The sequence below is a fragment of the Sphingomonas sp. Ell38C01 genome (assembly GCF_055231975.1).
Genome location: NZ_JBUYVA010000001.1, coordinates 1,446,060 through 1,501,912, shown reverse-complemented (window position 1 = coordinate 1,501,912; position 55,853 = coordinate 1,446,060). Strand labels below are relative to the sequence as shown.

At 70.2% G+C, this 55,853-nt stretch carries 53 protein-coding genes and 2 tRNA genes (2 of these 55 cut by a window edge); 14 read left to right on the top strand and 41 right to left on the bottom strand.

Going from position 1 to position 55,853, the window contains the following annotated elements; genetic code table 11:
* Positions 1-630, top strand: partial view of a UDP-glucose 4-epimerase GalE gene (galE, locus tag ACV7NO_RS07120; protein ID WP_463405307.1) — the 3' portion only. Its footprint begins 366 nt before the window's first position; only the last 630 of its 996 coding nucleotides appear in the window; its start codon lies beyond the left edge, outside the window; the stop codon is at positions 628-630.
* Positions 627-1,463, top strand: coding sequence for an HpcH/HpaI aldolase/citrate lyase family protein (locus tag ACV7NO_RS07115; protein ID WP_463405306.1), 837 nt, complete (start codon positions 627-629; stop codon positions 1,461-1,463). The genes galE and ACV7NO_RS07115 overlap by 4 nt, the downstream gene beginning before the upstream one ends.
* Here ACV7NO_RS07115 and ACV7NO_RS07110 read toward each other — a convergent pair.
* The 10 genes from ACV7NO_RS07110 to ACV7NO_RS07065 all read right to left on the bottom strand — a co-directional run bounded on the left by ACV7NO_RS07110 (position 1,440) and on the right by ACV7NO_RS07065 (position 12,224).
* Entirely contained in the window at positions 1,440-2,162 is a 723-nt protein-coding gene (locus ACV7NO_RS07110) for a phosphatase PAP2 family protein (protein ID WP_463405305.1), read from the bottom strand. The genes ACV7NO_RS07115 and ACV7NO_RS07110 overlap by 24 nt on opposite strands.
* Positions 2,163-2,345: 183 nt before the next feature.
* Positions 2,346-3,674: a sugar transferase gene (locus ACV7NO_RS07105; RefSeq protein ID WP_463405304.1), complete on the bottom strand. Its 1,329-nt coding sequence runs from the start codon at positions 3,672-3,674 to the stop codon at positions 2,346-2,348.
* A gap of 53 nt (positions 3,675-3,727) precedes the next feature.
* Complete coding sequence (locus ACV7NO_RS07100) at positions 3,728-5,530, bottom strand: serine aminopeptidase domain-containing protein (protein ID WP_463407302.1); 1,803 nt, start codon at positions 5,528-5,530, stop codon at positions 3,728-3,730.
* A 27-nt stretch (positions 5,531-5,557) separates the two neighbouring features.
* A complete protein-coding gene (locus ACV7NO_RS07095; RefSeq protein WP_463405303.1) occupies positions 5,558-6,469 on the bottom strand; it encodes an amino acid--[acyl-carrier-protein] ligase in 912 nt (303 codons plus the stop codon).
* A 2-nt stretch (positions 6,470-6,471) separates the two neighbouring features.
* Positions 6,472-7,680: an acyl-CoA dehydrogenase family protein gene (locus ACV7NO_RS07090; RefSeq protein WP_463405302.1), complete on the bottom strand. Its 1,209-nt coding sequence runs from the start codon at positions 7,678-7,680 to the stop codon at positions 6,472-6,474.
* The gene (locus ACV7NO_RS07085; protein ID WP_463405301.1) at positions 7,670-7,921 is read right to left on the bottom strand and encodes an acyl carrier protein; all 252 of its coding nucleotides are present in this window, start codon (positions 7,919-7,921) and stop codon (positions 7,670-7,672) included. The genes ACV7NO_RS07090 and ACV7NO_RS07085 overlap by 11 nt, the downstream gene beginning before the upstream one ends.
* Before the next feature lie 82 nt (positions 7,922-8,003).
* Complete coding sequence (locus tag ACV7NO_RS07080; RefSeq protein WP_463405300.1) at positions 8,004-8,753, bottom strand: WecB/TagA/CpsF family glycosyltransferase; 750 nt, start codon at positions 8,751-8,753, stop codon at positions 8,004-8,006.
* Between the two features lie 129 nt (positions 8,754-8,882).
* Positions 8,883-10,217 (bottom strand): lipopolysaccharide biosynthesis protein, encoded by a 1,335-nt coding sequence (locus ACV7NO_RS07075; protein ID WP_463405299.1) that lies wholly within the window; start codon positions 10,215-10,217, stop codon positions 8,883-8,885.
* On the bottom strand, positions 10,207-11,490 hold the full coding sequence (locus ACV7NO_RS07070; protein ID WP_463405298.1) for a hypothetical protein: 1,284 nt from the start codon (positions 11,488-11,490) through the stop codon (positions 10,207-10,209). The genes ACV7NO_RS07075 and ACV7NO_RS07070 overlap by 11 nt, the downstream gene beginning before the upstream one ends.
* Before the next feature lie 8 nt (positions 11,491-11,498).
* Complete coding sequence (locus tag ACV7NO_RS07065; protein ID WP_463405297.1) at positions 11,499-12,224, bottom strand: polysaccharide biosynthesis/export family protein; 726 nt, start codon at positions 12,222-12,224, stop codon at positions 11,499-11,501.
* A gap of 129 nt (positions 12,225-12,353) precedes the next feature.
* Here ACV7NO_RS07065 and ACV7NO_RS07060 point away from each other — a divergent pair, with 129 nt between their 5' ends.
* Entirely contained in the window at positions 12,354-14,372 is a 2,019-nt protein-coding gene (locus tag ACV7NO_RS07060; RefSeq protein ID WP_463405296.1) for a GumC family protein, read from the top strand.
* A 53-nt stretch (positions 14,373-14,425) separates the two neighbouring features.
* On the opposite strand, the gene ACV7NO_RS07055 is transcribed toward ACV7NO_RS07060, so the two are convergent.
* Both ACV7NO_RS07055 and folK read right to left on the bottom strand, forming a co-directional pair.
* A tRNA-Lys gene (locus ACV7NO_RS07055) sits at positions 14,426-14,501 on the bottom strand.
* A complete protein-coding gene (gene folK / locus ACV7NO_RS07050; RefSeq protein WP_463405295.1) occupies positions 14,492-14,992 on the bottom strand; it encodes a 2-amino-4-hydroxy-6-hydroxymethyldihydropteridine diphosphokinase in 501 nt (166 codons plus the stop codon). Before folK ends, ACV7NO_RS07055 begins: the two co-directional genes overlap by 10 nt.
* Before the next feature lie 22 nt (positions 14,993-15,014).
* Here folK and ACV7NO_RS07045 point away from each other — a divergent pair, with 22 nt between their 5' ends.
* Complete coding sequence (locus ACV7NO_RS07045; RefSeq protein ID WP_463405294.1) at positions 15,015-15,704, top strand: uracil-DNA glycosylase; 690 nt, start codon at positions 15,015-15,017, stop codon at positions 15,702-15,704.
* Positions 15,705-15,796: 92 nt separating this feature from the next.
* Here the strand turns inward: ACV7NO_RS07045 and holA are convergent, their stop codons facing one another.
* From holA to ACV7NO_RS07025, 4 genes are read right to left on the bottom strand one after another with little or no spacing between them, the layout of a single operon-like run.
* Entirely contained in the window at positions 15,797-16,816 is a 1,020-nt protein-coding gene (gene holA, locus ACV7NO_RS07040; protein WP_463405293.1) for a DNA polymerase III subunit delta, read from the bottom strand.
* The gene (gene lptE / locus ACV7NO_RS07035) at positions 16,813-17,367 is read right to left on the bottom strand and encodes an LPS assembly lipoprotein LptE (RefSeq protein WP_463405292.1); all 555 of its coding nucleotides are present in this window, start codon (positions 17,365-17,367) and stop codon (positions 16,813-16,815) included. Before lptE ends, holA begins: the two co-directional genes overlap by 4 nt.
* Entirely contained in the window at positions 17,364-19,859 is a 2,496-nt protein-coding gene (gene leuS, locus ACV7NO_RS07030) for a leucine--tRNA ligase (protein WP_463405291.1), read from the bottom strand. Before leuS ends, lptE begins: the two co-directional genes overlap by 4 nt.
* 10 nt (positions 19,860-19,869) lie before the next feature.
* Positions 19,870-20,313 carry a DUF3576 domain-containing protein gene (locus ACV7NO_RS07025; RefSeq protein ID WP_463407301.1) on the bottom strand — a complete coding sequence of 148 codons (444 nt, stop codon included), beginning with the start codon at positions 20,311-20,313 and terminating at the stop codon, positions 19,870-19,872.
* Between the two features lie 220 nt (positions 20,314-20,533).
* Here ACV7NO_RS07025 and ACV7NO_RS07020 point away from each other — a divergent pair, with 220 nt between their 5' ends.
* A complete protein-coding gene (locus ACV7NO_RS07020) occupies positions 20,534-21,235 on the top strand; it encodes a hypothetical protein (protein ID WP_463405290.1) in 702 nt (233 codons plus the stop codon).
* Positions 21,236-21,501: 266 nt separating this feature from the next.
* Here ACV7NO_RS07020 and ACV7NO_RS07015 read toward each other — a convergent pair whose 3' ends face one another.
* Positions 21,502-22,008: a thiamine phosphate synthase gene (locus ACV7NO_RS07015; protein WP_463405289.1), complete on the bottom strand. Its 507-nt coding sequence runs from the start codon at positions 22,006-22,008 to the stop codon at positions 21,502-21,504.
* Between the two features lie 64 nt (positions 22,009-22,072).
* On the opposite strand from ACV7NO_RS07015, the gene ACV7NO_RS07010 reads away from it, so the two are divergent.
* Together ACV7NO_RS07010 and ACV7NO_RS07005 are read left to right on the top strand one after the other, a co-directional pair.
* Positions 22,073-22,732: a YggS family pyridoxal phosphate-dependent enzyme gene (locus ACV7NO_RS07010; protein ID WP_463407300.1), complete on the top strand. Its 660-nt coding sequence runs from the start codon at positions 22,073-22,075 to the stop codon at positions 22,730-22,732.
* Positions 22,729-23,391, top strand: coding sequence for an HAD family hydrolase (locus ACV7NO_RS07005; protein WP_463405288.1), 663 nt, complete (start codon positions 22,729-22,731; stop codon positions 23,389-23,391). Before ACV7NO_RS07010 ends, ACV7NO_RS07005 begins: the two co-directional genes overlap by 4 nt.
* Positions 23,392-23,452: 61 nt before the next feature.
* On the opposite strand, the gene ACV7NO_RS07000 is transcribed toward ACV7NO_RS07005, so the two are convergent.
* The 6 genes from ACV7NO_RS07000 to ACV7NO_RS06975 all read right to left on the bottom strand — a co-directional run bounded on the left by ACV7NO_RS07000 (position 23,453) and on the right by ACV7NO_RS06975 (position 30,511).
* Positions 23,453-23,938 (bottom strand): GNAT family N-acetyltransferase, encoded by a 486-nt coding sequence (locus ACV7NO_RS07000; RefSeq protein ID WP_463407299.1) that lies wholly within the window; start codon positions 23,936-23,938, stop codon positions 23,453-23,455.
* A 56-nt stretch (positions 23,939-23,994) separates the two neighbouring features.
* Positions 23,995-25,056, bottom strand: coding sequence for a GTP cyclohydrolase II (gene ribA, locus ACV7NO_RS06995; protein WP_463405287.1), 1,062 nt, complete (start codon positions 25,054-25,056; stop codon positions 23,995-23,997).
* On the bottom strand, positions 25,053-25,835 hold the full coding sequence (locus ACV7NO_RS06990; RefSeq protein ID WP_463405286.1) for an exodeoxyribonuclease III: 783 nt from the start codon (positions 25,833-25,835) through the stop codon (positions 25,053-25,055). Before ACV7NO_RS06990 ends, ribA begins: the two co-directional genes overlap by 4 nt.
* A 306-nt stretch (positions 25,836-26,141) precedes the next feature.
* Positions 26,142-26,756, bottom strand: a complete 615-nt coding sequence (locus ACV7NO_RS06985; protein ID WP_463405285.1) for a LolA family protein — start codon at positions 26,754-26,756, stop codon at positions 26,142-26,144.
* Positions 26,757-27,139: 383 nt separating this feature from the next.
* Positions 27,140-27,880: an SDR family NAD(P)-dependent oxidoreductase gene (locus ACV7NO_RS06980; RefSeq protein WP_463405284.1), complete on the bottom strand. Its 741-nt coding sequence runs from the start codon at positions 27,878-27,880 to the stop codon at positions 27,140-27,142.
* A 306-nt stretch (positions 27,881-28,186) separates the two neighbouring features.
* On the bottom strand, positions 28,187-30,511 hold the full coding sequence (locus ACV7NO_RS06975) for an FtsK/SpoIIIE family DNA translocase (protein ID WP_463405283.1): 2,325 nt from the start codon (positions 30,509-30,511) through the stop codon (positions 28,187-28,189).
* Between the two features lie 239 nt (positions 30,512-30,750).
* Here ACV7NO_RS06975 and ACV7NO_RS06970 point away from each other — a divergent pair, with 239 nt between their 5' ends.
* Together ACV7NO_RS06970 and ACV7NO_RS06965 are read left to right on the top strand one after the other, a co-directional pair.
* A complete protein-coding gene (locus tag ACV7NO_RS06970) occupies positions 30,751-31,980 on the top strand; it encodes an FAD-dependent monooxygenase (RefSeq protein ID WP_463405282.1) in 1,230 nt (409 codons plus the stop codon).
* A 41-nt stretch (positions 31,981-32,021) separates the two neighbouring features.
* Positions 32,022-32,498, top strand: coding sequence for an MAPEG family protein (locus ACV7NO_RS06965; protein WP_463405281.1), 477 nt, complete (start codon positions 32,022-32,024; stop codon positions 32,496-32,498).
* On the opposite strand, the gene ACV7NO_RS06960 is transcribed toward ACV7NO_RS06965, so the two are convergent.
* Genes ACV7NO_RS06960 through ACV7NO_RS06950 form a run of 3 tightly spaced genes read right to left on the bottom strand, consistent with a single transcriptional unit; the run spans position 32,481 to position 34,176 of the window.
* Positions 32,481-32,645 carry a Trm112 family protein gene (locus ACV7NO_RS06960; RefSeq protein ID WP_463407298.1) on the bottom strand — a complete coding sequence of 55 codons (165 nt, stop codon included), beginning with the start codon at positions 32,643-32,645 and terminating at the stop codon, positions 32,481-32,483. The genes ACV7NO_RS06965 and ACV7NO_RS06960 overlap by 18 nt on opposite strands.
* Before the next feature lie 14 nt (positions 32,646-32,659).
* Positions 32,660-33,283 carry an LON peptidase substrate-binding domain-containing protein gene (locus ACV7NO_RS06955; RefSeq protein ID WP_463405280.1) on the bottom strand — a complete coding sequence of 208 codons (624 nt, stop codon included), beginning with the start codon at positions 33,281-33,283 and terminating at the stop codon, positions 32,660-32,662.
* Complete coding sequence (locus ACV7NO_RS06950; RefSeq protein ID WP_463407297.1) at positions 33,280-34,176, bottom strand: tetratricopeptide repeat protein; 897 nt, start codon at positions 34,174-34,176, stop codon at positions 33,280-33,282. The genes ACV7NO_RS06955 and ACV7NO_RS06950 overlap by 4 nt, the downstream gene beginning before the upstream one ends.
* Positions 34,177-34,354: 178 nt before the next feature.
* On the opposite strand from ACV7NO_RS06950, the gene ACV7NO_RS06945 reads away from it, so the two are divergent.
* Positions 34,355-34,429, top strand: a tRNA-Gly gene (locus tag ACV7NO_RS06945).
* Between the two features lie 65 nt (positions 34,430-34,494).
* On the opposite strand, the gene ACV7NO_RS06940 is transcribed toward ACV7NO_RS06945, so the two are convergent.
* Positions 34,495-35,745: an arsenic transporter gene (locus ACV7NO_RS06940; protein ID WP_463405279.1), complete on the bottom strand. Its 1,251-nt coding sequence runs from the start codon at positions 35,743-35,745 to the stop codon at positions 34,495-34,497.
* A gap of 94 nt (positions 35,746-35,839) precedes the next feature.
* On the opposite strand from ACV7NO_RS06940, the gene ACV7NO_RS06935 reads away from it, so the two are divergent.
* Positions 35,840-36,643 (top strand): DUF72 domain-containing protein, encoded by an 804-nt coding sequence (locus tag ACV7NO_RS06935; protein WP_463405278.1) that lies wholly within the window; start codon positions 35,840-35,842, stop codon positions 36,641-36,643.
* A gap of 151 nt (positions 36,644-36,794) precedes the next feature.
* Here the strand turns inward: ACV7NO_RS06935 and ACV7NO_RS06930 are convergent, their stop codons facing one another.
* Genes ACV7NO_RS06930 through hemC form a run of 3 tightly spaced genes read right to left on the bottom strand, consistent with a single transcriptional unit; the run spans position 36,795 to position 39,310 of the window.
* A complete protein-coding gene (locus tag ACV7NO_RS06930) occupies positions 36,795-37,727 on the bottom strand; it encodes a hypothetical protein (RefSeq protein WP_463405277.1) in 933 nt (310 codons plus the stop codon).
* 33 nt (positions 37,728-37,760) lie between these two features.
* The gene (locus ACV7NO_RS06925; RefSeq protein WP_463405276.1) at positions 37,761-38,402 is read right to left on the bottom strand and encodes a uroporphyrinogen-III synthase; all 642 of its coding nucleotides are present in this window, start codon (positions 38,400-38,402) and stop codon (positions 37,761-37,763) included.
* Complete coding sequence (gene hemC / locus ACV7NO_RS06920) at positions 38,399-39,310, bottom strand: hydroxymethylbilane synthase (protein WP_463405275.1); 912 nt, start codon at positions 39,308-39,310, stop codon at positions 38,399-38,401. Before hemC ends, ACV7NO_RS06925 begins: the two co-directional genes overlap by 4 nt.
* A gap of 227 nt (positions 39,311-39,537) precedes the next feature.
* Between hemC and tsaD the strand changes: the two genes are divergently transcribed.
* Entirely contained in the window at positions 39,538-40,563 is a 1,026-nt protein-coding gene (tsaD, locus tag ACV7NO_RS06915; protein WP_463405274.1) for a tRNA (adenosine(37)-N6)-threonylcarbamoyltransferase complex transferase subunit TsaD, read from the top strand.
* Entirely contained in the window at positions 40,560-41,534 is a 975-nt protein-coding gene (locus ACV7NO_RS06910) for an NAD(P)H-dependent glycerol-3-phosphate dehydrogenase (RefSeq protein WP_463405273.1), read from the top strand. The genes tsaD and ACV7NO_RS06910 overlap by 4 nt, the downstream gene beginning before the upstream one ends.
* A gap of 86 nt (positions 41,535-41,620) precedes the next feature.
* Here the strand turns inward: ACV7NO_RS06910 and ACV7NO_RS06905 are convergent, their stop codons facing one another.
* The 6 genes from ACV7NO_RS06905 to ACV7NO_RS06880 all read right to left on the bottom strand — a co-directional run bounded on the left by ACV7NO_RS06905 (position 41,621) and on the right by ACV7NO_RS06880 (position 48,821).
* The gene (locus ACV7NO_RS06905) at positions 41,621-42,079 is read right to left on the bottom strand and encodes a nuclear transport factor 2 family protein (RefSeq protein ID WP_463405272.1); all 459 of its coding nucleotides are present in this window, start codon (positions 42,077-42,079) and stop codon (positions 41,621-41,623) included.
* A 166-nt stretch (positions 42,080-42,245) separates the two neighbouring features.
* The gene (locus ACV7NO_RS06900; RefSeq protein WP_463405271.1) at positions 42,246-42,566 is read right to left on the bottom strand and encodes a hypothetical protein; all 321 of its coding nucleotides are present in this window, start codon (positions 42,564-42,566) and stop codon (positions 42,246-42,248) included.
* 80 nt (positions 42,567-42,646) lie between these two features.
* Positions 42,647-42,916 carry a hypothetical protein gene (locus ACV7NO_RS06895; RefSeq protein WP_463405270.1) on the bottom strand — a complete coding sequence of 90 codons (270 nt, stop codon included), beginning with the start codon at positions 42,914-42,916 and terminating at the stop codon, positions 42,647-42,649.
* 56 nt (positions 42,917-42,972) lie between these two features.
* A complete protein-coding gene (locus tag ACV7NO_RS06890) occupies positions 42,973-44,406 on the bottom strand; it encodes an efflux transporter outer membrane subunit (protein WP_463405269.1) in 1,434 nt (477 codons plus the stop codon).
* On the bottom strand, positions 44,403-47,624 hold the full coding sequence (locus ACV7NO_RS06885) for an efflux RND transporter permease subunit (protein ID WP_463405268.1): 3,222 nt from the start codon (positions 47,622-47,624) through the stop codon (positions 44,403-44,405). The genes ACV7NO_RS06890 and ACV7NO_RS06885 overlap by 4 nt, the downstream gene beginning before the upstream one ends.
* A 6-nt stretch (positions 47,625-47,630) precedes the next feature.
* A complete protein-coding gene (locus tag ACV7NO_RS06880; protein WP_463405267.1) occupies positions 47,631-48,821 on the bottom strand; it encodes an efflux RND transporter periplasmic adaptor subunit in 1,191 nt (396 codons plus the stop codon).
* 171 nt (positions 48,822-48,992) lie between these two features.
* Between ACV7NO_RS06880 and ACV7NO_RS06875 the strand changes: the two genes are divergently transcribed.
* Complete coding sequence (locus tag ACV7NO_RS06875) at positions 48,993-49,550, top strand: TetR/AcrR family transcriptional regulator (RefSeq protein ID WP_463405266.1); 558 nt, start codon at positions 48,993-48,995, stop codon at positions 49,548-49,550.
* 95 nt (positions 49,551-49,645) lie between these two features.
* Here the strand turns inward: ACV7NO_RS06875 and gyrB are convergent, their stop codons facing one another.
* From gyrB to dnaN, 5 genes are all read right to left on the bottom strand, one after another.
* The gene (gyrB, locus tag ACV7NO_RS06870; RefSeq protein WP_463405265.1) at positions 49,646-52,138 is read right to left on the bottom strand and encodes a DNA topoisomerase (ATP-hydrolyzing) subunit B; all 2,493 of its coding nucleotides are present in this window, start codon (positions 52,136-52,138) and stop codon (positions 49,646-49,648) included.
* Positions 52,139-52,407: 269 nt separating this feature from the next.
* On the bottom strand, positions 52,408-53,187 hold the full coding sequence (locus tag ACV7NO_RS06865; RefSeq protein WP_463405264.1) for an OmpA family protein: 780 nt from the start codon (positions 53,185-53,187) through the stop codon (positions 52,408-52,410).
* 172 nt (positions 53,188-53,359) lie between these two features.
* Positions 53,360-54,400, bottom strand: coding sequence for a DNA replication/repair protein RecF (gene recF, locus ACV7NO_RS06860; protein WP_463405263.1), 1,041 nt, complete (start codon positions 54,398-54,400; stop codon positions 53,360-53,362).
* Positions 54,401-54,591: 191 nt separating this feature from the next.
* Complete coding sequence (locus tag ACV7NO_RS06855; RefSeq protein WP_463405262.1) at positions 54,592-55,371, bottom strand: Coq4 family protein; 780 nt, start codon at positions 55,369-55,371, stop codon at positions 54,592-54,594.
* Between the two features lie 118 nt (positions 55,372-55,489).
* Positions 55,490-55,853: the 3' end of a DNA polymerase III subunit beta gene (dnaN, locus tag ACV7NO_RS06850; RefSeq protein ID WP_463405261.1), read on the bottom strand. Its footprint extends 752 nt past the window's final position; only the last 364 of its 1,116 coding nucleotides appear in the window; the start codon falls outside the window, past its right edge; the stop codon is at positions 55,490-55,492.

Below are 55,853 nucleotides of genomic sequence, written 5' to 3'. Positions count from 1 at the left end.
TATGGCAGCCCCGATCGCGTGCCGGTGCGCGAGAACGACCCCACCGTCCCGATCAACCCTTACGGCATGTCGAAGCTGATGACCGAGGCGATGCTGCGCGACGTCGCCGCGGCGCACCCGATCAACTATGCGTGCCTCCGCTACTTCAACGTCGCGGGCGCGGACCCTGCGGGGCGCACCGGCCAGTCGACGGTCGGCGCGACCCACCTCCTCAAGATCGGGGTCGAGGCCGCGACCGGCAAGCGCGACGCGGTCGGCGTGTTCGGCACCGATTTCCCGACCCGCGACGGCACCGGCGTGCGCGACTATATCCACGTCTCCGATCTCGCCGACGCGCATGTCGCCGCGCTCGCCAGGCTGGTCGCGGATCCCGCCGCCAGCCACACGATGAACGCGGGCTATGGCCGCGGCTTCTCGGTGATGGAGGTGCTCGACGCGGTCGACCGCGTCACCAACCGCAAGCTGGAACGCCGCATCGAGGGCCGCCGCGCGGGCGACCCCGCCGAACTGATCGCGGACAATTCGGCGATCCTCGCCACGCTCGACTGGCGGCCGAAACGCGACGATCTCGACGGCATCGTCCGCGATGCGCTCGCCTGGGAACGCAAGCTCGGCGAGATGGGCAAGTGAGGTTGCGTTCGCTCCTGTTCGTCCCGGGCGACCGCCCCGAGCGCATGGCCAAGGCCGCCGCACTCCCGGTCGACGCGCTGATCCTCGATCTCGAGGATTCGGTCGCGGCGGAAAAGAAGGCGGACGCCCGGGCGGCGATCGCCGCGTTCCTCCGCGAGGATCGCGCAGGCCGCCCCACCCTCTTCGTCCGCATCAACCCGCTCGATTCCCCCCTGCTCGCCGACGATCTCGCCGCGATCCTGCCCGCCCGCCCCGACGCGCTGATGCTCCCCAAGGCGGAGGGCGCCGACGCGATCGCAGCGCTCGCAGCCCGCACCGGCCACACCCCGATCCTCCCTGTCGCCACCGAAACCCCCGCCGCGATCTTCGAGCTCGGCAGCTACCGCCATGTCGCGCGGTATCTCGCTGGCCTCACCTGGGGCGCGGAGGACCTCCCCGCCGCGATCGGCGCCAGCGCCAGCCGCGAACCCGACGGCCGCTACACCCCGCCCTACGAGGTCGCGCGCACGCTCACCCTCTTCGCCGCGCATGCCGCGGGCGTGCCCGCGATCGAGACGGTCTATCCCGATTTCCGCGATACGGAGGGCCTCGCCGCCTATGCCGCGCGCGCGCGGCGCGACGGCTTCACCGGCATGATGGCGATCCACCCGACGCAGGTCGCGGTCATCAACGCCGCCTTCACCCCCACGCCAGCGGAGATCGCGCACGCGCAGGCGGTCGTCGATCTGTTCGCGGCGAACCCGCAAGCGGGCGCGCTCCAGCTCGACGGCCGGATGATCGACGCGCCGCACCGGAAACAGGCGCTGCGGCTACTCGCGCTCGCCGCCGATTGAGGCGCGCGCCGCGGCGGTCGCATACCACCAGCCCAGCGCCCACAGCGTCCCGAAGCTCCACCCCGCCAGCACGTCGGACGGCCAGTGGACGCCAAGATACACCCGGCTGGTCCCGATCGCGCCGACCAGCAGCACCGCCATCGCGACCAGATAGCGCCGCGCCGCGCGATCGCGCGTCACCTGCGTCGCCAGCGCGGCGAGCGTCAGGTAGATCATCGCGCTGCCCGCCGCATGCCCGCTCGGGAAGCTCATGTTGGTGACGGGCACCAGATGCGGCACCAGCTCGGGCCTGGGGCGTCCGACATGCACCTTGAGCAGGTCGACCACCGCGCTCCCGCTCCAGCACGCCAGCGCGGTCGCCAGCGCGGTCAACCACAGCCGCTGCACCAGCAGGAACCCCGTCACCATCAGCACCAGCAGCGTCAGCACCGTCACCCCGCCCAGCGCGGTCACGTCGATCGCCGCGCCGGCCAGCCAGCGCGGCCCGCCCCATTGCCGCATCCCCACGATGATCGCGCGATCGAACGCGAACGGCCACCGGTCGACCGCGAGCCCGACGAGCAGCAGCAACGCGATCGCCAGCGCGCCCATGCCGGCGCCGATCAGCGGCGCGGGCAGGCGCCGGCGGCCGTGCGGGGATCGGGTCGAGGGTTCGCTGGCTGTCATCGTCTCGCCGGTCGTGCGGGAAGGACGGTCCATCGCGCAGCGTCGCCGGAATGTCGAGCACCGGCCCGGCCACCACGGCAATTGTACCCCCGCGAAGGAGTGTGCGGTCGGATCGTCCCCCGGACGATCCTTGAGCATGCGGGGCATGCTCAACCCCGCACTGGCCCAGACTGGATCCCCGCCTTCGTGGGGCGTACGACGCACACGCGTACAGCTTTAGTACGCATTCCGGTGCAGCAGCACCCGCACCGTCGCCAATACCAGCCGCACGTCGCGCCACACCGTCCACCCGCGCAGATAGGCGAGGTCCGAGCGCAACCGGTTCTCCAGATCCCCCGCCACCTCGGTCGCGCCGCGAAACCCGTGGACCTGCGCGAGGCCGGTGATCCCCGGCTTCATCGCGTGCCGGTTCCAGTAGCGCGCGTCGATCGCCCAGAACGGCATGCCGCCCGCAAGGCTGCCCAGCGCGTGCGGGCGCGGGCCGACGATGCTCATCTCGCCGCGCAGCACGTTCAGCAATTGCGGCAACTCGTCGATGCTCGTCGCGCGGATGACGCGCCCCACCCGCGTCACGCGGTCATCGGTGCGCCCGGTCGATCGGTCGCCCGCGGCGTCGCAGGCGTCGGTGCGCATGCTACGGAACTTCAGGATCGGGAACAGTCGGTTGCCGCGCCCCATCCGCGTCTGCCGGAACAGCACCGGCCCCGGCGAATCGAGGCGGATCGCGATCGCCACCGCCGCCATCAACGGCCACAACACCGCCAGCGCGCCGAGGCTCACCGTCAGGTCGAACCCGCGCTTCAGGATCCGGTTGGTCGTGTCGAGCGGCCCGAGCGAGACGACCGCGGTCGACTGCCCCTCGAAGCTGCCCGTCCGCAGCACGCCCAGCGCGGCAAGCTCGGGCAGGATGATCTCGCCCTGCACGTTGGCGCCGGTCAGCGCCGCCGCCCAGGCGTCGCGATGCTCCGGCCGGCACGCGACGATCACGCGTTCGGCATGCCCGATCCGCAGGCTCAACCGATCGAGCGCATGCGGGTCGTCGAGATCGGGGCGCAGGCCATCGCCATCGATCACCTCGACATCCCCGGCATCGTCGACGCACACGCCGTCCGCCACGATCACCGTCGCGACCGGCTCGCCCCCCGTCAACGCCATCGCGATTCGGTGCAGCGTCCACCGCGTACCGATCAGCAGCGCCCCGCCGAACACCCCGCCCAGCACCATGACGCTGCGCGAGATCGCGACGTCGGCATGAAGATAGAAGGCGACCAGCGTCGCGACCATGCTGGCGGTGACGAACGCGGTCACCGCATCGCGCGCGGTGCGGCGCCAGTTGTCGAGGAACCGCCCGCTATAAGGTTTGCGCTGGATCGCGACGCCGAAATACACCGGCAGCATCACCGCCAGGCTGGTCAGCGCGGACGCATTGGTCACCGTCCCGAAACGGACGAAGCCGCCAAGCAGCATCGCGACGACGATCGCGGCCGCGTCGCTCGCCAGCAGCGCGGCATAGATGCACAGCCGTATGCCGCGCAGCGATCGCACCCCGCGTCCCCGTACGGGACCTGCGGGCGCTGCCACGATCCGCTCGACCAGCATCAGGCCGCGGTCCGCTTGCGACGCCCGACGCCCGGCGCGTCCGCATCGGGCCGGGGCAGCGCGACGCGCGGCGCGTCGGCGGCATGCGCCGCGATCGTCCCCGTCACCGCCGCGACCGCCAGATCGTAGAAGCGCCGCCGTGCCGTCGTCCCGTTGAAGTGATGGTCCGCCTCGTCGAGAACGACCATCGTCGCGGGCGCATAGGCCGCGAGCCGGCGCGCCTTGCGCCCGAACTGCATCGACATCTCGGCCAGCCCCGGATCCTCGTCGCTGAACACGAAATGCGCGTGCACCCGTCGCCGCGCGAGGTCCTGCATCTGCGCACGAACCCGGGCGGTCTCCGATCCCGGCGCTGGCGGAAGCAGGCCGCGCAGCGCATGCAGCGTCCGCGCGCGCGCGCGTTTCGCCATCACGCGCGCGATGCCCTTCAGGTCCGCCTCGCCTGCCAGCGCGCGCTTCCACTCGCCCGGATTGCGCATCGCGCGCAGATAGCCCTTGAGCGAGCGCTTGTTGTCGCGCGCGGCGACGCGGATGTCGTCGCCATAATGCCAGATGAACTTCTGGAGGTTCAGGATCATGGTGCCGAATACGCGCGGGTCCGCCAGCGTCACCTGCAACGCGGTATGCGCACCCGAGCACAGCCCGAACGTCACCGCGCCGGCAAAGCCCATCGCCTGCAACCGGTCGAGCGCGGCGATGCTCTCCGCGACCCGCTCGGGATCGTAATGCGGGTGGCGCGGATTGTCCCCCGCCGGGCTGTCGCCCATGCCGGTCAGATCCATCCTGAACGATGCGATCCCCGCCTCCGCCAGCAGCCGTGCCAGCACCACATAGGCGCCGCCATTGCCGATATGATGCGTGCTGCCTTCATGCAGCAGCAGAGCGACGACCGGTTCGGCATCGCGGTGGCGCGGCCCACACAGGACGCCGAACACCGCGTCGTCCGCGCCGAACCGCATCGGCGTCTCGACATAATCGTCATCGATCAGGTTCGACGTGATCCGCAGCGCAGGCGGCGACGCCGTCGGCGCGGCAGCGATCGCCTGCTCGTCCAGCCACGCCGCGACGCGCGCGAAGCTCGCCGCCGGGGTCGCGTTGGTCGTCGGATCCTGCATCCAGCCTTCGTAATCCGGGAACGCCATCTCGGTGACCGCCGTCCCGGCCGCGCGCCATGTCGCTGCCAGCTTGCCCGGTCGCCGGTCGCCGCGCGCGGCGAGCATCAGCACCGGCACGCCCGGCGCGGCCATCGCCGTCAGGTCGAGCGCCGCGATCTCCCCCTGCAACCGCCCGGACCAATGGAAGCCGTTGGCGTTGAGCGGCAGACCACTCTCCACCGAAGGCACCGGATCGAGCCCCGACAGGCTGGCGATGCTTGCCGACGCACGCGTCTCGCGCAGGAACGCCTGCCCCGACAGCGCCGGTGCGAGCAGCACCAGCGCGCCGACGCCCTCGATCGTGTCCGATGCGCGCAACGCCACCGCCGCACCCAGCCGCGTCCCCGCCAGCACCACGTCGCCGACCCCGCACGACTGGCGCAGGCACGCCGCCGCCCGCTCCGCGTCGTCGATCATCCGCGCCAGCGTCGCCTCGGCGGAGACGCTGTCGCCGGTGCCGCGATAGTCGAACCGGATCGTCGGCATGCCCTGCGCCGCCAGCAGGTCCGCCAGCGCCATCGCGCCGTGATGCGTGCACACCTCTTCCTGCCCGAACGCCGGGCACAGCACCACGCCCACGCGGCCGGATGTCGTATCGGGCGCGGCATGCAGCCAGCCGAAGCGCTGCTCGAAATAGACCGGCGTCATCGTCACGCTCGCGCTCCCGACCGCGGCTCAGTCGAAGCCGAGCGTCGCACGCACGCCCGCGGGCCAGGTGTCGAGATCGAACCCGTGATGCCGCAGCAGCGCCAGCACCAGCCGTTCCATCCCGAACGCGCAGCACGCGGTCTGCGCGGGCTCGCCGTCGGGCGTGCGCATGTCCCAGGTGTCGCCGAAATAGCTCATGTGATAGTTGAAGCTCAGGCACGCGGTCGGCCCCGCGCCGTCGTTGACGGGCACCAGCAGCTCGAACTTCAGGTTCTGCATCCGCTGGCTGTCCGCCATCAGCTTGCCCGCGCGGCCGAAGAACGGGTCGTTCGCCACGTCCACCTCGAACGGCAGCGCCAGCGAGCGCGCGAACGCCTGTCCGCGCTCCATCCAGTCCTCGCGGAACGCCAGCACCTGCGCGGGCGTGCCGATGCGGACGTACTCGCGCATCCGGAACAGCTGCAGTCGCGTCGGCTCCAGCGACGGCTCGTGCCGGAAGCAATAGGAGGCGACGTCGACCAGATGGCCGTCCTCGGCCAGCACGCCGCGCTTGGCGACGATCGGATACACCGAATAGCAGGCCGCCGGCGTCAGCACGAGGTCCGCGGGCTCCTGCCGCCCCATCCAGTCCTCGCCGCGCTCCATCTGGCCCAGCAGCTGGTGGTGCGCGCGGTCGTCGCCGCAGAAACAGTGCACCGTGCCCGCGAAGTGCGGGAAATTCTTCATGTAGCCGCTCTTCTCGAACGTCTTCTGCGCCATCGCGGGCGGGAAGCGCATCACCTCCGCCTTGTCGGCGACGCCAGCCTTCGTGATCGCGTATTCGAGCCCGTCATAGACGCGCTCGAACGTGCCGTTGCGGCCCCAGAGCCCGTCGACCCCGGTGGGGAACAGGATGCCGGCATCGACCAGCCGGGTGCGAAAGCTCGTCTGCATGTCCATCGTCAAAGGGTTCCCATTTCGGTGCGCTGCGCGAGCAGCAGGGTGCCGGTGGTCGCGGCGATCCGGTCGTTGCTTATCATCAGCTGGGCGGAGAGAATGTCCCGCAGGTGGCGGCCGACGCTGAATTCGGTGCCGTTCTTGTACCCGGCCATCCCGCAGATCCGCGCCGCCTCGACGACCACCTCGAAGCATCGCTCCGACACGTCGCGCTTCAGCGTGTTGAGCGCGGCCGCGCGCGCCATCCCCGCCGGCCAGTCGCCCCCGCCCTCGACGACCGGGCGATCGCTGCCCAGCGCGTTGGCCGCATCGAACTGCGCCAGCATGATCCGAAGGCGCGCCTGCATCATCTCCAGCAGACCCGCCGCGTGCATCAGCCTCGCCGCACCGGGCAGCACCACGCCGGGCTGCCGCCGCGCCTGCACACGCAGGAAGTTGCGCGCGCGCGACAGCGCCTCGACCGCGATCCCCGTCCACACCCCGCCCCACAGCAGGTGCGACACCGGCACCATCGAATCCGCCGCGATGTCCGCGAACGGCACCGGCAGCACCTGGTCCGCGACGCCCGCGCCGCTGAAGGTGAACCCGGTCGTGCTCGTGCCGCGCATTCCCAGCGCGTCCCAGCCCCCGGTCGCCTCCATCGTCGCGCCGTCGCGCGGCACCGTCACCAGCACCTGGTTCGACGCCGGTGCGTCGGCATGCGCACGCGCGGTCACCAGGAACACGTCGGCCTGTTCGCCATAGGACACGGTCGGCGCTTGCTTGACGATCGCCATCCGGTCGCCGTCGATCGAAACCGCGCAGAGGCTCGATCGCATGTCACCGCCGATCCCGACCTCCGACGTGATCGACGCCAGCAACAGCTGCTCGCCCGCGATCCGCGACGCGAGCGCGCGGTGCCAGTCCTGCTCCAGCGCGTGGGTGACGATGCACGCCACCTGGATCTGGTGCATCGCATAGATCATCGCGGTCGACGAGCACGCCCGCGCCAGCGTCTGGCAGTGCGCGGCGATCTCGGACAGCGTCGCCCCCGGCCCGCCCAGCGCCTGCGGCACCATCGTGCCGAGCAGCCCCTCGTCGCGCAGCGCCTGGATCGCCTCCGCGGGAAAGCGCCCCTCGCGATCGACCGCATCGGCATGCGCGGCAGCAACCGCGGCGGCGCGCCCGACGCCCTCGCTCAGGCCGCCGTCCGGGCGGATCCGGTCATGCAGCACGCGCGTGGCCCTGCACGCCGACGACGGCCGCCTCCAGCGATGCGATGCTCGTGAACGTCGCGCGCACCAGCAGCGAATCGGGGAAGGCGATGTCGAATTCGTCCTCGATCGCCAGCATCACGCCGACCGTCGCGAACGAGGTCAGCCCCGCCGCGAACAGATCGTCCTTGATGCCCAGCGTCCCGGCGGCGACGGAAAGCCCCCCGACCTCGTCTAGGATGGTGCGCAGCTGTGCTTCCAAGGGTCGGCTCCTGACATTGCCGGTCAAATCGATCCCGGACGATAGGAAATGCGCCTTAAGATCGCGTAAGCGGACGATACGGCTATCGAACATCCGCAATCATCGCGCGGACGAACCCGACCGCGCTCGGCCCATAGCGGCGCAGCATCCGCCGTGGCTCCAGCACGATCCGCCACGCCCATTCCAGGTTCAGCCGCACCATCAGCGCGGGCGGCGGCACGGTGGTGCCCAGCAACAGCCGGAACGACTGCCCCACGCACAGCGCCCAGCACGCCGGCAACAGCGCGCGATACCGGTGCGCGAACAGCTCGCTCTTGGGCGCACCGATGCACAGGAACAGCAGCGTCGCGTCGAATGCGGCGATCTCGCCCGCCAGCGCGGCGCACTGTGCAGGGTCGGCATCGAACCCGAACGGCGGCACCCGCGTCGCCACCGCGAACCCCGGCGCGCGATCCGCGAGCCACGCGACGATCAGCGCGGCGGTCTCGTCGCTGTCGACCACGAAGAACCCGCGATGGCCCTCGAGAGCCGCCGGCTCCGCGAACATCGCCTCGATCACCTCGCGCCCGGTCACCCGCCCCGGCACGTCCGCCCCGCGCCACCGTGCGTAGCGATAGACCGGAAACCCGTCCGCCACGATCAGGTCCGCCGACGCGATCGCCGCGGCGAATTCAGCGTCCTCCCGCGCGAGCGCGACATGCTGGATGTTGGGCGTCACGAACAGCCCGGCCCCTTCCGCACGCGACCGCCGTACCGCCAGCATGCGGCGCGCGCATTCGGCGATCGTCAGCGTCGAGAAGCGGAACCCGAAGACCTCAGGCTGGGATGACATGGACAGGCCTCTTCTTGGTCGCACGGACGCGTAACGAGCACGCCCAGCCTTTTTCCGTTCGTTTCGTGCCCTTCGCCTGCCTGCCAAGGCAGGCGCTCAGGACAGGCCAAGGTCGAGAAATCTCGCGCCTCACTCCCACGCCAGCCGCCGCCGCCGCCGGCGCACCATCGCCGCCAGCGCGCCGATCGGCGTGAACCCCAGTTCGCGCCGCGATACCAGCGTCACCCCGATCGCGGTGACGATCATCGTCGCCGCGGTCGCGATCGCCGCGCCGTCCGCGCCCAGCGGCCCTGTAAGCCCCGCCAGCCCCGCCAGCAGCGTCGCCAGCGCGATGGCGTTGATCCGCACCAGCGACCGCGCATAGCCCGTCATCCCCAGCAGTTCGGGCGTCGTCGTCGTCAGCGTCGCGGCGAGCTGCCCTACCAGCAGGATCCGAAGCGATGAGGCAGCGGGCACGAAATGCTCGCCGAACAGCAGCAGGATCCGCGTCGGTTCGATCGTGACGAGCAGGATCGGCGCGATCGCCAACGTCAGCGCGAACCCGATCGCCCGCCCCGCCTCGCGCTCCAGCCCGGCACGGTCCCCCAGCATGTACAGCCGCGCGAACCGCGGCGATACGATCGAGGCGATCCCGCTCACGAACATGTAGATCACCAGCACCACCCGCCACGCGATCGCATACAGCCCCACCGCGTCGGTCGACGCCAGTGCGCCCAGCGCGATCGGCGGCGCCGCGCTGATGAGCAGCTGGACCAGTTCCAGGCTGAACAGCGACAGCCCGGTCGCCAGCAGCCGCGTCGGCGCCACCCGCTGTGTCGCCGCCGCCGCGTCGCGCGGCGGCAGATCGCGCAGCAACATCACCGCGCCGATCGCGGTCGCCGCCGTCATGCTCGCGACCACCGCCGCCAGCGCATGCGTCACCGTCAGCGGCATCAGGAAGGCAACGACGCAGAACAGTCCCGGCCACAGCCAGGTGTAGACGATCTGGCTCTGCGTCACGCGGTGCAGCCCAGCCAGCGCACCCGCGACCAGAGTCGCCATGTTCTGCGGCACGATCGCCAGCGCGCCCAGCACGAACAGCGGCGCCATGTCCGGGCGGCGCATCACATAGGTCGCGATCGGCCAGGCCGCCGCCGCGGTCAGCGCCGCCAGCGCCAGCGACAGCGCGAACACCGTCGCGCCGGCGCGCCGCATCGTAACCCGCGCACCGGCCGAATCCCCAGCCGCCAGCATCCGCGCCATCTCGCGCGTCAGCGCCCGGTCGATGCCGAGACGCCCGAGCCCGGACGCGAGCATCACCGTCCCGAACACGATATAGAACGCGCCCACCTGATCGAGCGGCAGCCGCAGCGCGATCATCAGGTGCATGCCGTATCGGCATGGCACGTCGATCAGTCGCGTCGCCGCGGTGACGACGGTGCCGCCATGCGTCGCGCGCAGCCGGGCGAACGTCTCAGCGCGCATGGACGGGCAAGCCGGGCCGCATCTCGCGGCGCAGTTGCTCCAGCCGGTAGACGCCGATCGCCAGGATCACGGTCAGCTCACCCGGCGCCAGCGTCATCGGGAACATCTCCGAAATCAGGATCGCATAGACGAGGAAGTCCTGCAGCGCCGCGACGAACGGGTCGTCGCGCATCCGCCGCAGCGTGTGGAACAGCCACACCCCGCGCACCGGGATCGCCAGGATCAGCGCCGCGCCGACGATCCCGAACTCGAACAGGATCCCCATCCAGGTGATGTCCGCCAGAAAGAAGAAGTGGTTGAAATACGTCATCATCCCCGCCGGATCGATCGGGCTGATCGATCCCACGCCGAAGATCCACCGCACCGGATCGGTCCCGAGGAACGCCACCGCCTTCAGCGTCGAGATCATCCGCACGTCGAACGCGAAGGCTTTGTCGTTGCTGAAGATCGACGCCATGTACGGCACCGAGAACAACGCCCCCAGCGCGAACGGGATCAGCGCGATCAGCACCATCTTCATCTTCGGCGACGCCGCGATGAAGATATTCATCGCCGCCATCAGCGCCAGCCCCAGCACGAACGTGCGCATCCGTACCAGCGAGAACACCAGCATGAACCCCGCCGCCCAGACGAGGAACCACCCCACCCGCCAGTGCGCCAGGAACCGCCGCCATGCATAGAGCACGCCGACCAGCCCGAAGAACATAGGCAGCCGGATCCGGTTGCCGCGGCTGTCGTTCGACAGCACCGGCGCGTCGCCCGCGACATAATGCGTCGCATAGGCCGATTGCGGCGCCAGCGCCCACACCACGACCAGGATCGCGAACGTCGCCGCCGCGCAGATCAGCACGCCCGCCGCGATCTCGCGCATCGTCGGCCGCAGCCAGCGCAACAGCCCCAGGAACGAGAAGAAGTACAGGATCGGCAACAGCTTCACCTGCGCGGTCAGCCCGACGAAGAAGGTCTGCTGGAACGTCGCCAGCGAGATGAAGGTCGGCACCAGCACCAGCCACACCGCGCTCACCAGCACCTGCCGCGACGCCACCGGCCGCTCGCCCGGCAGCAGGAACAGGCACAGCGGCAGCGACAGGATCGGAAACACCTTCGACAGTGCCCACAACGGCGGCAGCAGCTTCACATAGTGAAAGCTCTGCCCGAACAGCGGCAACACCAGCACCAGCAGGAGGACATGCCGCCAGCGCACGCCCGCCGCCGCCACCGGCAGCGACGCGCCGGCCGGCGACCAGCGCGGCCCGAGCGGAACCGTCGCCACCCCCGTGTCTAGCGCGTGACGACGGCGTTATTGCCGATCGAATAGTTCAGGCTGCGGCTGAACGGCAGCAGCTTGTTGATATGCTGATCGACCCACAGGTCCGCCTCCGCGATCGACGAGCGCGGCACGAACACGATGTCCTGCGATTGCAGCCCGATCCCCGTCGGAAGCCCCTTGTGAGCATAGGCCCGCAGGTCCGCATGCCGCTGGACGATCGTGCCGTCGGCATTGCGGTGAATGACGACGATCTGCTTCGATCGCGCGGTCTCCAGCATCCCGCCCGCGACGATCACCGCCTGCAACGGGTCCATCGCCGACACCAGCTTGACCGGCCCCGGCGTGCGCACCTCGCCCCCCACATAGACGACACCGCCATATTGCCGCACCCCCACCGTCGGCTGCGCATCGTCGACCACGCCGCGGCGACTGAGATCGGCCGAGATGATCGCCGCGACCTCGTCGAGCGTCCGCCCGCCGACCGGAATGTTGCCGACCAGCGGCATCGAGAACTGCCCGTCCGGTCCCACCGGCCCGCCATGATCGAGTTCGGGATTATAGGGAAACGTCACCGCGATGTCGTCGCCCGGCCCGATCCGGTAGAGCGGCGTCGCCGCGGGCACCGATTCGACCGGTGCGACCTGCGCGGACGCCGGCACCGCCAGCACCGCAAGGCCCGCCGCGCACGCGAGCATCGCCCTGCGTCGCGCCCCTGATCGCCCCGTATCCATCGTCATCGCGCTCGCCCCGCTCGTCGTGCCGTCATCTGCGCAGATAGCGTGGAAGGCTTAATGGAAAGGTAAGCGCATCGCCCGATAAGGCGACCGAACGCGCGGTGCGCACTGGCCCTCCGACTCGGCGAATCGATGCTTGATTTCACCTCCGCGACCCAGCGACTGGACGTGCCGCCCGCGAGCGCGCCGTTCGCGCTGCGCGAGTTCCTGAACGGCTTCTTCTACTATCGCCGCGTCGCGCTGATCGTGTTCGGCGCGATCGTCGCGGTCGGCACGATCGGCGCGCTGGCGATGCCCGCGACATACAGCGCCGAGGCACGCCTTCTCCCCCTGAGCACCGGCATCTACGACATGCAGGACGCGGGCACCGTCACCCCGCCGGGGCAGGTGCTCGACCCGGCCGCGGTCGCCAATGTCGAGCTCCAGATGCTCGACAGCCTCGAGCTTCACCGCGCCGTCGTCGCCGCCCAGCTCGGCCCCGGCGCATCGGGCGCGGACATCGATGCCGGGCTCGAGAAATTCCGCGCCGCGCTCCACGTCACCAAGGCGAACGACGCCAACGTCATCGAACTCACCCTCATCGGCCGCGATCCGGTGCGCGCCGCGGACACGCTGCGCGAGCTGATCCGCCGGTATTTCGAGACCCGCGCCAACGTGCTCACCGCGGGCCGCGTCACCTTCCTCGAACAGCAGCGCGACACCGTGAAGCGCCAGCTCGACGACGCCAATGCGCAGATCACGCGCTTCCAGAAGGACAACGGCATCGTCGACATCGCGGCGCAGGTCGCGGGCGCGGTCGCGCAGGACGATCTGCTCCGCAAGAACAAGCTCGATACCGATGCGCAGCTGGCGGACGGCCGCCGCAGCCTGTCGACCCTGCGCACCCAGGCGGGCGGCATCCCGACCAATATCGAGCTGTACAGCGACAATACCGAGGCCGCGCGCGCGCTCGGCGAGATGCAGGCGACGCTGCTCACGCTCCAGGCCAAGCGCGCCGACGTGGCCTCGCGCTTCCTGAAGACCGCGCCGCAGGTGACGCAGCTCGACAAGCAGATCGCCGCGCTCCAGGCGACGATCACGCAGCAGCGCTCCAGCCTCGTCACCACCCGGCGCACCGGGCGCAACCAGTCGTTCGACACCACCCGCGACAAGCTCGTCGAATCGCAAGTCACGCTCGCCGGCGCGGAAGCGCGCGGGCGCGAACTCGCCGCGCAGATGAGCGCATCGGGCGCGCGGCTCGACCGCCTCAACGCCGTCGCCGACCGGCTCGCGGCGATGACGCTCGACCGCGACGTGCTGGCGGAAAACTTCAAGTCGCTCGCAGCGCAGGTCCAGCGCGCCCGTGTCCAGCTCAACCAGGCCTCGTCCGCGGGCAGCCCCAGCGTCCGCGTGATCGAGGCGCCGACGCCGCCGGCGAAACGGAACAACCCGCCCGCGCTGTTCATCGCGGGCAGCATCGTCGCGGGTCTGCTGATCGCGATCACCACCGTCTTCGTGCTCGGCAGCCTGCGCGAGACGTTCCTGTCTCCTGTCGAGGCCGAACGCGCGCTCGGCGTCCCCGTCCTCGCCACCCCGCTCGCGGACGGCCCTCCGCGCGACTGGCACCGCCTGATCGCCGCGATCGACGCCGCGCCCGGGCCGACCAGCAAGGCGATCCTGCTCGTCGCGCCGACCTCGAAGATGAGCCTTCAGGAGACCGCGCTCGGCGTCGGCCGCGCGCTCGTCCGTCGCGGGCATGCGCGCGTCGCGCTGGTCCGCTTCGCCGATGGCGCGCCGGTGCCCGCATCGCTCGACGCGATGGCGCTGGAGACATTCGACGGGATGGCCACCGGCATCATCGGCACCGGCGCCTGCTCGAACGAACGGCTCGATGCGAAGCTGATCGCCGAACTCAAGGTCGCCTACGACTATGTCGTCGTCACCGCGCCGGTGATCGCGAACGGGTTCGAGGGCGTCGAGCTGTCGCAGTCGGTCGACCTCGTCGTGCCCGTGATCGAGGCCGAGGCGACGCGCCGCCCCGTCGCGCAGAGCCTGTTGACGCATCTTCACGATGCGGGCGCCGCGATCCTCGGCACCGTCCTTCTCGGCCGCCGCTCGCACATCCCCGAGCGCGTCTACCGCCTGCTGATCGACCGCCGCCTGAAGGCCTGATCCCCAATACGTCGTCCCGGCTTTCGCTGGGATGACGAAGGAGCGGACATTGCTGGTGGGTCCGCCGGGGCTCGAACCCGGGACCTCTCGATTAAAAGTCGCTTGCTCTACCAACTGAGCTACGGACCCGCACCGGCACGCGAGCGCCCTAGCATCTGGCGGCGGCGGGTCAACCGCGCGAGCGCCTGCCGCTGCGTCAGCCCGGTCACCGGATCGCGCCATCCCGGCGCGATCGCCGCCAGCGGCGCCAGCACGAACGCGCGCTCGCGATAGGCGACATGCGGCACGGTCAGCCCGGTGCTCCGCCAGACGCCCCCGGACCACAGCACGATATCCAAATCGAGCACCCGCGCGCCCCAGCGCCGCCCGCGCCGGCGTCCGAAATCGCGCTCGATCGCCTTCAGCCGCGCCAGCAACGCGGGCGGCGACTCGGGCGTCTCGATCGTCACCACCGCATTGGCGAAGCGCCGGATCGACGGCCCCAGCGGAGCACTCGCGACGATCGGCGACGCCGCAACCGGGCGCAGCAGCACGATTGCCGCCGCCACCGCGCGCGCTGGCACGCCGTGCCGCCCGCACCGGTTCGCGCCGATCGCGATCGCATAGGTTGTCGTCGCCACGCCCGCCGCGTACCCGCTTGCGATGGATTTCGCACCCTCCCCGCTCGCTTCAACCGAACCGCCGCGCGACTGCCCGCTCTGCCCCCGCCTCGTCGCAGTACGCGAGGACCTGCGCGCCGAGCATCCCGACTGGTGGAACGCCCCCGTCAACGCGTTCGGCGACCCCGACGCCTGGCTCGCGATCGTCGGCTTGGCCCCCGGCAAGCACGGCGCGAACCGCACCGGACGTCCCTTCACCGGCGACTATTCGGGCGACCTGCTGTTCACGACACTGTCGCGCCACGGCCTCGCCAGCGGAACCTATGCCGGCACGCCGGAGGACGATCTCGCGCTCACCGGCGCGGTCATCATCAACGCAGTGAAATGCCTGCCTCCGCAGAACAAGCCGACGCCCGAGGAAATCCGCACCTGCCGCCCCTTCCTCGACGGACAGGCGGGCGCGCTTCCCAACGCGCGAATCTTCGTCGCGCTCGGCCAGATCGCGCACCAGTCGATCGTGAAGGTCCTCGGCGGTCGCCTCCCCAAGGCCCCTTTCGGACATCTGGCGGAACATCGCATGCCCGACGGTCGCATCCTGATCGATAGCTATCACTGTTCGCGCTACAACCAGAATACCGGCCGGCTGACGCCCGAGATGTTCGATGCAGTGTTCGCAAGAGCGGTGGCGCTCAGGGAGGCGATGGGCCAGAATCCACCGTCACCCCGGACTTGATCCGGGGTCCCGCTTTTTGTGGCGTATCATAAGAGGAAAGAAGCGGGACCCCGGATCAAGTCCGGGGTGACGTGCGGGCGATAGGACAAAGCCTACCGCCGCCGCGCGATCCGCCGTGCCAGCGTCAGCGCATCATGCTCCGCCAGCACCGTTCCCGCATTGCCGGGCGCCACCACGGCGCGCTCCGCCATCCGCACGCGCGCCTGCGCCTCCGCCAACGCCTTCGCCGGCCACCGCCGCAGCGCCGCCTTGGTCGAATCCTCCTCCTTGAAGAACACGCGGTGCCGCTTCACCACCGTCTCGGGCGATTCGCCGCCATCCACCTCGGCGCGCATCTCCGCCAGCGCCGCCAGCCGCCGCGCCAGCCCGCGCAGCCACGGGATCGGCGAGGCGCCGCCCTCCCCCAGCCGCGCCAGTTCCAGCGCCAGCATCACCGGCTCGCCCGCGATCACCGCCTCCACCGCCGCCCCGATTTCCGCCTCGCTCAGGTCCGCGCCGATCGTATCGAGCGTCGCGGCATCCACCTCGCGCGGGCGATCGGGCGCGGCGTCGAGATACAGCGCGATCTTCTCCAGCTCGCGCGCCATCACCGCGCGGTCGCCGCCCGCCGCCTGCACCACCCGCCGCGCGGTCGCGCCGCCCAGCCGCAGCCCCAGCTCGCCCGCGATCTCGCTGGCGACCCGGTCCGCCGCCTGTCCCGACGGCGCGTAGCAGGCGAACGCCAGCGCCGCGTTCGACTCGATCGCCAGCTTCACCAGCTTGCCCGTCGCCTTCAGCGACGGCGCGATCGCCACTACCGGATTGCCCGCGCGATCGGACGCCAGCAGCGCCGCCACCGCCTCCAGGCTCTCCTCGCCCATGCCCGTCACGCGGATGTGCCGCGCGCCGCCGAACAGCGACATCGAAGCCGCCTCGTCCGCGAGCCGCGCGGGATCGCCCTTCAGCGTCGCGCCGTCGAGGTCGACGCGCTCCGCCTCCGCCCCCATCGCCGCCTCGAGCCGTTTCTGGAGCGCCGCCGCCCCCGCCTCGTCGGGCCCATGGAGCAGGTAGAAACGGATATCGGCCCCGGGCCGCTCCATCGCCGAGCGAATGCGGGCGTCGGTCGCCTTCACTTCGTGAGGGGCGTGGGGGCCGGTAGCGGTACGAGCGCGTCGGCGGGCGCGACCTCGTCGCCACTCGGCGCGCGCCGAGCATACAGCGCGATGCGCGCCACGATCTGGTCCGCGACGATCCCAGACAACCGCTCGAGCGCGGTCGCCTCCGCCGCGATCGTGCCATATTCGCTGCCGACCACGTCGATCCCGGCATCCGACCCGGCGGTCGCGTCGAGCACCACCGTGCCCTGCCGCAGGTCGACCAGCTGATAGCGCGCGCGCAACGTCCGCCGCTCGCGCGACACGCTTTCGTCGCGGCGCACGCCCAGGCCGATGATCTGGTCGTCGAGCTTGATGTCGAGCCGATACCGCGCGTTCGCGTTGCCGCTCGCCGCCAGCCGGTCGCGCAGCGCGGTCGTCACCAGCCACCCGCTGCGCCCCTCGACCGGCGCCACCTCGACCCCCGCAAGCTGCGCTGCGACACCGCCGCTCGACCCGCCCGAATACAGCGGCTGGAGCCCGCAACCCGCCAGCGCGAGCGGCAGCGAGAGAAGCGCGAGCGCCCTCATATAACGATGTTCACGAGACGGTCGGGCACCACGATCACCTTCTTCGGCTGCGCCCCGTCGAGGAACGCCAGCACCTTCTCGGACGCCAGCGCCGCCGCCTCGACCCGATCCTTCGCCAGCCCCTTGGCCAGCGTCAGCGTATCGCGCAGCTTGCCGTTCACCTGAATCGCGATCGTCACCTCGTCGTCGACCAGCAGCGCCGGATCGACCACCGGCCATGACGCGTCGGCGATCAGCCCCGCCTCGCCGCTCGCCGCCCACGCCTCCTCGGCGATATGCGGCACCATCGGCGCGGCGACGCACAGCAGCGTCGCGACCGCGGCGGCGCGATCCTTCGACGGCGCGGCCTTCTCGACCGCGTTGGCCAGCGTGTAGATCAGCGCGACCGCCTTGTTGAACTGCAACCCCTCGATCGCCTCGGCCACGCCCGCGACCGTCCGGTGCGCCAGCTTGCGCAGCGCGACGTCCTCGCCTTCCCCTGCGGCGTCGGTCCCGAACAGCCGCCACAACCGCTGGACGAAGCGCCACGCGCCTTCGATCCCGTTCTCGCTCCACTCCAGGTCGCGCTCGGGCGGCGAGTCGGAGAGCATGAACCAGCGCACCGCGTCCGCGCCATACTGGTCGACGATCGGTTCGGGATCGATCGTGTTCTTCTTCGACTTCGACATCTTCTCGATGCGGCCCACCGTCACCGGGTTGCCCGTCTCGATCTCGATGCCGTCGCGGATCGCCTCGGGGGGCAGCCACTGCCCTTCCGCGGACTTGTACGTCTCATGCGTCACCATCCCCTGCGTGAACAGCCCCGCGAACGGCTCCGCGATATCGAGCTTGCCGATATGCCGCAGCGCGCGCGTCCAGAACCGCGCGTAGAGCAGGTGGAGGATCGCATGCTCGACCCCGCCGATATACTGCCCGACGGGCAGCCAGCTCTCCGCCACCGCCCGATCGAACGGCGCATTCTCGGGCTGGCTCGCGAAGCGAATGAAATACCACGACGAATCGACGAAGGTGTCGAGCGTATCGGTCTCGCGCACCGCATCCTTGCCGCAGGACGGGCACGCGACATGCTTCCACGTCGGATGCCGGTCGAGCGGGTTGCCGGGAATCGCGAACGACACGTCCTCGGGCAACACCACAGGCAGCTGGTCCCGCGGCACCGGCACCACGCCGCAATCGTCGCAATGGACGATCGGGATCGGCGTCCCCCAGTAACGCTGGCGGCTCACCCCCCAGTCGCGCAGCCGGTACACGGTGGAGCCTTCGCCCCAGCCGCCCGCCTGCGCGCGCTCGATCACTTCACGCTTGGCGCTCTCGACGTCCATCCCGTCGAGGAAGTGCGAGTTCACCAGGCTCCCCGGCCCCGTATACGCCTCGGTCCCGTCGAACGCCGCATCGGTCGCCTCGGCATCGGCCACGACCCGCCGGATCGGCAGCGCATATTTCGTCGCGAAATCGAAGTCGCGCTGGTCGTGCGCGGGCACGCCGAACACCGCGCCGGTGCCGTAGTCCATCAGCACGAAGTTCGCGATGTAGACCGGCAGTTCCCACCCATCGTCGAACGGGTGCCGCGCGCGCAGGCCGGTGTCGAAGCCCAGCTTTTCCTGCGTCTCGATCTCCGCGGCGGTCGTCCCGCCACGCTTGCACAGCGCGACGAACGCCGCCGCCTCGGCGTTCTCCGCCGCCAGCGCCTGCGCGATCGGATGATCCGCCGCCACCGCGACGAAGCTCGCGCCGAAGATCGTGTCCGGCCGCGTGGTGAACACCTCGACGCTGCGGTCATCGGACAGCGCGAACCGGAACGTCAGCCCGCGGCTCTTCCCGATCCAGTTTTCCTGCATCAGCCGGACCTTGTCGGGCCAGTCCTTCAACTCGCCCAGACCCGCCAGCAGCTCGTCCGCGAAATTGGTGATCCGCAGGAACCACTGGCTCAGCTTGCGCTTCTCGACCAGCGCGCCGGAGCGCCAGCCGCGCCCGTCGATCACCTGCTCGTTGGCCAGCACGGTCATGTCGACCGGATCCCAGTTGACCGACGAATCCTTGCGATACACCAGCCCGCCCGCGAACAGGTCGAGGAACAGCGCCTGTTCGTGCCCGTAATAATCGGGCTCGCATGTCGCCAGCTCGCGCGTCCAGTCGAGGGCGAAGCCCAGCCGCTTGAGCTGCGCCTTCATCGTCGCGATGTTCGCGCGCGTCCAGGTGCCCGGATGCACGCCCTTTTCCATCGCCGCGTTCTCGGCAGGCATGCCGAACGCGTCCCACCCCATCGGATGGAGCACCTCCATGCCCTGCATCCGGCGATAGCGCGCCAGCACGTCGCCCATCGTATAGTTGCGGACATGCCCCATGTGGATCTTCCCCGACGGATAGGGGAACATCTCGAGCACATAGCTCTTGGGCTTGGGGCTGTCGTCGCGCGCGGCGAAGGTGCGGGCGGCGTCCCACACCCCCTGCCAATGCGCGTCGGCCTTCAGGGCATTGAACCGCGACGCCATGATGCCGCGATCAGCCCGTGACGGAAGTGCGGCGCAGGTCGCGGGCGCGCGTCAGGATGATGTCTTCCAGCTTCTGCGTCGTCGCCGCCTGCACCGGCGCGTTGACCCACTGGCCGCCCTGGTTCGTCTGGCGCAGCGCCGCGACGCGCAGCGCGTCGGCGCGCAGGTCCTGGTCGAGGATCGACACGGTCACCTTCATCCGCTCGTTCGGCACCTGCGGGTTGATGTACCAGTCGGTCACCACCACGCCGCCGTTCGAATCGGCCTGCGCCAGCCCCATGAACGTCACCGTGTCCAGCGTCGCGCGCCACAGATAGCTGTTGACGCCGATCTGCGTGATCTTCGCCGCGGCGAGATCGGCCTTCGGGCGCTCGCCCTTGCCCCCGCAGGCGCTGAGCGTGGCGATGGAGACGAGCGCGAAACCCGCGACGAGGGGACGCAACCGGCGGATCATGGGCATCGCTGTGACGAGGTCCTGCTGAACGAGGAGAAACAAGCCCGTGCCTCTACAGCCCCGCCGCCCGCCCGGCAAGCACGCCGCCCGCCCCCTTGCTGTCCGCCGACGGGGTCGTGTGGACATGGGGCAACAGTCGCAAAGAATGTTGTCTGAGCAATGGAGACTCGCGACCGAATCATGATAGGCACGTTTCCTAGGGCGGAGGGACAAAAGTCCAATGAACGGGTTGCGGTGGATCGCTGGCGTGGCGGGGGTGGCAGGTATTGCCGCTCTGGTCGCGGTCGCGCCTGCCGCAGGCAGCACAGACAACGCGCAGCGGCTGGTTCGTCGCGCGCCGGTCGCCGCCACCGGGTTCGGATCGTTCACCCCCGCCGCCGCCGATCCGCGACTCGCAGCGGTCTTCGCGCGCGGTGGCCTCGGCAACGGCGATTTCCGCTTCACCCCCAGCGAGACGCGGCGCAATGCCCGCGCGGTGACGGTCGCGGTCCGCGCCCGCTCGGCACGCGGCACCGCGACGCAGGTCGCGTCGTCCGCGCCCACCGTCGGCCTCGCGCCGATCGCGTACAACCTGGGCGTGTCGGTCGGCTGGAAGCGGTTCGCGCTGTCGGGTGATGTCGCGCATGTCGATCTGGCGGGCCAGCCGGGCAGCCGCGAGGCCGCCGATCTCGCGCTCTCCTATTCCGCGGGCCGCATCTCGGGACAGGTCAAGGCCGGCGCCGATCGCGCGCTCGCCGACGCGCCACGCCTGGCGGAGCCTGAGCGTAGCTATTCGCTCGACGTCGGCGGCGCCTACTCGCTGACGCGCAACCTCGATGTCACGGCCGGGCTCCGCTACAAGAGCGACCGTGATCGCCTCGCCCGCGTCGACGATCGCCGCGACAGCCAGGCCGTCTACGTAGGCACTGCCTTCCGCTTCTGACGCGGTTGGGCGCGAGAGTTTCTCCGCTGTGATGCCCGTCGCTCGATCGGCCATCTGTCCGATCCTTCCGGGAGAGAAGTAAGCGCAGCGTGGCGTCCGTCCCGGATATGATCGACGATCAGCGAAACCGGTTGCCTTGATCGTCGCCCAGCACGTGGTCCGGGGTCCACGGTGCGGCCGCCGGTGTCGTTCGAAGCCTGGCCGGCAGCGACTGATGAGCGGCGCCCCGAAACCGGTCGAGGGTGACGACTTCGTAAGGGCCGGAACTATCGAGGGCCGATGGTCGATCGGGCCCGGGACCAGGCATCGATCCCCGCCCACCCGTCGAACCCCAACCCCCGCACCGCCGCAAACCGCCGCGCATCCATCCCGCCCAGCGCGATCCGTACCACGCCCAGCCCTTCCGCGACCCGCGCCGCCCGCACCGGCCCCAGCGCCCGATCCCCAGGATGCGACCGAGTCGCGAACACGGGCGAGACGAACAGCACCGCCGCGCCCGCCCGCACCCCCGCCACCGCCTCCGCCCGATCATGCGCCGGCCACGTCACGACGCCACGTCCGCGCCGCGCATGCACCCCCATCTCCCCCCGCATCGGCATCGACCCGCCACGCACCAGCACCAGCCCGCGCCGCCGCGCTACCCGCAACACCTGCGCGAACAACCGCCTGCGCCCCGCCGCCGGTGTCGCATGATGCCGGAACACCACCCCCGCCCCCCGCGGCAACCGCGCCAGCGCAGTCCAGAGCGCATCGCCCATGCGCTCGTCGGTCATCAGCCAGAGCCTTGGTATGGACGAGGGGTGGCGGGCGCGCATCCCGCTGCCTATAGCCGCCGCGATGCCCAATCACGAAGCTCTCGACGCGGTCCGCGCCCGGATCGCGCACGCCGCCCGCCTCGCCCGACGCGAGCCCGAAGACGTCACGCTGGTCGCGATCAGCAAGACGCACGACGCCGATGCGATCCGTCCGCTCCTCGATGCGGGCCAGCGCGCGTTCGGCGAGAACCGCGTGCAGGAGGCGCAGGCAAAATGGTCCGCGCTGCGCGATGCGTATCCCGGCACCGAACTCCACCTCGTCGGCCAGCTCCAGTCGAACAAGGCCTCCGAGGCGGTCGCGCTGTTCGATGCGATCCACGCGGTCGATCGCCCTTCGCTGGTAACGGCACTGGCGAAGGCGATGGACGCCACCGGCCGCCGCCCCGCCTGCTTCGTCCAGGTCAATATCGGCGCGGAGGAGCAGAAGGGCGGCTGCGCGATCGCAGACCTTCCCGCGATGCTGGCAGAGGTCCGCGCCGCCGACCTCCCGCTCGCCGGGCTGATGTGCGTCCCGCCCGCCGGGATCGACGCCGCCCCCTATTTCGCGCTGCTCGCGAAGCACGCGCGCGACCACGGCATCGCCGGGCTCAGCATGGGCATGTCCGACGATTTCGAAACTGCAGTCACACTGGGCGCCACGCATGTCCGCGTCGGCTCCGCGCTGTTCGGAGCACGCGCATGACCCCGGCCGCGCTGCTGTTCGACTTCGACGGCGTCCTGATCGAAAGCGAGGCGTCGGGCAACGCGCACCTCGCGCGCTATCTCACCGATCTCGGCCACCCGATCACGCCGACCGAGTCGATGGCCAGCTTCATGGGCTATTCGGGACTCGACTTCCTCGAACGGATCGAACGCTTCATCGGCCGCCCCATCCCCGACTCCTTCCATGAGGAACGCGACGCCGAAAACGTCCGCGTCATGGCCGAAGGCATCGGCGCGGTGGAAGGCGCGATCGCGTTCGTCCGCGCTCTCCCCACCAGCCTGCCCCGCGCGGTCGTCTCGTCGAGCTCGACCGCGTGGATCCGCCGCCACCTCGACCATATCGGTCTCGCCGACGCGTTCGGGGACCATATCTACAGCGGCAAGGAACACGTCACCCGCGGCAAGCCCGCTCCCGACCTGTACCTGTTCGCCGCCGACCGGCTCGGCGTCCCGATCGCGGACTGCGCGATCATCGAGGACTCGCCCGTCGGCGCGACCGGCGCGGTCGCGAGCGGCGGCTACGTCATCGGCCTGTGCGCCGGCACCCACTGCCCGCCCGACCACGCGGAGACGCTGCGCGCGATCGGCGTAAACGCGATCGCCGCGGATTTCGAAAAGGTCGCCGCGCTCCTGCGCTGAAGCATTACCCCCAGACTCCCACGTCACTCTGGACTTGATCCGGGGTGACGAGGCGCTTTGGTCAACCGTCGGAAAGCCCCTTCCCCATCCGCACCAGCGGCACCGACACCCCGTTGACCGCCGCCGCCTCCACCCGCTCGATCGCCCGATACCCGCACGCCACGTACAGCGGCTCTCCCGCCAGCGTCGCCATCAGCTCGGCCCGCGCGAACCCCGCCGCCCGCGCCCGCGTCTCGCACGCCGCCAGCACCGCGCGCCCGACGCCGCGCCGCGCGAACCCCGGATCGGTGTACATCGCGCGCACCCGCGCCGCCTCGCGCGCCGGGTCGAGCAGGCGCGCATCGCGCAGCGCGGTGCTGTGGTCCCCACCGTACAGCGTCGCGCGCCGGCTCCACCCGCCGCACCCCGCCGCGACACCGTCGATGTGCGAGATCACATAGGTCCCGTCCGCGATCAGCTGCGTATCCAGCCCCATCACCGCCCGGCTCGCGGCGACCTGCTCGGGCGACAGCACCCAGCGCTGCAACGCATCGATCGCCCGCGCCATGATCGCGCGCAGCGCGGGCAGGTCGTCCACGGTCGCGGTGCGGATCGCCGGTGCGCTCAGAGCTGGTGCCCCGTCCGGTCGCGCTTGGTCGCGAGGTATTTCTCGTTGTGCCGGTTGGGCGGCAGGTGATGCGGCACCCGTTCCGCGACCGTCACGCCGTGCGCCTCGAGGCCCGCCACCTTCGCCGGATTGTTCGTCAGCAACCGCACCGCGCGCTGCCCCAGCAGGTCGAGCATCCGCGCCGCCACCCCGAAATCGCGCGCGTCGATCGCGAAGCCCAGCCGCGTGTTCGCGTCGACCGTGTCGAACCCCTGGTCCTGCAACGCGTAAGCGCGCAGCTTGTTGACCAGTCCGATCCCGCGCCCCTCCTGCCGCAAATACAGCAGGATGCCCCAGCCCTCGTCCGAAATCCGCCGGATCGCGGCGTCCAGCTGCGGCCCGCAATCGCATTTCAGGCTGCCCAGCGCGTCGCCCGTCAGGCACTCGCTGTGCAGACGGACGAGCGGCGCCGCGCCGGTCGGCTGCCCGATCAGCAGCGCGACATGCTCGCCGCCCTCGGGCGTGCGGAACGCGACGATCTCCGTATTCTCGGCGTGATCGACCGGCAGTCGCGCGCGCGCCGCGATGGCGAGGCGCACCGCGTCCTCGTGCGCGTCGATCGCGGCCGGGGTGATCGCGACCTCTGCGTTCGCATCGGGCAAGACGAAAAACGCGGGCAGCAACCCCGCCACGCGCGCCAGCCGCAACGCCGCCGACGCATCCGCGGGCGACTCGACCGCGATCGCACGGAACGGCCCCTTCATCGGCGTCGCCAGATCGAGCTGCGGATCCGCCAGCGCGGTCGCGGTCGCGAAGTCGAGCCACGGCGCGCGATCGAGCAGCACCGGCGAGTCGGGCACCGCCGCCTCGATCTGGTTCGCCAGCTTCAGCGTCGCCGCGCGCCCCGCCGACAGCAGCACCGTCGCACGCGCGCCCGGATCGAACGCGGTCAGCCGCACCGGGTCCGCGGTTTCGACCGGCAGCAGCACCAGCGCGCCGATGCGGATCGGCCAGCCCCGGCGCAGCGCGTCGATCGCGCGCGCGACATCGCGTGGTCCGGGTTGGGGAGCGTCGCTCAAAACGCGAACTCGGTCATGATCGGGATATGGTCCGACGGCTTGAGCCAGCTCCGGCACGCCTCGAACACGGCGTGCCCCGTCGCCGCCCCGGCGATCGCCGGGCTCGCCCACATGTGATCGAGCCGCCGCCCCCGGTCGGACGCCGCCCAGTCCTTCGCGCGGTAGCTCCACCACGTGTACAGCCGCGCGGGCGCCGGGTGGAAATGCCGCCCCAGATCGACCCAGTCGTGCGCCGCCTGCAACCGCCCCAGCGCCGCGACCTCGACGGGGGTATGGCTGACGACGTCGAGCAGCTGCTTGTGGCTCCAGACGTCCGATTCGAGCGGCGCGATGTTGAAATCGCCGACCAGCACGGTCGGCACGTCGAGCGTCTCCGACCAGCGCGTCATCCGCTCGACGAAGTCCAGCTTCTGTCCGAATTTGGGGTTCGCCTCGCGATCGGGCACGTCGCCGCCCGCGGGGACATAGACATTCTCCAGCCGCACCCCGTTCGCCAGCCGCACCCCCAGATGGCGCGCCTCGCGATTCGCCTGCCAGTCGAGCCGGTCGTCCTCCGCCAGCGGCACGCGGCTGACGATCGCGACGCCGTGGTGCATCCGCTGGCCGTGGATCGCGATGTGCCTGTAGCCCAGCCGCTTGAACATCTCGAACGGGAAGTCCTGGTCGACCACCTTCGTTTCCTGGAGGCACAATATATCGGGCTCGACCTCGCGCAGGAACTGCTCGACGATGCCGATCCGGAACCGGACCGAATTGATGTTCCAGGATACGATCTTCACGGGGGGATCGTTAGACCGCTCGGCTTTAGGGGACAAGAAGGGGCGTCGCGGCGAAGCCGCGCCGTCGGACGGGCCGTGCGGCCCGCCGGCCGTACTCGGGCGAGTCGGCGTTTCGCGCCGCCGCCCTTCGCAGAAAGGCCCCCGCTCCGGGGGCATGGAGCGAGGGCCGACCTGGCGTTCGTCACGCAGGCGGGAAGTGGAGCTATCCAGGCAACAGGGGGAAAATCCCGAACCGCCCCACATCCGCGACCCCGTCTCTAGGGATACCAACCTGTCGCGATTATGAACGGGAATGCTGGCGTTCGTTCAGTTTCGGTTCGACGTTCTCCGGGGGTCGTTCCAGCGGAACGTTCCGTCGCTCACCGGGCCGTTGAACTTCTGGTTGCTCAGCCGGATCGTCGTACGGTTGTTCTGGCTGTCGAGCGCGACCCATCCCTGCAGCATCAGCCCCGCCGGCGCCGCACCATCGCGCGCGAACACCAGCGTGATCCGGCCATATTCGGGATGCCTGGCGTCATACGCCTCGACCGAGACCAGCCGCTGGTCGCCGGGCACGATCTTCGCGAACTTCGAAATGTCGCGCGTCGGGTCCAGAAGCACGCCAAGCGGCGAACTGCCGATCGGCCAGCGCTGCACCTGTCGCACCGAATAGTCGATGAAAGTCAGCGCCTTGCCGTCGCCGACGATCAGGATCGGCACGCCCTTCTCGTACTGGAACCGCACCTTGCCCGGCTTCTTGAGCGTCAGCACCCCCGACAGCGCCTTGCCGTCGCGATCGGTCTGCACGAAATTCGCGGTCATCGACTGCACGCCCTGCAAATGGCGCTGGACCGCGGCGAGATCGCCGGTCGCCTGCGCCGGGAGCGCGGCGGGAGCCGCGATCGCGACGGCGGCGGCGAGGGGAAGGAAGCGTGTCAACATGGGCCTTTCATTGGCGGACGGGCATTGAACCCGCGCTGAACCCGATGGTTCACGCGCCGCGAACCGCGGACTATCACATCCGAGTCGCGCACGCGCGACCAGGTGGCATCCGCGCGGAAGTTGCCGAAGTTGCCGCCACGTCGAGGCCGAAATCCCTCGCCACGACGCGGTCGTCGCGGAGTTCGACGCGAGGCTGGGCGAAACGATCGGCACATGCGCCAGACGTACCGCGAAACGGTCGGTGTAGGACAGCCCCTGCCCCGCACCATAAGCCGGTGCGTCCGAGGCGGCATGGACGATCGCTCGATCAGCCATATCGAGCTTTTTCTCGGAAAGGATCGTGAACCGGGAAAGTCGGGTCGGCGGCTATCACTGGCAGTTGCTCACGCGCTCCAACCGCCATCGATATTGTAGGTCGCCCCGGTCACAAATCCTGCCTCGGGTGAGGTAAGATATGCCACAAGGCTCGCAACCTCGTCTGGCGTGCCATGTCGGGGGATAGCAAGCGGGCTTCGATTTGCGACGGCGTTCGGACCATCCGCAGGGTTGCGTTCGGTGTCGATCGGCCCCGGCTGCACTAGGTTCGCGGTGATGCCACGCTCGCCCAAATCCCGTGCTAGGCCGCGTGTCATGCCTCCCAACGCGGCTTTGCTCGCCGCGTAGAGCGTGCCGCCAGCGCCGGGCATTCTGTCCGCCACGATGCTTCCGATCGTCACGATCCGCCCGCCTTCGGTCATCAAGCCTGCCGCCTTCTTTGCTGCAAGGAATGGCGCTCTGACGTTCAGCGCAAAAGAGCGGTCAAACGCATCGTCCGGGTAATGCTCAAGCGGTCCTACGATCGCCGTTCCAGCTACGCTCACCAGAATATCAAGTCGGCCAAAATGCTGCACGATCTGATCCATCACGTCGTTGAGCGCGCCCGCATCGCTAACGTCTGCCTGCACCATCAGGGCATGACGGCCTGCCGAACTCAACTCACTTGAAAGACGCTCGGCGTCATCCGACCGGCTTAGAAATGTTGCCCCAACTGATGCGCCATCAGCCGCCAACCTTCGGCTGATCGCTGCACCGATGCCGCGCGTTCCACCGATGACGATGGCAACCTTCCCGTCGTGAACCCGCATAGCTTTCCTCGGTAAACGTCTCGGCCGCGTTACACAGTAGCCGCGTCGCGCGCGCCGCCACAACGTTGCCGTTCGATCTTCCCGGAAACGAACGTCAAAAGGAAAAACGCGCCGACGACGCCAGCCCAGCCGATCCTGCGGCCGCGCTTTCCCGAAATCCGTTCCCGATTTCTCTTTCCCGAAATGCGCCGATGCCCATGGGACAACGGGAAAGGACTGCGTCGCTCGATCGCCGGATTACGACGCGCCTTGCCGGGTATCGACCCCGATCCACGTCGCCACGTGTCCAACCGACGAGGCGCGCCCTCACACCGCATTCCCGTCCTGATCGCGCAGCACCTCGCGCCGCCCGACATGGTCGGGCCGCCCGACGATGCCGTCCTTCTCCATCCGCTCGATCAGCCGCGCGGCGGAATTGTACCCGATCCGCAACTGCCGCTGGAGCCACGAGGTCGACGCCTTCTGGCTCTCGCACACCAGCTGGATCGCGCTGCGATATTGCTGGTCTTCCGCCGAATCCTCGCCGGTCGGCGCGCCTTCCAGGTCGAAGCTCTGCTCGGGCTCCTCGGTGACCGACTGGATATAGTCGGGCCGCCCCTGCGATCGCCAGAAGTCCGCCACGCGGTGCACCTCGTCGTCGCTGACGAACGGGCCGTGGACGCGCGTGATCGACTTGCCGTGCGCCATGTAGAGCATGTCGCCCTTGCCCAGCAGCTGCTCCGCCCCCTGCTCTCCCAGGATCGTGCGGCTGTCGATCTTGCTGGTCACGTGGAAGCTGATCCGCGTCGGGAGGTTCGCCTTGATGACGCCGGTGATGACGTCGACCGAGGGGCGCTGCGTCGCCATGATGAGGTGGATGCCCGCCGCGCGCGCCTTCTGCGCCAGCCGCTGGATCAGGAACTCGACTTCCTTGCCCGCCGTCATCATCAGGTCCGCCAGCTCGTCGACGATCACGACGATCTGCGGCAGCGGCTCGTATTCGAGCGTCTCCTCCTCGTACACCGGCTGCCCGGTATCGGCGTCGTATCCGGTCTGGACGCGGCGGCCGAGCGGCTGGCCCTTCGCCTTGGCCGCGCGCACCTTCTCGTTGAAGCTGCCGAGCGAGCGGACCCCGGCGGACGACATCTGCCGATAGCGGTCCTCCATCTGCTCGACCGCCCATTTCAGCGCGCGCACCGCCTTGGCCGGATCGGTGACGACCGGGCTCAGCAGATGCGGGATCCCGTCATACATGCTGAGTTCGAGCATCTTGGGATCGATCATGATGACGCGGCACTGCTCGGGCGTCAGCCGGTAGAGCAGCGACAGGATCATCCCGTTGAGACCCACCGACTTGCCCGACCCGGTGGTGCCCGCGACCAGCAGGTGCGGCATCGGTGCCAGGTCCGCGATCACCGCGTCGCCCGCGATGTTCTTGCCCAGGATGATCGGCAGCTGCGCGGCATGGTCCGCGAACGTCTCGGAGGCGACCAGCTCGTGGAGCGACACCGACTCGCGCTTGGCATTGGGCAGCTCGATCCCGATCACCGTGCGCCCGGGAATCGTCGCGACGCGCGCGCTGATCGCGCTCATGTTGCGCGCGATATCGTCGGCCAGCTGGATCACCCGGCTCGCCTTGATCCCGGCGGCGGGTTCCAGCTCGTACATCGTGACGACCGGGCCGGGACGCACCTCGACGATGCTGCCGCGCACGTTGAAATCGTCGAGCACGCTCTCCAGCAACCGCGCGTTGCGTTCGAGCGAGGCCTTGTCGATCGCGCCCTTCTGCGCGGGCGGTGCGGGGGTCAGCAGGTCGAGCCCGGGCAGCTTGTAATTGTGCGGCCCCAGGTCGAGCTGCGCCTGCGTCGGCTTGGGCTTCGCTGCAGAGGGTGCGGTCTGGCGGTCGGCGATGACGGGCGCGGGGCGCTGGTCGGGCGCGGCGAGCGCGCGCGGCACCGGCTTTCGGCGCAGCTCGAGCGGTTCGTCGTCCTCGTCGTCCTCGATGACGACGCCGTCCTCGTCATAGCGGTCGACCGCCGCGCGCCGCCGCGGCGCGGGCAGCGCCAGCCGGTCGCGCAGCGATCCGAACTCCAGCTCCAGACTGCGCGCCCACACGATCACGCCCGCCACGCCCGCCAGCGCGCCGACGCCGCGCGCCGCCCAGATCTCGACGGTCGCGTCGCCCACGAACGCCAGCGCCCACCGCACCACGCCCGCGATCGCCAGCCCCGCGAGCCCGCCCCACCCGGCGGGCAGCGCCAGCACCGAGCTGGTCGACACGAACGCGAGCGCGGTCGCCATCAGCACCACGCCGATCGCCGTCCCGCGCAGCATCGCCACCCAGCGCCCCGCGGGCGTATCGCGCCACAGCCGCAGTGCGACGAGCGCGGGCACCGGCAGCAGCAGCGCCGCGAGCGGGCCGACCAGCGTCAGCGCGATGTCCGCGAACCACGCGCCCGGCGCGCCGACCAGGTTGAGCACCTGCCCGCCCGCGTCGGTGTTGAGCGCGCTGTCGCTGGCGCGATAGGTGGCGAGCGCCAGCGCCATCAGCGCGGTCGCCACGAACAGCGCGATCGCGGTCGCCAGCGCGCCGCTGCGCATCGCGCCTGCCTTCACCGTCTCGCGCCACAGCGGCTGCGCCCGCGTCGCCATCGCCCAATCCCCATGTCGCGAAAAAGCCCCACGGAATCATCGCGCGCCGTGAGTCCGGCGTCAAGGTGGCTTTGGTGGGCGGAACGCGCGGCACCCACCTCGTCGCCCTCGCGCAAGCGGAGGGTCCATCTCCAGACGAAGAGCCACACGCAACCGCGGTCGTCCATGCAACCGCCGGGAGATGGATCCCCGCCTGCGCGGGGATGACGGAGAAGGTGCAAACGGATAGACACATCCGCATGACCACCCCCTCCCCCAGCGCAGACGTCCTCATCCTAGGCGGCGGGCTCGTCGGCGGGGCGCTCGCGGTGGCGCTCGATGCGCACGGCGTGACCAGCATCGTCGTCGATCCCGCCGATCCCGCGGTCACGCTGTCGGACACGTTCGACGGCCGCGCGTCCGCGATCGCCAGCGCCAGCGGGCGGATGCTCGACGCGATCGGCGTCGGCGCGCGGATCGCGGGCCAGGGCTGCGCGATCCGCCAGATCCGCGTCAGCGACGGGCTGGAGCCCGGCAAGCTCGATTTCATCCCCGATGCAGACGACGACGCGCTCGGCACGATGTACGAGAACCGTCTCCTGCGTCGCGCGATCTTCGACGCCGCGAACGAGGCGAAGGGCGTCGACCTGCGGATGCGCACCACCGCCACTACCGTCGATCGTGGCCCCGCGGGCGTCGTCGCAACGCTGTCGTCGGGCGACACCGTCCGGGCGCCGCTGCTGATCGCGGCGGAGGGGCGCAACTCGCCCACCCGCGCCGCCGCCGGGATCACCACCGCCTCGTGGCAGTACGACCATGCCGCGATCATCGGCGCGTTCCACCACGAACACAGCCACGAGAACATCGCCTACGAAATCTTCTATCCGGCCGGCCCCTTCGCGCTGCTGCCGCTGCCCGACGACGCGACCGGCCACCGCTCCGCGATCGTCTGGACCGTCCGGCGCGAGCACGCCCCCGGTCTTCTGAAACTCGGCGACCGCGCCTTCCTCGCCGAGGCGGAGGCGCGGATGGGCGGCTTCCTCGGCCGTCTGTCGGAGGCGTCGCCCCGCGCGACCTACCCGCTCGGCTTCCACCATGCCGCGCATATCGTCGGCGATCGCCTCGCGCTCGTCGGCGACGCCGCGCACGGCATCCACCCGATCGCGGGACAGGGGCTCAATCTCGGCTTCCGCGACGTCGCCGCGCTCGTCGAGGTGCTGGTCGAGGGCAAGCGCACCGGGCTCGATCTCGGCGACGCCGCGCTGCTCGATCGCTACCAGCGCTGGCGCGCGCTCGACACGATGATGGTCGCCGCCGCCACCGACACGCTCACCCGGCTGTTCGGCATCCCCGGCAAGGCCGCCAGCGCGGTCCGCCGCTTCGGCATATCCGCGGTCGATCGCATCCCCGCGCTCAAGGACCGCTTCATGGCGGAGGCCCGCGGCGAGAGCGGCGCCCTGCCGAAGCTGCTTCAGGGCGTCACCGTCTGACGCCGCCCTTCGCCACCCGTCAACGCGGCGTCGCGCGCGGCATGGCGCTGGCGCTCTTGATCGCCACCGTGACGGTCACGGGGGCGCTATGGCTCGGCCCCACCACGCCGCTCGCGACGCGGATCGCCGCGCTCGGCCCGTCGGCCGCGATCCTCGGGCTGTGGCTCGCCGCCACCATCGCGCGCGTCGCGCAGATCCGCTTCACCTCGCCCGACGACTTCGATGCCGCAGCGGGATCGACCGAGGCGACCGATGCGGCGCGCTACGCGGGCGCGATCCTCCGGAACACGCTCGAGCAGGCCGCGCTGGCACTGATGGCGCAGGTCGCGCTGGCGCTCACGATCGAGCGCGCGACACTGCTCCTCGGCGTCCACCTCGCGCTGTTCACGATCGGCCGCACGCTGTTCTGGGCCGGCTATCGCGGCGGAGCGGACGCCCGCGCGTTCGGCTTCGCGCTCACCTTCTATCCCAGCGTGCTGATCCTGCTGGTCGCGCTCGCGTCACGCCTGCTCGACTGACACGCGCCGCGCCTTCTCCACCAGCATTACCGGCACCCCGTCGCGCACCGGATAGGCCAGCCCCGCCGCGTCGCTCACCAGTTCGCCCGCCGCCGCGTCGTAGCGCAGCAACGTTCGCGTCACAGGACACACCAGCCGCTCGAGCATCCATGCGTCGATGGTCACTGGAGCGTCACCCGCTCCTCGCCGTCATGCCGGCCGAAGAACTGCATCAGCTGCACCGTCATGTCCGCACGCTCCTCCAGCGAGGCCGACTCGAGCAGCGCCTGCTTGGCCGCCACGTCGAACGGCGCGATCTGCGCGATGCCGTTGACGAGGCTCTCGTCGTCGAGCCGCGCCACCGCCTCCCAGTCGACCGCATAGCCTTGCGTCTCCGCGAACCGCCGCGACTCCATCTCCAGTGATGCGCGCAACGACAGCGACAGAGTCTCGTCCGCCGCGCGCGAAATCAGCGCCGCCTCGACCTGCCGGAACGCGGTCGTCACGTCGAGCTCGCGGATCACGCGGAACAGCGACACGCCTTCCAGGATCAGATTGTACCGCCCGTCGTCGAGCGCCTCGACCTCCGCGATCTTCCCCACGCAGCCGATATCGTAGAGCGCGGGCACGTCCTCGCGCGTGTCGCCCGACGTGCGCGGCTGGATCATCCCGATCCGCCGGTCGCGCGCCATCGCGTCGCTCACCAGCGCGCGATACCGCGGCTCGAAGATGTGGAGCGGCAGGTGCAGCCCCGGGAACAGCAGCGCGCCGGGCAGCGGGAAGACCGAGAGGCGGGTGACGGTCATCCGAACAGGATCGCCGACAGCCGCCGCCGCTGCGCCGACACCCACGGATCCTCCAGCCCGACGACCTCGAACAGCTTGAGGAGCTGCTGCCGCGCCGCGCCCTCGTTCCAGTCGCGATCCGCCGCGACGATATGGAGGAACCCGTCCGCCGCCGCATCGCGATCGCTCGCCGCCATCTGCGCGTTCGCCAGCGCGAACCGCGCGTCGAGATCGTCGGGCGCCGCCGCCACGGCCGCGACCAACGGCGACAGGTCGTCGACCGCAGGCGCCGACTGCGCCAGCGCCAGCGCCGCCTGGGCACGGTGGATCGCGGGATCCGTCGCGATCGCAGGATCGAGCGCGGCAAGCCATTCCGTCGCCTCGTCGAGCTGCCCGGTCGCGACCAGCGCACGGACGAACCCGGCATGGACCGCGGGATGCTCGGGCGCCATCTCCGCGATCTGGCGGAAGATGCCCAGCGCGCGCTCGCCATCGCCCGCGGCCAGCACCTCCTCGCCCATCGCGATCAGCGGCTCGATCTCGGCGGCGGCGTCGGCGGCGGGCGATTCGATCGGCAACTGCTTGAGCAGCTGGTCGAGCATCACGCGCAACTGCGATTCGGTCCGGGCGCTCGTCAGATCGGCGACCAGCTGCCCCTGGAACATCGCATAGACGGTCGGAATCGACTTGATCTGGAACTGGTTCGCGATGAACTGATTCGTGTCGGTATCGATCTTGGCGAGCACCACGCCCTTGTCGGCATAGTCCGCCGCCACCTTTTCCAGCAGCGGGGTCAGCGCCTTGCACGGCCCGCACCACTCCGCCCAGAAATCGATGACGACCAGCTTCGTCATCGACGGCTCGACGACATCGCTGCGGAACGCCTGGACGGCCTCTTTCTCTGCGGGGGACATTCCAAGCGTGGCCATCGGGACTCCATAAGACAGGGGATTCGCGGTCCCGGCCTATGTGGGCGCGGACGACGCCCGCGCCAAGCCCGTACGAAAAAGCGTCGAAAGGCGCTTGCCATGCCGGACACCCCGAGCTAACAGCGCGCCTCACCCAGCCGGTCCGCCGGCTCAAGGCGCCAGAGCGGGCGTAGCTCAGGGGTAGAGCACAACCTTGCCAAGGTTGGGGTCGAGGGTTCGAATCCCTTCGCCCGCTCCAGTTTTCCGCAAGCGAAAACACGATCGCCGGGGCCGATGCGGCTCCCTGCAGACACCGCCCCACGCTCATCCGATCAGCAAGCGCACCCCCAGCGCGGCGAACAGTGCCGGCGGCATCACGATCGCGCCGACCTTCAGGAAGCGCCAGAACCCCACATCCTCCCCCTCGCGGCGGATCGCGGTCAGCCACAGGATCGTCGCGAGCGATCCGGTGATCGACAGGTTCGGCCCCAGGTCGACACCGATCAGCAGCGCGTCGGTCACGATCTGCGGCGGCCGCGCCTGCTCGATCGTGGTGCTCGCCACCAGCCCCGCGGGCAGGTTGTTCATCAGGTTCGACGCGAACGCCAGCGTCGTCCCCGCCACGCCCGCGGTCGCGACCGGAGACCGCGCCGCCGCCTCGCCCAGCCAGCGCGCCAGCATGCCGACCACGCCGGTGCGCGCCATCGCCTCGACCAGCACGAACAATCCCGCCACCAGCGGCAGCACCGCCCACGATACGCCACGGATCGTCGCGAGCGGAGAGGTGCGCGCGCCGATGCTCACCACCGCCATCGTCGCGAGCCCGGCCAGGCACGTCGGCAGCCCCAGGTCGCGGTTCGCCGCCGACACCGCGATCAGCAGCGCCGCGGTCACGACGATCCCCGCCAGCGCGACCTTGCCACCCAGCGACAGCGCGACCGGTGCCACCGACGGTTCGCACGCCCCGGCAAGGTCGGCGCTCGACACCCGGCGCAACACCGCGAACGTCACCGCGATCGACGCGACCGACGGCAGCGCGAACGCCGCCATCCACGCGCCCAGCGACGGCATCGTGCCGCCGTACAGCACCAGGTTCGCGGGATTGGAGATCGGCAGCACGAAGCTTGCCGCGTTCGCGACCATCGCGCACGCGAACAACAGCGGCAGCGGGCGCGCGCGGGCGGTGCGTGCGGCGGCATAGACCGCGGGCGTCAGCACCACCGCGGTCGCGTCGTTCGACAGGAAGACGGTCACCACCACCCCCACGCCGAAGACGAGCGCGAACAGCCGCGCGGTCGATCCGCGCGCGTGGTTGACCGCATGGACCGCGATCCAGTCGAACAGACCCTCCGCGCGTGCGACGTCGGACAGGATCATCATGCCGATCAGGAACAGATACACGTCGGTGCCCTTGAGCACCGCCTGCCACGCGCTGTCCGCGGGGATCAGCCCGAATGCCACCAGCAGGATCGCGCCTGCCCCCGCCCACACGGCCTCCGGCAGCCGGAACGGACGCGCGATGACGCCCGCCGTCGCTATCAGGCACAGCGCCCAGATCGAGAATGTCGCACCCATCGTCACGCTCTACGTCGGGAGCCCGCCCGCCGACAGCCCTTCCCGCAGCAGAACCGGGATGTCGCTTGCGCCGCTGCACGCTACACTCGCCCGCATGGTGCATCCTTCCATCCGAATCGGCATCGGCGGCTGGACGTTCGAGCCCTGGCGCGGCGTCTTCTATCCGGAGAAATGGCCACAGAAGCGCGAGCTCGAATACGCCGCGTCGAAGCTGACCGCGATCGAGGTCAACGGCACCTATTACAGCGGGTTCAAGCCCGCGACCTTCGCGGGCTGGCGCGCGGCGACGCCCGACGGGTTCGTCTTCACGCTCAAGGCGTCTCGCTACTGCACCAATCGCAAGGTGCTGGCGGAGGCGGGCGAATCGATCGGGCGGTTCGTCGGGCAGGGCATCGTCGAGCTCGGCGACCGGCTCGGCCCGATCCTTTGGCAGTTCATGGCGACCAAGACATTCGACCCGGACGATTTCCGCGCCTTCCTCGCGCTCCTGCCATCCTCCGAGGCCGGCGTCCCGCTGCGCCACGCGGTCCAGGTCCGACATGAAAGTTTCGCGGTGCCCGAGTTCGTCGCGATGTGCCGCGCGGCCGGGGTGGCGATCGTCTACGCGCGCTCCGATGACTATCCCGCGATCGCCGACGTCACCGGCGACTTCGTCTATGCGCGCTACGAGACGGCGGTAGAGGACGCGCCGCTCGGCTACGCACCCGCCGATCTCGACGCGATCGCGGACACCGCGCGTCGCTGGACCGCGGGCGGTCACTCCGACGGCTTGCCCTGCGTCGCGCCCGACGCACCCACCGCCCACCCGCGCGACGCGTTCATATTTTTCATCGCCGGCGCCAAGGTCCGCAACCCCGCCGCCGCGCAGGCGCTGATCGAATGCGTCGGCGCGGAATGACGAGCACGCGGTAGCTTCGGGGCGCCGGCGTCCTCGGTGTCGCTGCGCCCCGCGCTACCGCCGCAACCCGCTCGAAATCGGCGTGTCGCCCGAACGACCTGTCGGAGGACCGCACCACCAGGCTTCCGGACCCGGAAACCCCGCGCCCCGGTCAAATCGCCGGCGTAGCCGCCTGATCCTGCGTCGGGGCAGGCGTCGTCTGCTCCTGCACCGCCGGCGGCGTCACCGGCGGCACCGGCACGACGACGGGCGCCGCCGCCCGCCCGAGAATCGCCGCCGCTTCTAGCATATCGAGCGCGCGGTGCGTTTCGACGTAGCCGCGCGCCGCCGCCAGCCAGTTGCTCGCCAGCGCCGCGCCCGGCATCCGCGACACCTCGGCGACCGCCGCCTCGACCTTGCCCGTCTCGAGCATTCGCCGGGCGCGCGCCAGCCGGTCGGCGGGCAGCGGCGACGGCGTGCCCGCGCGGTGCAGCACCACCAGCGACCGCAGCTCGCGCTCGACGCCCGCCAGCCAGCCGCCCTCGCCCGCGGTCAGTTCGGGCGCCAGCGCCTCCAGCCCTGCGCGCAAATCCTCCAGCGTCACCGGCCGCCGCGCGGTGCGGATGACGGTCAGCGTCGCAGCGGGCTGGGTCGCGCCGAACCGCGTCCGCAGTTGCTCCTCCAGATAGCCCAGCGACAGCCCGCGATCGATCGTCCGCCGCGCCGCGAACGCGATCAGCATCGCCTCCGCGCGCGTCGCCTGCCCCGATGCGGCGGCAGCATCCTGACCCAGCGACGCCGCGCGCGCCTCTAGGCCGGCGATCTGCGCGGCAAGCAGCGTCTCGCGCGTCGCCAGCGTCACCGGGTCGGTGCCCGCGGCAGGCGCCGGGGCGACCGGCGAGGGCGCGGCGGCGGGCTGCGCCGCCGTCGTGGTGGCGACGCCGGTCGCCCCGACGGTCCAGTCCGGGAAGTTGCGCGACGCGTACAGCATCAGCGCCAGCCCCGCGGCGAACGCGATCGCCGCGATGACGAGCACCAGCCATAGGCGAGAGCCGCGCCGGGGCCCGGAGGCGGGCGGCAGGTGGAGCGGGGCGGGATCGTCCATCGGCAGGCCTTATCCCCGCCCTGACCCACCGGGTCAATCGGCGAGCGCGATCGCCGCCGCCACCAGCGCCGCGTCGCTCGGCGCCGACGCGATCGCACAGGCCTGCCAGCCCGCGCCCGCCGCCTCCGCCACCGCGGTCGAGATCGCCGCGATCGCCACCGCCCGCGGATCGGCCAGCCCCGCCAGCCGCCGCGCCGCGCGCGCGGAATGCAGCAGCGCGACGCACCCCGCCAGCGCCGCGCCGTCCACCGCCAGCGCACGGCTGTCATACACCGCGATCGCATCCGCGATCCGGTCGCTCGTGGTCGCGGTCCGGTGGACCCCGCCCAGATGCAGCATCCGCGCGAACCGCGTCGTCGCCAGCAGCGCGGCGAGGTCGCGCGCGCCCGTCTCCGCCACCGCCAGCCCCGCGCCGCGCGCCGCCGCCGCGGTCGCAGCCCCCACCGCCACGACGGGCAGCGCCGCGACCCGCGCCAGCTCCGGCCCCGCGTGCAGCACCGCGTTCGCGCTCGTCAGCAACAACGCGTCGTACCCCGCCGGATCGGGCGCGACCCACGCCAGCGGCACGATGCCGAACAGCGGCAGGCGCAGCGCGACCCCTCCGGCCGCCGCGATCCGCGCCGCGGTCGCCGCATTGCCCGGCTCGGGGCGCAACACCGCCAGCCGGCGAGTCATCCGCCGAACAGCATCCGCACGCTCTCGGGCGCACGCGCCAGCAGGTCGCGCGCCAGCATCGCACCGAGCGGGTCCGCCTCGGTGCCCTCGACATGCCCCTCGACGCACGCCGACCCATCCTCCGCCAGCAGCTCGCCGCGCAGCGTCAGCGTCTCGCCCGCCAGCGACGCCAGCGCGGCGACCGGCGAGTGGCAGTCCGCCCGCAGCGCCGCCAGCAGCGATCGTTCCGCCAGCACGCACACATGCGTGTCGCGGTGGTCGATCGCAGCGACGATCGCGTGGGCCGCGTCGTCGTCGGCGCGCACCTCGATCCCGACCGCGCCCTGCGCCGGCGCGGGCAGCATCGCGTCGGTCGGGATCACATGCCCCACCGTGTCGCGCCCCAGCCGGTCGAGCCCCGCCGCCGCCAGCAGCGTCGCATCCACCTCGCCCGCCGCCAGCTTCGCCAGCCGCGTGTCGACATTGCCGCGGAACAGCAGGATCCGCACGTCGGGCCGCGCACGCCGCAGCTGCGCGCTGCGCCGGGGGCTGCTCGTCCCCACCACCGCGCCTTGCGGCAGCGCCGCGATCGAGGTCGCGCCGATCAGGCGGTCGCGCACATCTGCACGCGGCAGCATCGCCGCGATCGCGATGCCGTCGGGCCGCGCCGTCTCGACATCCTTCATCGAATGGACCGCGCAGTCGATCGCGTGCTCGCCCAGCGCCCGGTCGAGCTCTTTGGTCCACAGCGCCTTGCCGCCGATCTCCGCGAGCGCGCGATCCTGCACCCGGTCCCCCGTCGTGCGGATCGGAACGATCGCGATGTCGTCGAGCGCCCAGCCATGCGCCGCCGCGAGCGCGTCGCGCACCATCCCGGCCTGGACGAGCGCGAGCGGCGAACCGCGGGTGCCGATGCGGAAATGCGTCAAACCAGCTATCCTGTCTTCTCGATCACTGTGGAACCGTCACCCCGGACCTGGTCCGGGGTCCACGTCTCCGCGATGCCACCGCCCGGCTCTGCTATCGATATCCCCTGCCGCCCGGTGGACCCCGGATCAAGGCTCTCCTGAGCTTGTCGAAGGGTCCGGGGTGACGATTATGGAGTGCGGGTCGCCCGCCCTTCGACAACCTCCCGCCGAGCCGCTACGACGACCGCATGCTCATCCTCGGCCTCGAATCCTCGTGCGACGAAACCGCCGCCGCGCTCGTCACCGGCGACCGGCAGGTGCTGGCGCACCGCCTCGCGGGGCAGGAAGCCGCGCACCGTCCCTATGGCGGCGTCGTCCCCGAAATCGCCGCGCGCGCGCATGTCGAGGCGTTGGAGCCGCTGATCGCCGCCGCGCTCGCCGATGCGGGCATCACGCTGGCCGACGTCGACGCGGTCGCCGCCACCGCAGGGCCGGGCCTCATCGGCGGCGTCATGGTCGGGCTCGTCACCGGCAAGGCGCTCGCGCACGCCGCGGGCAAGCCCTTCGTCGCGGTCAATCATCTCGAGGGGCACGCGCTCAGCCCGCGGCTGTCGGACCCCGATCTCGCCTTCCCCTACCTCCTCCTCCTCGTCTCGGGCGGGCATTGCCAGCTGCTCCGCGTCGAGGGCGTCGGCCGCTATCGCCGGCTCGCGACGACGATCGACGATGCGGTCGGCGAGGCGTTCGACAAGACCGCCAAGCTGCTCGGGCTCGGCTTTCCCGGCGGCCCCGCGGTCGAGCGCGCCGCGCTGGCGGGCGACCCCCGCGCGGTTCCGCTCCCGCGTCCGCTCAAGGGCTCCCCCGAGCCGCATTTTTCCTTCGCAGGCCTCAAGAGCGCGGTCGCACGCGCGGTCGGCCACCATGCGCCCGAGGACATCGCCGCCTCGTTCCAGGCCGCGGTCGTCGATTGCCTGATCGACCGCACCACCCGCGCGGTCCGCGCCAGCGGCGACGCCACCGCGCTCGTCGTCGCGGGCGGGGTCGCCGCCAACACCGCGGTCCGCGACGCGCTGCGCCGGCTCGCCGACGATCACGCGCTGCGCTTCGTCGCGCCGCCGTTATGGCTGTGCACCGACAATGCCGCGATGATCGCCTGGGCCGGCGCGGAGCGCTTCGCCGCGGGCCTCACCGATCCGCTCGACACGCCCGCGCGCGCGCGCTGGCCGCTCGATCCCGGCGCGGAAGCCGTGCGCGGCGCGGGGGTGAAGGCATGAGAATCGGCGTCATCGGCGGCGGCGCCTGGGGCACCGCGCTCGCGCAGGTCGCGGCGCGATCGGGCGACACCGTCCGCCTCTGGGCGCGCGAGCCCGACGTGGTCACAACGATCGCGACGACGCGCATCAACGCCGCCTTCCTCCCCGGCGTCACCCTATCCGACGCGATCGTTCCGACCGGCGACCTCGCCGATCTTGCCGATCGCGACGCGCTGCTCGTCGTCGCCCCCGCGCAGCATATCCGCGCGGTCCTCGCCGCGGCGCCGGTCGGCACGCGTCCGCTGATCCTGTGCGCCAAGGGAATCGAGGCGGGCACCCGCCGCCTCGTCGGGGAAATCGCGCGCGAGACGTGCCCGGACGCGCCGATCGCGGTGCTCTCCGGCCCCACCTTCGCGTACGAGGTCGCCGCCGGCCTGCCCACCGCGGTGACGCTGGCGTGCACGGACTCGGTCCTCGCCGCCGCACTCGCCGCGCGGCTCGCCGGCCCCGCCTTCCGCACCTACGCGTCGACCGACGTCGCGGGCGCGGAGATCGGCGGCGCGGTCAAGAACGTCCTGGCGATCGCGTGCGGCGTCGTCGAGGGCGCCGGCCTCGGCCAGAACGCACGCGCCGCGCTGATCGCGCGCGGCTTCGCGGAGATGACGCGCTTCGGCCTCGCCCGCGGCGCGCGTGCCGAGACGCTCGCCGGGCTATCGGGGCTGGGCGACCTCGTCCTCACCTGCTCGTCGACCAGTTCGCGCAACTTCTCGCTCGGCGTCGGGCTCGGCCGCGGCACGCCCGCGCAGGCGCTGCTCGCCGACCGCCGCACCGTCGCGGAAGGCGCGTTCACCGCCCCCGTTCTTCGTGAGGCGGCGGCGGAGGCGGGCGTCGATATGCCGATCGTCGCCGCGGTCTGCGCGCTGCTTCAGGGCGCGGGTCCGGGCGACGTGATCGCGGACCTGCTTTCGCGGCCATTGCGGGACGAGGGGTGACCGTCATCCCAGCGGAAGCCGGGATCGCTCTCCGCACGGGCGCGCCTCGCTGCAAGAGACCCCAGCCTTCGCCCGGATGACGGTCATCACCCGTCGCACCCCGTCGTCCGCTTCGACCATGTCGCGTTGAGCACGCGCCACGTGCCGCCCTCGCGCACGACGTCGAAATGATCGTATCCGCAATGCGTCACGCGCCCGTTCACCGCGAACCGGTACGGCGCCCACACCATCGCGACGTCGCCGTCGATCTCGATCGCGGGCGTCCCCAGCGTCTCCGACAGCCGGTCCGCGCCCGGCGTCATCCCCGACGCCACCTGCGCCCATCGCGTGGACCGCACCGGCTGCCCCTCCTCCGCGACCGTGGCCAGCCCATCCGCGCGCGTCGACGCCAGAACCGCCGCCCCGTCGCCCCGCTCGATCGCGCGCAACACCGCATCGACCGGCCGCATCACGCCCGCCTCCTCGGTGCCCGGCGGCGGCAGCGCGGTGCCGCGCACGATCGGCTCGACCGGCGTCGTCTGGAGCAGCAGCGCGAGCAGGATCATCGATGCGGCCTTTCTGCGTTGGCGAGATAGCGTTCGGCCTGCGCGACCATAGCGCGGGCGGCAGCGTCGTCACGCGGAACGTCGGGGTACAGCGTCGCAGCGCCGCGATCCCAGCGCAATGCGGATCCGTACTGGTAGTAAAGCCCCGGTGTCGGATCTCCGCAGATCAACCTGTACCCGCCCTGCTGTCCGCGAGCCGCCGGTCGACCCGGAAGATATGCCGGGACTGGTCGTTCGCCTTATCGAGGATGATGTGAAACCGCGGATCGACCGTGATCCGCGCGAAATCCCGGGATCCGTTTCGGGAGGGTGATCCGGTCATCGACGAATCGACCGCGAACGCGGAGACGTTCAGGCACTTTGCGCCGCTCTCGAGCATCCGTCGTATACCATCGTCGGCCCGGCCGCATCGCTGCTCGATCTCGGCGACCTGATCGGTCCGCGCCCTTGCGAACTCCCCGGAATGCCCGGCCGGCGCGCCGGACATGACCCAGATCACGCCTCCGACCAGCGCCGCCGCGACCGACGGGCCAAGCCGCGCGCGGTCGCGCGACGCCGCCCCTTCCTTCAGTTCCGCCGGTGCTTTCCGCCATAACGCCGCCCGATATACCCCTCGATCTTGGCCATTTCGTTGGCCGCCGCGGTCGCACTCTCGACGCAGCAGGGCAGCGGATCGAGATCGCGCTGCGCGACGCGCACCTCGACCTTGTGGCGGAGGTCCTCGATGTCGGCGCGCGACAGCACGTTCTTCTCGCGCAACAGGCATAGCAGGCTCTGGAGGATGACGATCGCCTCCTCCCCGCTCACATTCCGCGCGTCCGGCAGCTCGAAGCCCATCGTCTCTCTCCTTATTTTGAAGAGAGGGTACGCCTTTCGTCGCCGGCTGCAAGGGGTCAGTTGAGCCCGCCCCCCAGCGAGCGGTACAGCTCGACCAGATTGCTGATCCGCGAGAGCCGCGTCGTGACCAGCGCCTGCCGCGCGGCATAGGCGGTCCGCTGCGAATCGAGCGTCGTCAGGAACGAATCGACCCCCGCGCGATACCGCGCATCGGACAGCCGCGCGGTCACCACCGCCGCCTCCGTCTGCGCAGTGCGGGCGGACACCTGCTCGCCGATCGTCCCGCGCGTCGCCAGCGCGTCGGACACTTCGCGGAACGCGGTCTGGAGCGTTTTCTCATAGGTCGAGACCGCCACCTGCTGGCTCGCCTCGGCATAGCGCAGATTGCCCTTGCGCCGCCCGAAATCGAAGATCGGGAACGTCGCCTGCGGATTCACCGTCCATGCATCGGTGCCCGCGCCGAACAGGCTGCCCAGCGCGGTGCTGATCGTTCCCAGCGTCGCGGTCAGCGAGATCCTGGGGAACAGCGCCGCACGTGCCGCGCCGATATTGGCGTTCTCCGAGATCAGCAGATGCTCCGCGCGCAACACGTCCGGACGCCGCAGCAGCACGTCGGACGACAGGTTCGCGGGCAGGTCCGCCAGCGCGACATCGCCGGTGCCGAGGCCCGCGGGCAGCACCTCGACGGGCACGGTCGTCCCCGCGAGCAGGTTCAGCGCGTTCTGGTCCTGCGCGATGCGGGCCTGCAACGTCGCGATGTCGTTGCGCGCGCTCTGATACTGCGTCTCCGCCTGCCGCGCCTCCAGTTCGGACGCGACGCCGATGCGGAACTGCGCGCGCGTCAGCGTCAGGCTCTGCTCGAAACTCTTGAGCGTGTCCCTGGCGATCGCCAGCAGATCCTGGTCCGACGCCAGCGTCGCCCAGGCCGACGCGGTCTCCGCGATCAGCGTGATCCGCGCGGTCCGCTGCGCCTCCTCGCTCGCGAAATATTGCTGGAGCGCGGCCTCGCTCAGGTTCTTCACCCGCCCGAACAGGTCGAGCTCGAACGCCGAGACGCCGACCTGCGCCTGGTAGATCTCGATCGTTCCCGCCGACGCACCCGTTCCGCCCACCGGCGCACCGCCGGTGAGCCCCGTGATGTTGTTGGTGATCGTCGCGGTCGCGCTGGTGTTGACCGTCGGCAGCCGGTCCGCGCGGGTGACGCGGTACTGCGCACGCGCCTGGAGCACGTTGCCTGCGGCGATCCTGAGGTCGCGGTTGTTGGCAAGCGCCAGGTCGATCGTCTGCTGGAGCCGCGGATCGGTGAAGAACTGCTTCCATCCGATCTTCGTCACGTCCGCGGCGTCGCTCGCGGCGGGCGGATAGACCCCGCCCTCCGGCAGCGTCGCGGGAACGGCGCCGGCCGGGCGGATATATTTGGGCGCCATGTTGCACCCGGCGAGTGCGGTCGACAGCGCCAGTGCGGCGAGAAGGGGACGATTCACTGTCATGCTCCCTGCGGCGCGGTGCCGCCCGGATGGTTTGCCGGTTTCGGCGACACGGGTTCGTCGCCCTCCGCATCGGGCGTGTGCGACGGGGCGTCGGGGCGATCCTCGGCCTTTCCATGCCCGAACAACCGCGAGACGACGACGAAGAACATCGGCACGAAGAAGATCGCGAGCACCGTCGCGGACAGCATGCCGCCCACCACCGCGCGCCCGATCGCGTTCTGCCCGCCCGCGCCCGCGCCGGTCGACACCGCCAGCGGCAGCACACCGAACACGAAGGCCAGCGAGGTCATCAGGATCGGCCGCAGTCGCAGCTTCGCGGCCTCGATCGCGGCGTCGAACGCCGACATCCCTTCCGCGATCCGTTCCTCCGCGAACTCGACGATCAGGATCGCGTTCTTCGCGGACACGCCGATCGTCGTGATGAGGCCCACCTGCAGGTAGATGTCGTTGTTCAGCCCCGTCAGCGTCGCCGCCAGGATCGCGCCCAGCACGCCCAGCGGCACCACCAGCAGCACCGAGATCGGCACCGACCAGCTTTCGTACAGCGCCGCGAGGCACAGGAACACGATCAGCAGCGACAACCCGTACAGTGCCGGTGCCTGCCCGCCCGACAGGCGTTCCTCGTAGGACAGCCCGGTCCATTCGAGCGCGGTGCCCGGCGGGAGCTTCGCATGCATCGCCTCCACCGCCGCCATCGCCGCACCCGACGAGACGCCCGGCGCGGGCTGGCCCAGGATCTCCATCGCGGGCAGGCCGTTATAGCGCGTCAGCTGTGCCGGCGCCTGCGACCACGACAACGTCGAGAAGGCGGAGAACGGCGCCATCGTGCCGCTTTCGCCGCGGACGTAGAAGTTGGCGACGTCTTCCGGCTTCAGCCGATAGGGCTCGTCCGCCTGGATATAGACCCGCTTGACGCGACCGCGATCGATGAAGTCGTTGACGTACGCGCCGCCCCATGCGGTCGCGATCGTGCTGTTCACCGTCGCCAGATCAAGACCCAGCGCGCGCGCCTTGTCCTGGTCGACCTCGATCTTCAGCTGCGGCGCGTCGTCGAGCGCGTTGGGCCGCACGCCGACCATCGACTTGTCCTGCGAGGCCATGCCCAGCATCTGGTTGCGTGCGGCGAGCAGCCGCGCATGCCCGATCCCGGTCTCGTCGACCAGCTGGAGATCGAACCCGCTGGCGTTGCCCAGTTCCTGCACCGCCGGCGGGATCACCGCGAAGATCGTCGCGTCCTTGAACTGCGACAGCGCGCCCATCGCGCGCCCCGCGATCGCCTGCGCCTTGTTCGCGGCGCCTGACCGGTCGTCCCACTGCGTGAGCGGAATGAACGCGATGCCGCTGTTCTGCCCCTGCCCGGCGAAGCTGAACCCGTTGACGGTGAAGACGCCCTGGACGTTGCCGCCCTCCTGCTTGAGGAAATGGTCCTTGACCGCGTCGAGCCCCTTTTGCGTCCGTGCGGTGGTGGCGCCCGACGGCCCCTGGACCAGGGCGATCATGATCCCCTGGTCCTCTTCGGGCAGGAAGCCCGCGGGCAGGCGGAAGAACAGGAAGCCCATTCCCAGCACGATCAGCACATAGACGAGCATCGACCGCTTCCAGCTTCGTGCCGTCCGCCGCACGCCCTTCTCGTACTTCGCCTGCCCTTTATCGAACACGCGGTTGAACCAGCGGAAGAAGCGCGCGAATATGCCGTTGCCCTCCTTCTTCTGGGGATCGTGCGGCTTCAGGATCGTCGCGCACAGCGCCGGAGTCAGGATCAGCGCGACCGCGACCGACAGCACCATCGCCGACACGATCGTGATCGAGAACTGGCGATAGATCACGCCCGTCGATCCGCCGAAGAACGCCATCGGCAGGAACACCGCGGACAGCACCAGCCCGATCCCGATCAGCGCGCCGCTGATCTCGTCCATCGACTTGCGCGCGGCTTCCTTGGGGCTCAGCCCCTCGTCGACGATCAGCCGCTCGACATTCTCGACGACGACGATCGCGTCGTCGACCAGCAATCCGATCGCGAGCACCATGCCGAACAGCGTCAGCGTGTTGATCGAATAGCCTGCCGCGCTCAGGATCGCGAAGGTGCCCAGGAGCACGATCGGCACCGCGATCGTCGGGATCAGCGTCGCGCGCCAGTTCTGGAGGAACAGGAACATGACGAGGAAGACGAGCACCACCGCCTCGATCAGCGTATGGATCACCTGTTCCACCGACAGCCGCACGAACGGCGAGGTGTCATAGGGATAGATGACCTTCACGTCGGCGGGGAACTGCTTCGCGATCGAATCGACCTTCGCTTTCACCGCCGTGACGGTGTCGAGCGCGTTCGCCCCCGGCGCCAGCTTGATGCCGATGCCCGATGCGGGCTTCCCGTTCCACTGCGCCGAGAAGCCGTAATTCTCCGCGCCGATCGCGACGCGCGCCACGTCGGACAGCCTGACGATCGATCCGTCGCCGTTGCTCTTCAGCCGGATCCTGCCGAACTCCTCCGGCGTGGTCAGCCGCGACGCGACCGATACGGTGGCGTTGAGCATCTGCTCCTTTGGCGCCGGCTGCGCGCCGAGCTGGCCTGCGGAGACCTGCGCGTTCTGCGCGGTGATCGCCGCCGTCACGTCCGCCATCGTCAGCGCATAGTTGTTCAGCTTGATCGGATCGACCCACACCCGCATCGCATATTGCGATCCGAACACCTGCGTGTCGCCGACACCGCCGACACGCGCCAGCGGATCCTGCAGCTTCGAGACGATATAGTCCGCCAGGTCGACGTCGTCGTGCGTACCGTTTTCCGAATACAGCCCGACGAACATCAGGAAGTTCTGTGTCGCCTTCGCGACGATCAGCCCCTGGCGCTGGACCTCCTGCGGCAGCAGCGGCGTCGCCGCCTGCAGCTTGTTCTGCACCTGCACCTGCGCGATGTCGGGATCGGTGCCCTGCTCGAACGTCAGCGTGATGACGACCGATCCCGCCGACGAGGACGAGGACGAGAAGTAGCGGAGATTGTCGATCCCCTTCAGCTGCTGCTCGATGATCTGCGTCGTCGTGTTCTCCAGCGTCTGCGCGTCCGCCCCCGGATAGGTCGCGGTGATCGACACCGCGGGCGGCGCGATCGCGGGGAACTGCGCGATCGGCAGCGACCGGATCGCGATCGCGCCGGCCAGCATCAGGACGATCGCGATGACCCATGCGAAGATGGGTCGATCGATGAAATAACGGGCCATGGGGGCTTACTTCGCCTCTGCCGGGGCCGCACCGGGCGCGCCGCCCGGCGCTCCCGGCTGCGGCGGCTTCGCGTCGGGATCGTACGGCACCGCCTTAACGGGGGTGCCCGGGCGCAACATCTGTGCGCCTTCCATGATGACCTTGTCGCCCGGTTTCAGCCCCTTGGTCACCAGCCAGGCATCGCCGACCGTCCGCGCCGTCGTCAGCACGCGCACCTCGATCTTGTCCCCGGCGCCGACCACCATCACGGTGCCGTTGCCCTTCTCGTCGCGGCTGACCGCGCGCTGCGGCACCGTGATCGCCTGCGCCTGCGTGCCCTCGACCAGTTCGGCGCGCACGTACATCCCCGGCAGCAGCAGCCCGCGCGGGTTCGCGAACCGCGCGCGCACCGTCTGCGTCCCCGTCGTCGGGTCGACCGTCACGTCCGCGAACTGCAGCGTGCCCTCGATCGGATAGGTCGATCCGTCCTCCAGCTTCAGCTTCACCCGCGCCGCGCCACCGCCGCGCGACAGGTCGCCCGCCATGATCTGCTGGCGCAGCCGCAGCAGGTCGGCGCTCGATTGCTGGATGTCGACATAGATCGGGTCGAGCCGCTGGATCGTCGCCAGCGCATTGGTCTGCGAGGCGGACACCAGCGCGCCCGTCGTCACCACCGATCGCCCGATCCGGCCGGAGATCGGCGCGCGGATCGTCGTGCGCGCCAGATCGATCTGCGCGGTGCGCAGCGCGGCCTGCTGCGCGGCCACGTCGGCCTGCGCCTGCTGCGCGGTCGTGATCGCGTTCTCGTAATCCTGCTTCGAGATCGCGTTGATCTTCACCAGCTCGCCGTAGCGCCGCTGGAGCGCCGCGCTCGACGCGATCGCCGCGCGCGCACGCGCCACCGCGGCCCGCGCACTCGCGACCGCCGCCATGTAGGGCTGCGGGTCGACGCGGTAGAGCGCCTGGCCCTTGCTGACCGAATCGCCCTCCTCGAACAGACGCGCCAGGATCAAGCCATTGACTTGCGGGCGGACTTCCGATGTTTCATACGCCGATGTACGTCCCGGCAGCTCGGTCGTCAGCGTCACCGACGACTGCGACACCGCCATCACCGACACTTGCGGCGGGCCTTGAGGAGCCTGCTGCTGCTCGCCCCCGCCACCACAGGCGGACAGCATCAGGACGAGCGCGGGCGCCGCGGTTCGGATATAGGACATGCAATTCTCGCCGGAAGATGATATGTGAGTGAACGCTCACTAACGCTTTTGCTGCTACTGCGAACAAATCAGGCGGTCAAGCCGCAAGGATCGGAGACGGAGTTGACGAACACCCTATGCGCGGCTTTCGGCTGCGCTCCGCCCAGCAGGGCGGACGCACGACGCGAGAAATTGATCCAGGTTGCCCGGGAGCTTTTTGCGGAAAACGGGTTCCACGCCACCGGCATCGCACAGATCGCGAAACATTCGGGCGTGCTCGTCGGCCAGATCTACCGCGATTTCGCGTCGAAGGAGGACATCGTCGCCGCGATCGTAGAGCGCGACCTGACCGAGTTCCTGACCGACAGCGACCTGTGCTGCGCGATCGGTCGGCGCGACGCCGGCGACGTCCGCCGCTGGATCCGCGACTTCATCGGCGGCGACAGCAAGCCCGATGGCGGCCGGCTGGTGGCGGAGATCATGGCCGAATCGTCGCGCAGCGAACGGATCGCCGCCATCCTGCAATCCTGCCGCACCCGCATCCGGTCGAGCATCCTCGATTCGCTCGAGGTCCTGATCCCGGACCCCGGCAAGGCCGAACGCCGCACGTTGCTGGCAGACACGATCCTGACGATCTCGACCGGTCTGTTCCACCACCGGCTCGCGCAGCCCGAACCGATCGACCCCGCGCTGATCGCAACGCTCCACGCGCTGATCGATCAGGAGATCGACACGCTCGCACGCGCGTGACGGGAAACTCCTGCCAACCGTCACCCCGGATGCTTCGACAGGCTCGGTAGAGCCTTGATCCGGAGTGACAAAAAAGTGGGCTCGACCGCCCCCGATCAAACGTCCAGGTTCGCCACGCTCAGCGCATTCTCCTGGATGAACTCGCGCCGCGGCTCGACCACGTCGCCCATCAGTCGCTCGAAGATATCGCCCGCCGCGACCGTATCCTCGACGGTCACGCGCAGCATGGAGCGCACCGACGGATCGAGCGTGGTTTCCCACAACTGCTCGGGGTTCATCTCGCCCAGCCCCTTGTAGCGCTGGATCGACAGGCCCTTGCGCCCGGCCGCCAGGATCGCCTCGAGCAGGTGCGACGGGCGCGATACCAGCGCCTCGCCCTTGCCCGCCACGACGGGTTCGTCGCTCTGGTCCGCCGCCGCGGCCGCCGCCTCGGCATCCGCCGCCGCGACCGCCTTGGACGACACGAGCTTCGACGGCAGCAGATACGCCTCCGCCTGCTCCGCCGACAGCGCATGCAGCTTGCGCGCTTCGGACGAGACGAGGAACGCCGCTTCCAGAACATGATGGTCGGTCACCCCGCGCCACACCCGCGCGAAGTGATAGCCGCCCTCCTCGCTGATCTGCGCGGACCAGCGCGCCTCCGCGTCGCCCGCGTCGAGCCGCGTCACCACCGACAGCAGCCGGTCGGCGCGGACCTCGGTCGACGCATCGGGATCGAGCGCGCCGCCCAGCGCCAGCGCCTCGACGATCGTCGGGTCGTAGCGCCGCGGCACGTAGCGCGACAGCGTCCGCATCCGCCGCGCATGATCGACCAGCGCGCGCAGGTCCACGCCGCTCCGCGCGCCGCCCTGCGTCTCGAGGATCGTTCCCGCGACGCCGGCCTCGACCAGATACTCGTCGAGCGCGGGGTCGTCCTTGAGGTACACCTCGGAGCGCCCACGCGTCGCCTTGTACAGCGGCGGCTGCGCGATGAAGAGATGCCCGCCGGTGATGATCTCGGGCATCTGCCTATAGAAGAACGTCAGCAGCAGCGTGCGGATATGCGCGCCGTCGACGTCGGCGTCGGTCATGATGACGATCTTGTGGTAGCGCAGCTTGGCGAGGTTGAAGTCGTCGCGCCCGATGCCGGTGCCCATCGCCTGGATCAGCGTTCCGATCTCGCGGCTCCCCAGCATCCGGTCGAATCGCGCGCGCTCGACGTTCAGGATCTTGCCACGCAGCGGCAGGATCGCCTGGAAATGCCGGTCGCGGCCCTGCTTCGCGGAGCCGCCCGCCGAATCGCCCTCGACCAGGAACAGCTCGGACTTCGCCGGGTCGCGCTCCTGGCAGTCGGCCAGCTTGCCGGGCAGCGACGCGATATCCATCACGCCCTTGCGCCGCGTCAGCTCGCGCGCCTTCTTCGCCGCCTCGCGCGCGGCGGCGGCATCGATCACCTTCTGGATGATCTGCCGCGCAGTCTGCGGGTTTTCCTCCAGCCACTCCGCCATCTTGTCCGCCATCAGGCTTTCGAGCGGCTGGCGCACCTCGGACGACACCAGCTTGTCCTTGGTCTGCGACGAGAATTTCGGATCGGGCAGCTTGACCGAGACGATCGCGGTGAGCCCCTCACGCATGTCGTCACCGGTGAGGCTGACCTTCTCCTTCTTCAACATGCCGCTCTTGTCGGCATAGTTGTTCAGCGTGCGCGTCAGCGCGGCGCGGAACGCGGCGATGTGCGTGCCGCCGTCGCGCTGCGGGATGTTGTTGGTGAACGCCAGGACGTTCTCGTAATAGCTGTCGTTCCACTCCAGCGCGACGTCGATCGTCACGTCGTCGCGGGTCCCGGTGATCGCGATCGGCTCGGGCATCAGCGCGGCCTTGTTGCGATCGAGATACTTCACGAACGCCGCGATCCCGCCCTCGTAATAGAGTTCGACCGTCTTCGTCTCCTCATGCCGCGCATCGGACAGGAACAGCCGCACGCCCGAGTTGAGGAACGCCAGCTCGCGATAGCGATGCTCCAGCTTGTCGAAATCGAATTCCGTGATCTTGAACGTGGCGGGACTCGGCAGGAACGTCACCTTCGTGCCCTTGCGCCCGTCCGCCTTGCCCGTGATCTTCAGCGGCGCGACCGCATCGCCGAATGCGAAGCGCATGGAATTCTCTTCGCCGTCGCGCCAGATCGTCAGGTCGAGCCATTCGCTCAGCGCGTTGACCACCGACACGCCGACGCCGTGCAAGCCGCCCGACACCTTGTAGGCGTTGTCGTCGTTGGTGTTGTCGAACTTCCCGCCCGCATGCAGCTGCGTCATGATGACCTCGGCCGCGGACACACCCTCTTCGGGGTGGATGCCGGTCGGGATGCCGCGGCCGTTGTCGGTGACGCTCACCGATCCATCGGCGTTCAGGACGATGTCGATCCGGTCGCAATGCCCTGCCAGCGCCTCGTCGATCGCGTTGTCGGAAACCTCGAACACCATGTGGTGGAGGCCCGATCCGTCGTCGGTATCGCCGATATACATGCCCGGCCGCTTGCGCACCGCGTCGAGGCCCTTGAGCACCTTGATCGAGGATGCGCCGTAATCGTTCGTATTCTGGGGGTCTGCCATGTCCGAGTATATAGGGATTCACGCAGCGTAACGAAAGCGAAATGGACGCATCTGGAGGGGCCCATCAACGGGGAAGGTCCGCAGCCAGAGACATGACGCGCCCTGTCTGCACGTCATCCCGGCCTTGAGCCGGGATCCCGCTTCTGGCCACGGATCGAGAGGAAGCGGAACCCCGGATCACGGCTTTCCCGGGCTTGGCGAAAGGGCCGGGGTGACGGCGCACTTATCGACGGCACCGGCTTGGAATCATGGCCCCGACCCCGGCCCCCTCAATCCCCGAACCGGTCCGCGCGCTGCCCCAGCAGCGTCACCTCCACCCGCCGGTTCAGCCGCATCCCCTGCGGCGTCGCGTTGGTCGCGACCGGCTCGCGCTCGCCATGTCCCGCCACCGCGAAGCGCGCGCGCGTCACGCCCATACGATCGAACGCCATGCGCACCGCATCCGCGCGGCGCAGCGACAGCGCGTCATTGTGCGCGTCGGTCCCGCGCGAATCGGTATGCCCGTCGATCGCGATGCGCACCCCCGGATTGTCGCGCAGATAGCCCGCCAGCGCGCGCAGTTTCTCGATCCCCTGCGGACGCAGCACGGCGCTGTCGGTCGCGAACAGCACGTCCTCCTGCAGCGTCATCGTCGCGCCGCGCGGAGTCTGGCGGAAGCCATAGCCGCGCATCGCGCTCCTGTCCCATCCGCCGCGGCCGCCATCGCGCTCCACGACCGTCTCGGTCACGACATAGCCGCGATCGCGCGCGTTCCAGTCGAACCGGTCGCGCCGCGCGCCTGCGATCCGTGCGAACGCGGCGTTCGCGGCATCCGCCTCGCGCGGCTGGACGCGGCCGTCGCGATTGTCGTCGAAGTTGCGCATCACGAACGCACGCCCGCGCGCGGTCCGGCTCAGCTCCGGGTACAGCAACGGCACGCCCGCGCCGATCAGCCGATAGTCGCGCGTGCCCGGGCGCCCGCCCGCCCAGTCCCAGTCGCGCTGGGCAAGCGCCGGGGTCGCAGTCGCGATGCCCGCAAGCAGCAACGATGCGGTTGCGATGATCTTCATGACAGATACTCCATAGGTCCCGCTATGGATCGCCGGATGCCCTGCCGCGCTTGAACCCGCGATGGCCCCGATCGACAGGCCCCGTTCAGCCCGCCCTCACTTCGCGTTCGTTCGACTCCCGCCCCGTTCGTTTCGAACGAAGTCGGGAAACGCGTCGATCGTCAGGCCTGCCTCACCCCACCGCCACCCGCGTCGCATCCCCCGGCACCGCATCGAACAGCGCCGCCTCGGTCCCCGTCATCCACACCTGCCCCCGCCCCGCCAGCCGCGCGAACAGCGCCGCGCGCCGCGCCGGATCGAGATGCGCCGCCACCTCGTCGAGCAGCAGCAACGGTGCGCGACCGGTGCGCGCCGCGACCAGATCGGCATGTGCCAGCACGATCCCCAGCAGCAGCGCCTTCTGCTCCCCCGTCGACGCCAGCGCCGCCGCCTGCGCCTTCGCGACATAGGTCACCATCAGGTCCACCCGGTGCGGCCCGATCAGCGCGCGCCCCGCCGCCGCATCGCGCGCGCGCGCCTCCGCCAGAGTCGTCGCGAGCGTGCCCGCATCACCCTCCCATCCTTCCAGCGCGATCGCGGCGCGCGGGAACCGCTCGTCCTCCGCCGCCAGCCTTTCGCCGAGCAGCGCCACCGCCTCGCGCCGCGCCGCGTCGACCGCCGCGCCGTGCGTCGCCATCTGCGCCTCGAGCGCCGCCAGCCACGCCGCGTCGCCCGATCCGTCCGCCAGCAGCCGGTTGCGCGCGCGCATCGCCGCTTCGTATCGCCCCGCCTGCACCCCGTGCCCCGGAAACAGCGCCAGCGTCAGCCGGTCGAGGAACCGCCGCCGTTCGCCCGCGGGCTCGACGAACAGCCGGTCCATCGCGGGCGTCAGCCACAGCACAGCCATCCGCTCCGCCAGCGCGTTCGCAGTCGACCCCGCACCGTTGACCCGCACCACCCGCCGCTCGAGCGCGTCCGCCAGCGTCCCCGTCGCGATCTCGACCGCGTCGTCCAGCGTCGCCGCGACCCCGAACCCGCCCGCGCCGCCCTGCCGCGCCATCTGCGACAGCGCCGCCCGCCGCAGCCCGCGCCCCGGCGCCAGCAACGACACCGCCTCCAGGATATTCGTCTTCCCCGCGCCGTTCGCCCCCGTCAGCACGACGAACCCCGGGCCCGGCGCCAGCGCCAGCGCGGCATGGTTGCGGAAATCGGTGAGGACGAGGCGCGACAGCATCGCCGCCGTCCTACGGCTTCGCGAAGTTCACGCAATGTCTTGAACGCAGCGCCCGCCCCAAGCGCACCCGTACCCCGGCGCAGGCCGGGGCCCAGCCCAATCGAAAATCACGCGCGACAGCGCGTTCGGCGCTCCGCGCCGAGCATGGGCCCCGGCCTACGCCGGGGTACGGGACGCCTCCGCGCGAAACCCTACGCCGCCACCGCCGCCTTCGCGCGCTGCGTGCTCAGATACGACGCCAGCTCCTCGCCCAGCTCGCGCTGTGCATGCTGATACGCCACCGGCGTCGCGATCCGCAGCCGGGTGCGCGCCGCCTCCAGCGGCTCGTGGAGCAGCGTCAGGTAATCCTCGCCCGAGATCCACTTCGCCTTGCGACCATTGCGATATCCCTCGATCACCGCCTTCGCGAACAGCGTCCCCTTGGTCACGCCGATGCTCTTGAGCGCCGCCGCCGCGCCGATGAATGCCCAGCCCAGCCCGCCGACCTGCGCATAGCTGAACGCGACCAGCGCCGCCTCGCCCATGCTCTCGTCGGCCTTGTAGCCGGTCAGGACGTGCCAGATGTCGTGCGTGTCGCGCACCCGCCGCCCGTACCAGGCATAGGGGTGCATCATGTCGTCCTCGCTCGGCTCCAGCTTGCTGACCTGCACCAGCCCGTCCGCCGAATAACCCGTCGTCTCGAGGAAATGGCGATACGCCGCCCCCACCGTGCCCGGCGCAAAGCTCGCGACCAGGGCCGGATCGGAGAAGCGCTCCGCCAGCTCGACCCGGTCGTACGCGATCCGCCCACCCGCTTCGGTCGCGACCAGCCGGGCATAGTTCATCGGCGCATTGCCGACGTTGAGCGCGCGCATGATGCGAAACACCTGCGTCGTGTCGTCGCCGTTCGCCATCAGCTTCCGGATCGCATCGAACGCGGTCCGCCAGTCGCGACGGCCGGACGTACCGGGAAACGGGGGCATCTTCGCCATGAGTCGACTCCTTACTGACATAGGTGTCAATAATGTGCCGCCGCGGTCCCGTCAAACAGGAAAGGCCGCCCCCTTTTTGCGGGGACGGCCTTTCGCTTTCAGTCCGTGCTGGATGCGATCACACCCGCATCGGCATCAGCACGTACAGCGCCGCGGCCTTGTCGTTCTCCCGGATCAGCGTCGGCGCGGCGGCGTCGGCCAGGTGGACCTCGACCAGGTCGCCCTCGATCTGCCCCAGGATATCCATCAGATAGCGGCTGTTGAACCCGATCTCGAACGGCAGCGCGACATACTCGCCGGGCACCTCTTCCGCCGCGGTGCCGTTCTCCGGCGACGTGACGGACAGCGTGATCTTGTCGCGGTCCAGTGCCATCTTCACCGCGCGCGTCTTCTCGGTCGCGATCGTCGAGACGCGGTCGACGCCCTGCATGAACGCCACCGGATCGAGCTTCAGGATCTTGTCGTTGCCCTGCGGGATCACG

Coding starts and splice junctions, on each gene's coding strand:
- ACV7NO_RS07110 (WP_463405305.1), bottom strand. CDS start 2,162: ATGGACCGTCCTTCCCGCACGACCGGCGAGACGATGACAGCCAGCGAA.
- ACV7NO_RS07100 (WP_463407302.1), bottom strand. CDS start 5,530: ATGACGCCGGTCTATTTCGAGCAGCGCTTCGGCTGGCTGCATGCCGCG.
- ACV7NO_RS07095 (WP_463405303.1), bottom strand. CDS start 6,469: ATGGACATGCAGACGAGCTTTCGCACCCGGCTGGTCGATGCCGGCATC.
- ACV7NO_RS07080 (WP_463405300.1), bottom strand. CDS start 8,753: ATGTCATCCCAGCCTGAGGTCTTCGGGTTCCGCTTCTCGACGCTGACG.
- ACV7NO_RS07075 (WP_463405299.1), bottom strand. CDS start 10,217: ATGCGCGCTGAGACGTTCGCCCGGCTGCGCGCGACGCATGGCGGCACC.
- ACV7NO_RS07065 (WP_463405297.1), bottom strand. CDS start 12,224: ATGACGATGGATACGGGGCGATCAGGGGCGCGACGCAGGGCGATGCTC.
- ACV7NO_RS07060 (WP_463405296.1), top strand. CDS start 12,354: ATGCTTGATTTCACCTCCGCGACCCAGCGACTGGACGTGCCGCCCGCG.
- ACV7NO_RS07045 (WP_463405294.1), top strand. CDS start 15,015: ATGGATTTCGCACCCTCCCCGCTCGCTTCAACCGAACCGCCGCGCGAC.
- lptE (WP_463405292.1), bottom strand. CDS start 17,367: ATGAGGGCGCTCGCGCTTCTCTCGCTGCCGCTCGCGCTGGCGGGTTGC.
- leuS (WP_463405291.1), bottom strand. CDS start 19,859: ATGGCGTCGCGGTTCAATGCCCTGAAGGCCGACGCGCATTGGCAGGGG.
- ACV7NO_RS07025 (WP_463407301.1), bottom strand. CDS start 20,313: ATGATCCGCCGGTTGCGTCCCCTCGTCGCGGGTTTCGCGCTCGTCTCC.
- ACV7NO_RS07020 (WP_463405290.1), top strand. CDS start 20,534: ATGAACGGGTTGCGGTGGATCGCTGGCGTGGCGGGGGTGGCAGGTATT.
- ACV7NO_RS07015 (WP_463405289.1), bottom strand. CDS start 22,008: ATGACCGACGAGCGCATGGGCGATGCGCTCTGGACTGCGCTGGCGCGG.
- ACV7NO_RS07010 (WP_463407300.1), top strand. CDS start 22,073: ATGCCCAATCACGAAGCTCTCGACGCGGTCCGCGCCCGGATCGCGCAC.
- ACV7NO_RS07005 (WP_463405288.1), top strand. CDS start 22,729: ATGACCCCGGCCGCGCTGCTGTTCGACTTCGACGGCGTCCTGATCGAA.
- ACV7NO_RS07000 (WP_463407299.1), bottom strand. CDS start 23,938: ATGGCGCGGGCGATCGATGCGTTGCAGCGCTGGGTGCTGTCGCCCGAG.
- ACV7NO_RS06985 (WP_463405285.1), bottom strand. CDS start 26,756: ATGTTGACACGCTTCCTTCCCCTCGCCGCCGCCGTCGCGATCGCGGCT.
- ACV7NO_RS06980 (WP_463405284.1), bottom strand. CDS start 27,880: ATGCGGGTTCACGACGGGAAGGTTGCCATCGTCATCGGTGGAACGCGC.
- ACV7NO_RS06975 (WP_463405283.1), bottom strand. CDS start 30,511: ATGGCGACGCGGGCGCAGCCGCTGTGGCGCGAGACGGTGAAGGCAGGC.
- ACV7NO_RS06970 (WP_463405282.1), top strand. CDS start 30,751: ATGACCACCCCCTCCCCCAGCGCAGACGTCCTCATCCTAGGCGGCGGG.
- ACV7NO_RS06965 (WP_463405281.1), top strand. CDS start 32,022: ATGGCGCTGGCGCTCTTGATCGCCACCGTGACGGTCACGGGGGCGCTA.
- ACV7NO_RS06960 (WP_463407298.1), bottom strand. CDS start 32,645: ATGCTCGAGCGGCTGGTGTGTCCTGTGACGCGAACGTTGCTGCGCTAC.
- ACV7NO_RS06955 (WP_463405280.1), bottom strand. CDS start 33,283: ATGACCGTCACCCGCCTCTCGGTCTTCCCGCTGCCCGGCGCGCTGCTG.
- ACV7NO_RS06950 (WP_463407297.1), bottom strand. CDS start 34,176: ATGTCCCCCGCAGAGAAAGAGGCCGTCCAGGCGTTCCGCAGCGATGTC.
- ACV7NO_RS06940 (WP_463405279.1), bottom strand. CDS start 35,745: ATGGGTGCGACATTCTCGATCTGGGCGCTGTGCCTGATAGCGACGGCG.
- ACV7NO_RS06935 (WP_463405278.1), top strand. CDS start 35,840: ATGGTGCATCCTTCCATCCGAATCGGCATCGGCGGCTGGACGTTCGAG.
- ACV7NO_RS06930 (WP_463405277.1), bottom strand. CDS start 37,727: ATGGACGATCCCGCCCCGCTCCACCTGCCGCCCGCCTCCGGGCCCCGG.
- ACV7NO_RS06925 (WP_463405276.1), bottom strand. CDS start 38,402: ATGACTCGCCGGCTGGCGGTGTTGCGCCCCGAGCCGGGCAATGCGGCG.
- tsaD (WP_463405274.1), top strand. CDS start 39,538: ATGCTCATCCTCGGCCTCGAATCCTCGTGCGACGAAACCGCCGCCGCG.
- ACV7NO_RS06910 (WP_463405273.1), top strand. CDS start 40,560: ATGAGAATCGGCGTCATCGGCGGCGGCGCCTGGGGCACCGCGCTCGCG.
- ACV7NO_RS06905 (WP_463405272.1), bottom strand. CDS start 42,079: ATGATCCTGCTCGCGCTGCTGCTCCAGACGACGCCGGTCGAGCCGATC.
- ACV7NO_RS06900 (WP_463405271.1), bottom strand. CDS start 42,566: ATGTCCGGCGCGCCGGCCGGGCATTCCGGGGAGTTCGCAAGGGCGCGG.
- ACV7NO_RS06895 (WP_463405270.1), bottom strand. CDS start 42,916: ATGGGCTTCGAGCTGCCGGACGCGCGGAATGTGAGCGGGGAGGAGGCG.
- ACV7NO_RS06890 (WP_463405269.1), bottom strand. CDS start 44,406: ATGACAGTGAATCGTCCCCTTCTCGCCGCACTGGCGCTGTCGACCGCA.
- ACV7NO_RS06885 (WP_463405268.1), bottom strand. CDS start 47,624: ATGGCCCGTTATTTCATCGATCGACCCATCTTCGCATGGGTCATCGCG.
- ACV7NO_RS06880 (WP_463405267.1), bottom strand. CDS start 48,821: ATGTCCTATATCCGAACCGCGGCGCCCGCGCTCGTCCTGATGCTGTCC.
- gyrB (WP_463405265.1), bottom strand. CDS start 52,138: ATGGCAGACCCCCAGAATACGAACGATTACGGCGCATCCTCGATCAAG.
- ACV7NO_RS06865 (WP_463405264.1), bottom strand. CDS start 53,187: ATGAAGATCATCGCAACCGCATCGTTGCTGCTTGCGGGCATCGCGACT.
- recF (WP_463405263.1), bottom strand. CDS start 54,400: ATGCTGTCGCGCCTCGTCCTCACCGATTTCCGCAACCATGCCGCGCTG.
- ACV7NO_RS06855 (WP_463405262.1), bottom strand. CDS start 55,371: ATGGCGAAGATGCCCCCGTTTCCCGGTACGTCCGGCCGTCGCGACTGG.